This is a genomic window from Pseudomonas sp. P65(2024) (assembly GCF_057480955.1).
Genome location: NZ_JBLIYX010000013.1, coordinates 57672 through 112776, shown reverse-complemented (window position 1 = coordinate 112776; position 55105 = coordinate 57672). Strand labels below are relative to the sequence as shown.

57 protein-coding genes (2 of these 57 only partly in view) are annotated in these 55105 nt (G+C 62.4%); 33 read left to right on the top strand and 24 right to left on the bottom strand.

The features are described from left to right. The 6 genes from AC25MA_RS17990 to AC25MA_RS17965 form a co-directional block, all read left to right on the top strand. A protein-coding gene (locus AC25MA_RS17990) for an ABC transporter ATP-binding protein (protein ID WP_486972259.1) crosses the window boundary here: on the top strand, positions 1–193 show its final stretch. Its footprint begins 1577 nt before the window's first position; only the last 193 of its 1770 coding nucleotides appear in the window; its start codon lies beyond the left edge, outside the window; it ends in the stop codon at positions 191–193. Then, complete coding sequence (locus AC25MA_RS17985) at positions 190–1134, top strand: ABC transporter permease (RefSeq protein WP_371877729.1); 945 nt, start codon at positions 190–192, stop codon at positions 1132–1134. Before AC25MA_RS17990 ends, AC25MA_RS17985 begins: the two co-directional genes overlap by 4 nt. Then, the gene (locus tag AC25MA_RS17980; protein WP_088852849.1) at positions 1134–2069 is read left to right on the top strand and encodes an iron chelate uptake ABC transporter family permease subunit; all 936 of its coding nucleotides are present in this window, start codon (positions 1134–1136) and stop codon (positions 2067–2069) included. The genes AC25MA_RS17985 and AC25MA_RS17980 overlap by 1 nt, the downstream gene beginning before the upstream one ends. Next, positions 2066–2848, top strand: coding sequence for an iron ABC transporter ATP-binding protein (locus tag AC25MA_RS17975; RefSeq protein ID WP_069017576.1), 783 nt, complete (start codon positions 2066–2068; stop codon positions 2846–2848). The genes AC25MA_RS17980 and AC25MA_RS17975 overlap by 4 nt, the downstream gene beginning before the upstream one ends. Beyond that, complete coding sequence (locus AC25MA_RS17970; RefSeq protein WP_207852755.1) at positions 2845–3807, top strand: siderophore ABC transporter substrate-binding protein; 963 nt, start codon at positions 2845–2847, stop codon at positions 3805–3807. The genes AC25MA_RS17975 and AC25MA_RS17970 overlap by 4 nt, the downstream gene beginning before the upstream one ends. 318 nt (positions 3808–4125) lie before the next feature. Next, positions 4126–6363 carry a TonB-dependent receptor gene (locus AC25MA_RS17965; RefSeq protein WP_486972258.1) on the top strand — a complete coding sequence of 746 codons (2238 nt, stop codon included), beginning with the start codon at positions 4126–4128 and terminating at the stop codon, positions 6361–6363. A gap of 80 nt (positions 6364–6443) precedes the next feature. Here the strand turns inward: AC25MA_RS17965 and AC25MA_RS17960 are convergent, their stop codons facing one another. After that, positions 6444–7340, bottom strand: coding sequence for a LysR substrate-binding domain-containing protein (locus AC25MA_RS17960; protein ID WP_062362353.1), 897 nt, complete (start codon positions 7338–7340; stop codon positions 6444–6446). Between the two features lie 121 nt (positions 7341–7461). Here AC25MA_RS17960 and AC25MA_RS17955 point away from each other — a divergent pair, with 121 nt between their 5' ends. Continuing rightward, positions 7462–8793, top strand: coding sequence for a serine hydrolase domain-containing protein (locus AC25MA_RS17955; RefSeq protein WP_486972257.1), 1332 nt, complete (start codon positions 7462–7464; stop codon positions 8791–8793). Positions 8794–8832: 39 nt separating this feature from the next. On the opposite strand, the gene AC25MA_RS17950 is transcribed toward AC25MA_RS17955, so the two are convergent. Next, positions 8833–10440 (bottom strand): methyl-accepting chemotaxis protein, encoded by a 1608-nt coding sequence (locus tag AC25MA_RS17950; RefSeq protein ID WP_486972256.1) that lies wholly within the window; start codon positions 10438–10440, stop codon positions 8833–8835. A gap of 65 nt (positions 10441–10505) precedes the next feature. Then, entirely contained in the window at positions 10506–12026 is a 1521-nt protein-coding gene (locus AC25MA_RS17945) for a GGDEF domain-containing protein (RefSeq protein WP_051555611.1), read from the bottom strand. A gap of 252 nt (positions 12027–12278) precedes the next feature. Between AC25MA_RS17945 and AC25MA_RS17940 the strand changes: the two genes are divergently transcribed. The 3 genes from AC25MA_RS17940 (at position 12279) to yidD (ending at position 13719) form a co-directional block, all read left to right on the top strand. Continuing rightward, positions 12279–13016, top strand: a complete 738-nt coding sequence (locus AC25MA_RS17940; RefSeq protein WP_260269558.1) for a PA3715 family protein — start codon at positions 12279–12281, stop codon at positions 13014–13016. Positions 13017–13273: 257 nt separating this feature from the next. After that, positions 13274–13516: a hypothetical protein gene (locus AC25MA_RS17935; RefSeq protein ID WP_028688855.1), complete on the top strand. Its 243-nt coding sequence runs from the start codon at positions 13274–13276 to the stop codon at positions 13514–13516. Further along, positions 13513–13719, top strand: coding sequence for a membrane protein insertion efficiency factor YidD (gene yidD / locus AC25MA_RS17930; protein ID WP_081791515.1), 207 nt, complete (start codon positions 13513–13515; stop codon positions 13717–13719). Before AC25MA_RS17935 ends, yidD begins: the two co-directional genes overlap by 4 nt. A gap of 181 nt (positions 13720–13900) precedes the next feature. On the opposite strand, the gene AC25MA_RS17925 is transcribed toward yidD, so the two are convergent. Then, positions 13901–14152, bottom strand: a complete 252-nt coding sequence (locus AC25MA_RS17925) for a hypothetical protein (RefSeq protein WP_236248097.1) — start codon at positions 14150–14152, stop codon at positions 13901–13903. Positions 14153–14160: 8 nt separating this feature from the next. Between AC25MA_RS17925 and AC25MA_RS17920 the strand changes: the two genes are divergently transcribed. Genes AC25MA_RS17920 through AC25MA_RS17910 form a run of 3 tightly spaced genes read left to right on the top strand, consistent with a single transcriptional unit; the run spans position 14161 to position 17274 of the window. Continuing rightward, positions 14161–15003, top strand: coding sequence for a Pycsar system effector family protein (locus AC25MA_RS17920; RefSeq protein ID WP_236248098.1), 843 nt, complete (start codon positions 14161–14163; stop codon positions 15001–15003). Further along, positions 15000–16358, top strand: coding sequence for a nucleotide-binding domain-containing protein (locus AC25MA_RS17915; protein ID WP_486972255.1), 1359 nt, complete (start codon positions 15000–15002; stop codon positions 16356–16358). Before AC25MA_RS17920 ends, AC25MA_RS17915 begins: the two co-directional genes overlap by 4 nt. Positions 16359–16362: 4 nt before the next feature. Beyond that, positions 16363–17274: an adenylate/guanylate cyclase domain-containing protein gene (locus AC25MA_RS17910; protein ID WP_486972254.1), complete on the top strand. Its 912-nt coding sequence runs from the start codon at positions 16363–16365 to the stop codon at positions 17272–17274. A 557-nt stretch (positions 17275–17831) separates the two neighbouring features. On the opposite strand, the gene AC25MA_RS17905 is transcribed toward AC25MA_RS17910, so the two are convergent. The 4 genes from AC25MA_RS17905 to AC25MA_RS17890 all read right to left on the bottom strand — a co-directional run bounded on the left by AC25MA_RS17905 (position 17832) and on the right by AC25MA_RS17890 (position 20539). Then, positions 17832–18140 (bottom strand): DUF3077 domain-containing protein, encoded by a 309-nt coding sequence (locus AC25MA_RS17905; protein WP_236248101.1) that lies wholly within the window; start codon positions 18138–18140, stop codon positions 17832–17834. Between the two features lie 76 nt (positions 18141–18216). Further along, the gene (locus tag AC25MA_RS17900) at positions 18217–18453 is read right to left on the bottom strand and encodes a hypothetical protein (RefSeq protein WP_236248102.1); all 237 of its coding nucleotides are present in this window, start codon (positions 18451–18453) and stop codon (positions 18217–18219) included. Positions 18454–18831: 378 nt separating this feature from the next. Further along, on the bottom strand, positions 18832–19383 hold the full coding sequence (locus AC25MA_RS17895; protein WP_236248103.1) for a YdeI/OmpD-associated family protein: 552 nt from the start codon (positions 19381–19383) through the stop codon (positions 18832–18834). A gap of 22 nt (positions 19384–19405) precedes the next feature. Beyond that, entirely contained in the window at positions 19406–20539 is a 1134-nt protein-coding gene (locus AC25MA_RS17890; RefSeq protein ID WP_236248133.1) for a pyridoxal-phosphate-dependent aminotransferase family protein, read from the bottom strand. 287 nt (positions 20540–20826) lie between these two features. On the opposite strand from AC25MA_RS17890, the gene AC25MA_RS17885 reads away from it, so the two are divergent. Then, the gene (locus AC25MA_RS17885) at positions 20827–21762 is read left to right on the top strand and encodes a cyclase family protein (RefSeq protein ID WP_486972253.1); all 936 of its coding nucleotides are present in this window, start codon (positions 20827–20829) and stop codon (positions 21760–21762) included. Positions 21763–21937: 175 nt separating this feature from the next. Here AC25MA_RS17885 and AC25MA_RS17880 read toward each other — a convergent pair whose 3' ends face one another. The 3 genes from AC25MA_RS17880 to AC25MA_RS17870 all read right to left on the bottom strand — a co-directional run bounded on the left by AC25MA_RS17880 (position 21938) and on the right by AC25MA_RS17870 (position 24823). Continuing rightward, a complete protein-coding gene (locus tag AC25MA_RS17880; RefSeq protein ID WP_260269575.1) occupies positions 21938–22687 on the bottom strand; it encodes a hypothetical protein in 750 nt (249 codons plus the stop codon). 115 nt (positions 22688–22802) lie between these two features. After that, entirely contained in the window at positions 22803–23948 is a 1146-nt protein-coding gene (locus tag AC25MA_RS17875; RefSeq protein WP_088851536.1) for an AAA family ATPase, read from the bottom strand. A gap of 14 nt (positions 23949–23962) precedes the next feature. Then, complete coding sequence (locus AC25MA_RS17870; protein ID WP_486972252.1) at positions 23963–24823, bottom strand: RNA ligase family protein; 861 nt, start codon at positions 24821–24823, stop codon at positions 23963–23965. A gap of 298 nt (positions 24824–25121) precedes the next feature. Here AC25MA_RS17870 and AC25MA_RS17865 point away from each other — a divergent pair, with 298 nt between their 5' ends. The 3 genes from AC25MA_RS17865 (at position 25122) to AC25MA_RS17855 (ending at position 26735) form a co-directional block, all read left to right on the top strand. Further along, entirely contained in the window at positions 25122–25340 is a 219-nt protein-coding gene (locus tag AC25MA_RS17865) for a hypothetical protein (RefSeq protein WP_023630431.1), read from the top strand. Between the two features lie 238 nt (positions 25341–25578). Then, the gene (locus AC25MA_RS17860; protein ID WP_028688838.1) at positions 25579–26004 is read left to right on the top strand and encodes a potassium channel family protein; all 426 of its coding nucleotides are present in this window, start codon (positions 25579–25581) and stop codon (positions 26002–26004) included. Positions 26005–26165: 161 nt separating this feature from the next. Next, on the top strand, positions 26166–26735 hold the full coding sequence (locus AC25MA_RS17855; protein WP_062574025.1) for a GNAT family N-acetyltransferase: 570 nt from the start codon (positions 26166–26168) through the stop codon (positions 26733–26735). Positions 26736–26777: 42 nt separating this feature from the next. Here AC25MA_RS17855 and AC25MA_RS17850 read toward each other — a convergent pair whose 3' ends face one another. From AC25MA_RS17850 to AC25MA_RS17840, 3 genes are read right to left on the bottom strand one after another with little or no spacing between them, the layout of a single operon-like run. Beyond that, positions 26778–27422, bottom strand: coding sequence for a hypothetical protein (locus tag AC25MA_RS17850; protein ID WP_486972251.1), 645 nt, complete (start codon positions 27420–27422; stop codon positions 26778–26780). A 19-nt stretch (positions 27423–27441) separates the two neighbouring features. Continuing rightward, positions 27442–28809, bottom strand: a complete 1368-nt coding sequence (locus tag AC25MA_RS17845) for an MBL fold metallo-hydrolase RNA specificity domain-containing protein (protein WP_028688835.1) — start codon at positions 28807–28809, stop codon at positions 27442–27444. Further along, positions 28800–29726, bottom strand: coding sequence for a universal stress protein (locus AC25MA_RS17840; protein ID WP_028688834.1), 927 nt, complete (start codon positions 29724–29726; stop codon positions 28800–28802). The genes AC25MA_RS17845 and AC25MA_RS17840 overlap by 10 nt, the downstream gene beginning before the upstream one ends. A gap of 177 nt (positions 29727–29903) precedes the next feature. On the opposite strand from AC25MA_RS17840, the gene AC25MA_RS17835 reads away from it, so the two are divergent. Beyond that, positions 29904–30452 (top strand): GNAT family N-acetyltransferase, encoded by a 549-nt coding sequence (locus tag AC25MA_RS17835; protein ID WP_028688833.1) that lies wholly within the window; start codon positions 29904–29906, stop codon positions 30450–30452. Between the two features lie 29 nt (positions 30453–30481). Here the strand turns inward: AC25MA_RS17835 and AC25MA_RS17830 are convergent, their stop codons facing one another. Then, complete coding sequence (locus AC25MA_RS17830) at positions 30482–31408, bottom strand: universal stress protein (RefSeq protein WP_028688832.1); 927 nt, start codon at positions 31406–31408, stop codon at positions 30482–30484. A 341-nt stretch (positions 31409–31749) separates the two neighbouring features. On the opposite strand from AC25MA_RS17830, the gene AC25MA_RS17825 reads away from it, so the two are divergent. From AC25MA_RS17825 to AC25MA_RS17815, 3 genes are read left to right on the top strand one after another with little or no spacing between them, the layout of a single operon-like run. After that, a complete protein-coding gene (locus AC25MA_RS17825; RefSeq protein WP_028688831.1) occupies positions 31750–31986 on the top strand; it encodes a hypothetical protein in 237 nt (78 codons plus the stop codon). Between the two features lie 2 nt (positions 31987–31988). Continuing rightward, positions 31989–32810 carry a helix-turn-helix domain-containing protein gene (locus AC25MA_RS17820; RefSeq protein WP_028688830.1) on the top strand — a complete coding sequence of 274 codons (822 nt, stop codon included), beginning with the start codon at positions 31989–31991 and terminating at the stop codon, positions 32808–32810. Next, complete coding sequence (locus tag AC25MA_RS17815) at positions 32795–34033, top strand: MgtC/SapB family protein (protein WP_349738723.1); 1239 nt, start codon at positions 32795–32797, stop codon at positions 34031–34033. Before AC25MA_RS17820 ends, AC25MA_RS17815 begins: the two co-directional genes overlap by 16 nt. Before the next feature lie 115 nt (positions 34034–34148). Here the strand turns inward: AC25MA_RS17815 and AC25MA_RS17810 are convergent, their stop codons facing one another. After that, the gene (locus AC25MA_RS17810) at positions 34149–34691 is read right to left on the bottom strand and encodes a chalcone isomerase family protein (protein ID WP_028688828.1); all 543 of its coding nucleotides are present in this window, start codon (positions 34689–34691) and stop codon (positions 34149–34151) included. Positions 34692–34798: 107 nt separating this feature from the next. Here AC25MA_RS17810 and AC25MA_RS17805 point away from each other — a divergent pair, with 107 nt between their 5' ends. Beyond that, positions 34799–35569 carry an SDR family NAD(P)-dependent oxidoreductase gene (locus AC25MA_RS17805; protein ID WP_486972250.1) on the top strand — a complete coding sequence of 257 codons (771 nt, stop codon included), beginning with the start codon at positions 34799–34801 and terminating at the stop codon, positions 35567–35569. Positions 35570–35583: 14 nt separating this feature from the next. On the opposite strand, the gene AC25MA_RS17800 is transcribed toward AC25MA_RS17805, so the two are convergent. Together AC25MA_RS17800 and AC25MA_RS17795 are read right to left on the bottom strand one after the other, a co-directional pair. Further along, on the bottom strand, positions 35584–35910 hold the full coding sequence (locus AC25MA_RS17800; protein ID WP_062574016.1) for a putative quinol monooxygenase: 327 nt from the start codon (positions 35908–35910) through the stop codon (positions 35584–35586). Positions 35911–35974: 64 nt separating this feature from the next. Continuing rightward, a complete protein-coding gene (locus tag AC25MA_RS17795) occupies positions 35975–36982 on the bottom strand; it encodes a zinc-binding alcohol dehydrogenase family protein (RefSeq protein WP_486972249.1) in 1008 nt (335 codons plus the stop codon). Positions 36983–37088: 106 nt separating this feature from the next. Here AC25MA_RS17795 and AC25MA_RS17790 point away from each other — a divergent pair, with 106 nt between their 5' ends. Beyond that, positions 37089–37979 carry a LysR family transcriptional regulator gene (locus AC25MA_RS17790; RefSeq protein ID WP_486972248.1) on the top strand — a complete coding sequence of 297 codons (891 nt, stop codon included), beginning with the start codon at positions 37089–37091 and terminating at the stop codon, positions 37977–37979. Here AC25MA_RS17790 and AC25MA_RS17785 read toward each other — a convergent pair. From AC25MA_RS17785 to AC25MA_RS17770, 4 genes are all read right to left on the bottom strand, one after another. Beyond that, the gene (locus AC25MA_RS17785; RefSeq protein WP_069016885.1) at positions 37973–38596 is read right to left on the bottom strand and encodes a dTMP kinase; all 624 of its coding nucleotides are present in this window, start codon (positions 38594–38596) and stop codon (positions 37973–37975) included. The two genes, AC25MA_RS17790 and AC25MA_RS17785, sit on opposite strands and share 7 nt — an antisense overlap. Positions 38597–38638: 42 nt before the next feature. Further along, positions 38639–39061, bottom strand: coding sequence for a PA0061/PA0062 family lipoprotein (locus AC25MA_RS17780; RefSeq protein ID WP_236248110.1), 423 nt, complete (start codon positions 39059–39061; stop codon positions 38639–38641). A 171-nt stretch (positions 39062–39232) separates the two neighbouring features. After that, the gene (locus AC25MA_RS17775; RefSeq protein ID WP_028688821.1) at positions 39233–40132 is read right to left on the bottom strand and encodes a proline iminopeptidase-family hydrolase; all 900 of its coding nucleotides are present in this window, start codon (positions 40130–40132) and stop codon (positions 39233–39235) included. Positions 40133–40230: 98 nt separating this feature from the next. Next, positions 40231–40992 carry a LuxR family transcriptional regulator gene (locus AC25MA_RS17770; RefSeq protein WP_028688820.1) on the bottom strand — a complete coding sequence of 254 codons (762 nt, stop codon included), beginning with the start codon at positions 40990–40992 and terminating at the stop codon, positions 40231–40233. Between the two features lie 172 nt (positions 40993–41164). On the opposite strand from AC25MA_RS17770, the gene AC25MA_RS17765 reads away from it, so the two are divergent. The 6 genes from AC25MA_RS17765 to AC25MA_RS17740 are packed head-to-tail and all read left to right on the top strand — an operon-like array spanning position 41165 to position 47381. Further along, positions 41165–42055, top strand: coding sequence for a proline iminopeptidase-family hydrolase (locus AC25MA_RS17765; protein ID WP_028688819.1), 891 nt, complete (start codon positions 41165–41167; stop codon positions 42053–42055). 3 nt (positions 42056–42058) lie between these two features. Next, positions 42059–43006: an ABC transporter permease gene (locus AC25MA_RS17760; protein ID WP_028688818.1), complete on the top strand. Its 948-nt coding sequence runs from the start codon at positions 42059–42061 to the stop codon at positions 43004–43006. Then, the gene (locus tag AC25MA_RS17755) at positions 43003–43851 is read left to right on the top strand and encodes an ABC transporter permease (protein ID WP_486972247.1); all 849 of its coding nucleotides are present in this window, start codon (positions 43003–43005) and stop codon (positions 43849–43851) included. Before AC25MA_RS17760 ends, AC25MA_RS17755 begins: the two co-directional genes overlap by 4 nt. After that, a complete protein-coding gene (locus AC25MA_RS17750; protein WP_463402225.1) occupies positions 43848–44834 on the top strand; it encodes an ABC transporter ATP-binding protein in 987 nt (328 codons plus the stop codon). The genes AC25MA_RS17755 and AC25MA_RS17750 overlap by 4 nt, the downstream gene beginning before the upstream one ends. Further along, positions 44831–45805, top strand: a complete 975-nt coding sequence (locus tag AC25MA_RS17745; RefSeq protein WP_207852106.1) for an ABC transporter ATP-binding protein — start codon at positions 44831–44833, stop codon at positions 45803–45805. Before AC25MA_RS17750 ends, AC25MA_RS17745 begins: the two co-directional genes overlap by 4 nt. A 34-nt stretch (positions 45806–45839) precedes the next feature. Then, positions 45840–47381: an ABC transporter substrate-binding protein gene (locus AC25MA_RS17740; protein WP_028688814.1), complete on the top strand. Its 1542-nt coding sequence runs from the start codon at positions 45840–45842 to the stop codon at positions 47379–47381. Positions 47382–47424: 43 nt separating this feature from the next. Here AC25MA_RS17740 and AC25MA_RS17735 read toward each other — a convergent pair whose 3' ends face one another. Continuing rightward, positions 47425–49572 (bottom strand): hypothetical protein, encoded by a 2148-nt coding sequence (locus AC25MA_RS17735; protein ID WP_486972246.1) that lies wholly within the window; start codon positions 49570–49572, stop codon positions 47425–47427. After that, positions 49559–50761 carry a DUF3142 domain-containing protein gene (locus AC25MA_RS17730; protein ID WP_463402226.1) on the bottom strand — a complete coding sequence of 401 codons (1203 nt, stop codon included), beginning with the start codon at positions 50759–50761 and terminating at the stop codon, positions 49559–49561. Before AC25MA_RS17730 ends, AC25MA_RS17735 begins: the two co-directional genes overlap by 14 nt. 592 nt (positions 50762–51353) lie before the next feature. On the opposite strand from AC25MA_RS17730, the gene AC25MA_RS17725 reads away from it, so the two are divergent. The 4 genes in view from AC25MA_RS17725 to AC25MA_RS17710 are tightly spaced (at most 35 nt apart) and all read left to right on the top strand, a layout consistent with a single transcriptional unit that may run on beyond the window. Next, the gene (locus AC25MA_RS17725) at positions 51354–53228 is read left to right on the top strand and encodes a 3-dehydroquinate synthase (protein WP_486972245.1); all 1875 of its coding nucleotides are present in this window, start codon (positions 51354–51356) and stop codon (positions 53226–53228) included. A 5-nt stretch (positions 53229–53233) separates the two neighbouring features. Then, positions 53234–54103 (top strand): UbiA family prenyltransferase, encoded by an 870-nt coding sequence (locus AC25MA_RS17720; protein WP_463402241.1) that lies wholly within the window; start codon positions 53234–53236, stop codon positions 54101–54103. After that, entirely contained in the window at positions 54100–54873 is a 774-nt protein-coding gene (locus AC25MA_RS17715) for an EboA domain-containing protein (RefSeq protein ID WP_463402228.1), read from the top strand. The genes AC25MA_RS17720 and AC25MA_RS17715 overlap by 4 nt, the downstream gene beginning before the upstream one ends. Before the next feature lie 35 nt (positions 54874–54908). Next, positions 54909–55105, top strand: the start of a protein-coding gene (locus AC25MA_RS17710; RefSeq protein ID WP_028688808.1) for a TatD family hydrolase. It continues 688 nt past the right edge of the window; the window shows 197 of its 885 coding nt (coding positions 1–197); it begins with the start codon at positions 54909–54911; the stop codon falls past the right edge of the window.

The window sequence follows — 55105 nt, the reverse complement described above, 5'->3', positions numbered from 1 at the left end:
CATTGCCCACCAGCTGTCGACGGTGGCCATGGCCGACCAGATCGTGGTGCTGGACCAAGGGCGCATCCGCGAGCAGGGCGCCCATGCCCAGTTGTCCGCCAAGGGTGGGCTGTACGCGCACTTCCTCGAGCAGCGTCGGGCCGCCAAGGGCTGGCGCATCGGCGAGGCGGCAGGCGATGGAGTGACCGCTTGAGTCGGGTGCTGCTGCCAACGCTGTTGTTGCTGCTGTGTGGCGTTTCACTGATGGTCGGGGCCAGCCAGATGTCCTGGTCGGCCTTGTGGTCGGCCAGTGACGATGCCTGGCTGACCCTCACCGCCAGCCGCCTGCCACGCCTGGCGGCCCTGGTGCTGACCGGTGTCGGCCTGTCGGTCTGCGGGGTGATCCTGCAGCAGATCGTGCGCAATCGCTTCGTCGAGCCGGCCACCTGCGGCGGACTCGACGCGGCCAAACTGGGCATCCTGGTGGCCCTGACCGTGCTGCCCGGAGCCGGGGTCAGCGGACGCATGCTGTTCGCCCTGGTGTTCTGCCTGCTGGCAAGCCTGGTGTATGTGGCGATCATCCGCCGCATCCGCTTCACCAACCTGGTGCTGGTGCCGGTGATCGGCCTGATGTACGGCAGCCTGCTCAGCGCTATTGCCGAATTCTACGCCTACCGCCACAACATCCTGCAGAGCATGCAGGGCTGGCTGCTGGGGGACTTCTCGCGGGTGATCGAGGGCAACTACGAGATCATCTACCTGATCCTGCCGATCGTCGTGCTCACCTACCTGTACGCCCAGCGTTTCACCGTGCTCGGCATGGGCGAGGGCATGGCCACCAGCCTCGGGCTCAACTACGCGGCCACCGCCATCCTCGGCCTGGTGCTGGTGGCGGTGACCGTGTCGGCCACGGTGATCACCGTGGGCGCGATCCCCTTCGTCGGCCTGGTGGTGCCGAACCTGGTGGCGCTGCGCTACGGCGAGCACCTCAAGCGCACCCTGCCCATCGTTGCCATGTGCGGCGCGGCGCTGCTGCTGGCCTGCGACATCCTCGGCCGGCTGCTGATCCATCCCTACGAGGTACCCATTGGCCTGACCGCCGGCAGTGTCGGCGGCGTGCTGTTCCTGTTGCTGATCCTGTGGAAGTGCAAATGATGCGCCGCGCCGCCTGGTTGTTGCTGCCGGCCCTGGCGCTGGCGTTCCTGTTGCTGGGTTCGGGCCTGGACTTCAGCTACGTGATCCCCAAGCGCCTGGTGCGCCTGGGCGCGATCGTTGTCGCCGGGGTGTGCATCGCCTTGTCCTCGGTGATCTTCCAGACCCTGGCCGGCAATCGCGTGCTGACCCCGGCGATCATGGGCTACGAAGGCATCTACCTGCTGTTCCAGGCCCTGCTGGTGCTGTGGCTGGGCACCGCCAGCGTGGCGCTGCTGGGCGCCCAGGGCAACGCGCTGCTGTCGATCGCGCTGATGCTCGGCTACTCGTGGCTGCTGCAGCGCTGGCTGCTGCGCGAGGGGCGCGGCGATGTCTACCGCCTGTTGCTGCTGGGCCTGGTGCTGACCATGGTGCTGGGCACCTTCACCCAGTTCATCCAGCTCAAGACCAGCCCGGGGGAGTTCTCCATCCTGCAGAGCCTGGGCTACACCAGCTTCAACCGCGCCCAGCCGACCCAGGTGCTGTACTCGGGCTTGCTGGTGGCGGCGGTGGCGCTGCTGATGGCGCGCGGCACGCGGGTCCTCGACGTGCTGGCGCTGGGGCGCGACCAGGCCATCGCCCTGGGCCTGGACCATGGCCGCTGCCTGCGCCTGCAGATGGCGCTGATCGCCGTGCTGGTGGCGGTGTCCACCAGCCTGGTGGGGCCGACCGCGTTCATGGGTGTGTTCGTCGCCAACATCGCCTACGCCCTGGCGCGCAGCGCCCGGCACCAGGTCACCCTGCCACTGGCCTGCGCCGTGGCCATCGGCATGTTCCTGCTCGCCCAGCTGCTGGTCGAGCACCTGTTCAACTACCGGACCAGCGTGAGCATCCTCGTCAACCTGGTGTGCGGCGCGTACTTCCTCGCGTTGATGGTCCGAACCCGAGGCACCCCATGATCACCCTCGAACACCTGCATAAGGCCTACGGCGAGAAGACCGTGCTCGATGACGTGAGCCTGGCGTTTCCCGCCGGCCAGGTCACTTCGCTGATCGGCCCCAACGGCGCCGGCAAGAGCACGCTGCTGATGTGCATCGCCCGGCTGTTGCCGGCCAATCGCGGGCGGATCCTGCTCGACGGCCAGGACATCGACCGCATAGCCATCGCCGACTACGCCCGCCGCGTGGCCACCCTGCGCCAGGTGCTGGACTTCAACCTGCGCCTGACCGTCGAGGAACTGGTCGCCTTCGGCCGCTTCCCCTACAGCCGTGGCCTGCTGACGGCCGACGACCAGCAGGTGATCGACGAGTCACTGGATTTCCTGGGGCTGCAGCCTCTGCGCGGGGCTTACCTCGACGAACTCAGCGGTGGCCAGCGGCAAATGGCCTTCCTGGCCATGACCATCGCCCAGCGCACCGAGCTGCTGCTGCTCGACGAGCCGCTGAACAACCTCGACATGAAGCACGCGGTGCAGATCATGCAGGCGATCCGCAGGCTCAGCGACGAGCAGGGGCGCACGGTGATCCTGGTGGTGCACGACATCAACTTCGCCGCCAACTACTCCGACCACATCGTCGCCATGAAGGGCGGCGCCGTGCACAGCCACGGGCCGGTCGCCGAGGTGGTCACCCAGGCCAACCTGCGCGCGCTGTTCGGCCTGGCCTTCGAGATCCTGCCCAGCGCGCACGGTTTCGTCTGCAACTACTTCAACCCATCACTATCGAGAGAGCTGGTATGAACGGAATCTGCAAGATACTGCTGGCCGCCGCCGTGGCGGCCACGCTGCCGGGCTGCGACCAGGCCCCGCCGGCCCAGGCGCGCGCTGCCAGCGCCGACTACGCCCCGGTGAAGGTCGAGCACGCCCTGGGCACCACGGTGGTCGAACACCAGCCGCAGCGCGTGGTGGCCTTCGACATGAGCGAGCTGGACACCCTCGATCAGCTCGGCGCGCCGGTGGTAGGCATCGCCAAGGACTATGTGGCGGGCTTCCTGGCCAAGTACCGCGACGACCCCAAGGTCGCCGATGTCGGCACCACCATCCAGCCCAACCTCGAGCGCCTGCATGCGCTCAAGCCCGACCTGATCCTGATCTCGCCGCTGCAGGCGCAGAGCTACCCGGAACTGAGCCAGATCGCCCCGACGGTGCACTACGACATCGACATGGACAACCGCCAGGGCAACGTCATCGACACCGCCAAGCAGCACCTGCTGACCGTCGGACGGATCCTCGGCAAGGAGGAGCGGGCCCGGGAAACCGCCGCGCGCATCGACGCCAAGGTGGCCCAGGTACGCCAGGTGACCGACGGGCGCCCGGAGAAGGCGCTGATAGTGCTGCACAACAACGGCGCGTTCACCGCCTATGGCGTGCGCTCGCGCTACGGCTTCATCTTCGACACCCTCGGGGTCAAGCCGGCCAGTGACGACATGCAGGCAGGCCTGCACGGGCAGCCGATTTCCAACGAGTTCATTCACCAGGCCGACCCTGACATCCTCTACGTGATCGACCGCACCGCAGTGATGGAGCGCCGGGCCGCGCTGGACCGCGAGACCCTGGACAACCCGCTGCTGCGCCAGACCAAGGCGTGGAAGAACGGCCATGTGGTGTTCGTCGATCCACAGACCTGGTACCTGTGCACCGCCAGCGTGACCTGCCTGGAGCGGGTGGCGGACGAGGTGGTGAAGGGGTATCAGGGCTAATTCTGCATTCAGGTCATACGTAATTCCTGTGGGAGCGGCCTTGCGTCGCGAAAGGGGCGCGCAGCGGCCCCAGATTCCGAGCCACCATCAAAATTGCTGGGGCTGCTGCGCAGCCCTTTCGCGACGCAAGGCCGCTCCCACAGAGATAGCAGTTCCCTGCAAGACAGCGAAGCCCCAAAGGGCTGGCCGATCTCCTAAACGAAATGGGTTGCTCAGCCGATAGTGGCCAAATGACTGTAATTTCTGTTGAGGGATTCGCCGACTCGTACGGAATGACTAATGAGAAACATTACCATTTCGTCCCGAAAGGAATCCCTCATGCCTCCACTGCAACATCCCCAGGCCCCGAACCTGCCCCGCAGGGCCTTGTTCATGGCCGTACTGCTGGGCATGGCCGCCATCGCCGGCAACGCCTTCGCGCAACCGCCACGTTCCACCACCTCGGCGCAGCAACAGCCCCCCGATGTGAAGGAGGAGGGCCTGACCCTGCCGGAAACGTTGGTACAGGACACCCGTGATTCGCTGGGCGCCCCACCACCGGAATATGCCGGTGGCCAGGTCGGTTCGGGCAGCCGGCTCGGGCTGATGGGCAACAAGGACTTCAGCGAAACGCCGTTCAACGCCATCAGCTACACCAAGGAATACATCGAGAACCGCCAAGCCCAGGACATCGGCTCGGTGATCGGCGCCACCGATCCGTCGGTGTACGTGCCGAGCAAGCGCGGCATCTTCGAGACCTTCTTCATCCGAGGCCTCTACAGCACCGGCAACGACATCACCTTCAACGGCCTGCCGAGCATGGCGCCGAACATGCGCGGCTCCACCGAGCTCGCCGAGCGCATCGAAGTGCTCAAGGGCCCGTCGGCGCTGCTCAACGGCATGCCGCCTGACGGCAGCGTCGGCGGCAGCATCAACATCGTGCCCAAGCGTGCCGGCGACGAGCCCCTGGCCCGGCTGACCGCCTCGTACGAGTCCGATGGCCTGGCCGGCATGCATGCCGATATCGGCCGCCGCTTCGGCGACCAGAAGCAGTTCGGCGTGCGCTTCAACGGCGTCTACCGCGACGGCGACACCCCCGTGGACGACCAGCAGCACCGCATGCAGCTGTCGTCGCTGGCCCTGGACTGGCGCGGCGAGCGGGCGAGGGCGTCGCTGGACTACTACCACCAGCGCGAGCGCATGGACGGGGTCAACTATTTCGGCATCTCCTCGATCAGCCCCGGGGTGACCCACCTGCCCAAGGCCAAGAAGGGCGATCATTCGCTGGCCCCGGAGTGGGGCTATACCGTCAACGACACCGACACCGTGGTGCTGCGCGGCGAGTACGACCTCAACGACTCGCTCACCGCATTCGCCGGCTGGGGCCACAGGGAAGGGGGCTACAACGCGCTGATGACCAGCGGCATGCTGCTCAATGATGCCGGCGACATCTCCGCCACGCCGATCCGCTCGGCCCGCGATGGCGAGCAGAAGTCCGGCGAAGTCGGCCTGCGCGGGCGTTTCGCCACCGGGCCCGTGGATCACGCCTGGTCGCTGGCGGCCACCCGCTACGACTCCGAGAACAGCTTCAAGGACAAGCGCCTGTCGTCGACCATCCGCACCAACTACTACAACCTGGACTACGGCCCGCGCCCGGAGATCGGCGAGTACGGCAACGTCACCTCGCGCATGCGTGCCCGGCTGAGCAGCGAAGCCTTGCTCGACACCCTGTCGTTCCTCGATGACAAGGTGCAGTGGACCGTCGGTGCACGCCACCAGAACGTGCGCGCGTCGAACTACAACGGCAACCACCAGCGCACCTCCAAGCCCTACGATGAAAGCCGGGTATCGCCGGCCACGGCCCTGCTGGTCAAGGTCACCGACGAGCTGTCGCTGTACGGCAACTACATCGAAGGCCTGAGCCAGGGCGGTATCGCGCCGGACAACGCGCGAAACGCGGGTGCGATCATGGCGCCGTACCAGACCAAGCAGTACGAACTGGGCGCCAAGCTCGACCTGGGCACCTTCGCGCACACGGTCAGTGTCTATCAGGTGAAGAAACCAAGCGCCTATACCGACCCGGTCACGCAGGTCTACGGCGTGTACGGCGAGCAGCGCAACCGTGGCCTGGAATGGTCGTTCTTCGGCGAGCTCGAGCCGGGGCTGCGCCTGCTGGGCGGAGCGTCCTACACCAAGGCCGAGCTGACGAAATCGATACGCAAGGAGAACGAAGGCAACCAGGCCACGGGCGTGCCCAAGGTGCTGGCCAAGCTCGGCGTCGAGTACGACCTGCGTGAGCTTCCGGGCTTGACCCTGATCGGCAACGCCAACTATGCCGGCCGGCGCTACGCCACCGATGCCAACAACCTGTCGCTGCCGTCCTACACGATCTTCGACCTGGGCGCCCGCTACAGCCTGAAGATCTCGGACAAGCCGGTGACCTTCCGCGCCACCGTGCAGAACGTGGCCAACAAGGCCTACTGGATCGGTTCGTGGAATGGCGGCGATGGCAGTGGCCTGTCCGGTGGGCTGGGCACGCCGCGGTCGGTGTTGTTCTCTACCTCGGTGGACTTCTAGCCAGACCAGCGCTGGCTGCGTGGGAGGGATGGTGCACCAATACGACTTGCCCCCTGATCACCGGCCAGCCGGTGCCAGATTCACACCGCGTCCGGATATGCCTCACGCAGGCTGTCACCCAACCAACCCATGAACCACAACGCATCGGCACTCGGCGGCTGTGCTGGCGTCAGCAACTGGTAGCTTTCCAGCGCCACGGCTTGTTCCACGCAGCGCACCAGGCTGCCTTCGCGCAGCTCACGCCCCACCAGTACCTCTGTGGCCAGGGCAACGCCGTGACCGCGTTGGGCCAGGTTCAGCACGATATCGTTGCTGATATGCGAAGTGTCGGCCTTGACCCGCACCCTCAGGCCATTGGCGGCGAACCAGCTGTTCCACCAGGTGCCGTCATCGACATGGATCAGCCTGCATCCGGGCAAGTCCGCAGCGCTTAGCCTCGCAGGCAACTGCGCGAGGTAGCTCGGCGCGCAGACGGCGAACACCTTCGGGCGGATCAACACCTCGCGTACCCCGCTCAGCTCACCCGGCAGACCGAAGGCGATGCCCAGGTCCGCCTGGCGCGCATCCACGCTGGTAAAGGTGGCATTAGGCTCGATGGCGATCCTCAGGTCCGGGCGCAGGCTGCGCAGGGCGTCGATGCGCGGTGTCAGCCAGCGCGAGGCGAACGCCGGCACGCAGAGGATCCGCAGCCAGCGCTCGTCTCCCCGTTGTGCCAGGCGCGCACCGGCATCAGCGAGGATCTGCAGTGCTTCGGCTGCGGCCTTGTAGTAATGGGCGCCGGGCAGGGTGAGGCTCACGCCGCGGGGGGAGCGCTCAAGCAGGCGCACGCCCAGCCAGGCCTCGAGGTTCTTTACATGCCGACCGATCGCCGGCTGGGTCACGTGCAACGCCTGGGAGGCGGCGACATAGCTACCCAGGCGGGCGGCGGCCTCGAAAGCACGCACGGCGTTGAGCGGGGGCAGGCGGTCTTCGGCCATGGGCACGCTCCTGGCTGTTAGTTTTTTTAATAGTGAAGGCAAATTTATTGTGCTTTTCCCGCCCGTTCAAGTTGCCGACACTCGGGGCGGCGTATTTCCGCGCTTTACGAGGAGCCCTCCGATGCGGCCAACAACAATAAAGAAGTCGTTCAACGGTCTTTCCATCCTGGCCCTGACGCTCGCCGCCCTGGCGGGTGCGGCGCAGGCGGCCGACAACAAGGGGGCCTGCGGCGTGCCAGGGCTTGAACCCTGCCCGCAGCCCTTCGACAAGGTGCTGCCGGCTGCCAGGGATATGCTCACCTGGGACCAAGCCACCCGGGTCGTGGGCTTTCGCAACACTTACCGCCTCTACGGTGGCGATGTCTTCGCCCCGAACGGCGCCACGCCATTTCCCTTGCCGCAGGCCAGCCACGCGCTGACCGACGTGCAGTATCAGTTGGGCGGCAAGACGCATAACCTGGCGCAATACCTGGCCAACCAGAGTGTGACCGGCCTGCTGGTGCTCAAGGACGGCAAGATCGCCTACGAATACTACGGCAAGGGCAACACGCCAAAGACCTTGTGGACGTCCCGCTCGGTGGCCAAGTCGGTGGTCAGCGTGCTGGTCGGCATCGCCGTCAAGGAGGGCAAGATCCAGTCGCTGGATGACAGGATCAGCCGCTATGTCCCGGAGCTGGAAGGTTCCGAATGGCAGGACGTGACCTTGCACCAGCTGTTGCAACACACCTCGGGCGTAATCTGGGACGAGAACTACGCTTCCAAGGATTCGGACTTTTCGCACATGACCCAGTGCGAGGCCACTGCTGATCCCTATCACTGCGTGCTCGAACTGGTGAGGTCGGTCAAGCGCAAGCCCGGGGTCAAGCCGGGTGAGGTCTGGTCGTACAACACCGGTGGCGCCTGGCTGGTCGGTCGGGTGTTGGAGAATGCCACCGGCATGACCATCGCCGAGTATCTGCAAACTCGGGTGTGGAGCCGCTACGGCATGCAACAGGCCGGCGTCTGGCACGCCCTGGTGCCGGGCAAGGTGGACATGGGCGGCCACGGTTTCAATGCCACGCTGCGCGACTGGGGGCGCTTCGGCCAGTTTGTGCAGAGCGGCGGCCAGCTGCCGGATGGCGAAAAGCTGCTCCCGGACGACTGGGTAGCACGTTCGACCCACTGGACCCAAGCCAAGGGATCGGTGACGGCCGCAGCGCCCAACGGCCAGTACGGCTACCAGTGGTGGTACAACGCCCCGGCCCCGGACAGCGATGCCGAGCCCAAGCGCACCGCCAACAGCGACAAGACCTTTTGGGCGCTGGGCATCTTCGGCCAGAGCATCGCCATCAACCCGGCGGAGCACCTGGTGGTGGTGCAGTGGTCGACCTGGAAGAACGCCGAGAGCCCCGGCTCGCTGTATGACGAGCAGGCGGTGTTCGTCAACGCAGTGGCCAAGGCGCTTAGCCAGTAGCACCGGGCGAGGGCAGGGCGCCGGCAAGCGCCTGCCCAGTCACACGCGAAACCGCGACACGCTCGCCTGCATGCCCTGGGCGATTTCGCCCAGGCGCTGCGCCGCCGACGCCAGCTGCCGCGTGGTGTCGGTGCTGTCCCTGGACATGCGGGCGATCAGCTCGACCTGTTGCGCGACATCCTGGCTGGCCCGGGTCTGCTCGCCGATGGTCTGCGAGATTTCCTCGACAACCGACGCGGCGCGGCGGGCGCCTTCACGAATCTGCTGGATCGACGCCCCCGCCTGGGTGGCCAGCTCCACGCCGGCGCGGACCCGGGTGACGCCAGTCTGCATGCTGTCGACGGCGTTGCCCGTGCTTTGTCGGATGCGTTCGATCATGCCGGTGATCTCTCGGGTCGACTGCGCCGTGCGCCCGGCCAAGCCGCGTACTTCGTCGGCGACCACGGCAAAGCCGCGCCCGGCCTCGCCGGCACGGGCGGCTTCGATGGCCGCGTTCAAAGCCAGCAGGTTGGTCTGCTCGGCGATGGTGTTGATCACCTGGATGATCGAGTGGATTTCTTCCGAGCTTTGCCCCAGCACGGTGATGGTTTCAGAGGAGCGGTTGACCGCTTCGTCGATCCCCTGCATGCCGCCGACCACGTTGAGGATGACCTCGCCGCCGTCGCTGGCCAAGCGCTCGGACTGCCCGGAGATAGCCTGCGCATCGCGGGCGTGGTCGGCGATCCGCGCCAGGTTGGCGATCATCTGCTCGGTGGCCGAGGCCATGCTCACGGCGCTGTCGGACTGCTGGCTGGTGCGTTGCACCAGGCTGCTGGAAGCCTGGCCCAGTTCATCGGCCACTTCGCGCAGCAGCAAGTTCTCTTCATGGATGGCCTTGATCATGTTGCCCAGGCTGTCGCGCATGTCGGCCAACGAGCGCAGCAGGTGCCCGGTCTCGTCGCGGTCATGGACCTGGATCTGGGTGGTGAGGTCGCCTTGGGCGATGCGTTCGGCCACCGCCATGGTCTGGCTCAAGGGGCGCAGGATCGAGCGCAACAGCAGGAAAGTGCACAGCGCCAGCACCACGGCGGCCAGGACCATCCCGCCGACCAGCACGGCGACGCCCTGGTGCAGAGTGGCGGTGCTCTGCTCGCGGCTCTTGTCGGCGTTGCCGGCGATCAGATCACTGAGGGTGCTGTTGCGCTGCTCCAACTCCTTGAACGCCGCGACGAAGGCCGGCAATTGTGCCTGGGCCTGCTCGGGTGACTGCAAGGCCAGCTGGATGATTGAGGTGGCACTGGCGATATAGTGGTCGAGGAGGGGGCCCAGCTCGCTGATAGCCTGGTGCAGATCGCTATCCAGAGGCAGTTCGAGGTTGCTCTGCACGACACTGCGGAACCATTTGGCGTGCTCGTCGAGGTCGGCCAGCACCTGGTTGGCGGTGTCCGTGTCGCCCGGCTTGACCAGCAGGGCGGCCAGCACGTCGGCGCGCAGCGCGTCGTGCATCATGTCGCCTTCCATGTGATTGCGCAGGGCGGCCATGCTGGCCTCGCTGCGCTGCAACGCCTGGTTCTGGTCATGCTCGGCGAGCAGGCCGCTGCCACCCAGCAACAGGGCGGCGAGGATGCTGACTAGACCAAACCCGATGGTTTTCTGGCGAATGTCCATTTTCGAACAGGCTCCGTGGGGTGGGTCTGGTGAGCATAGCCGCTTGACGAGACGGGATGGCTATTTCACGCAGCACTCCCCGCGTAGACCTGAGTACGATCACGCCCCGCTTGCTTGGCGGCATAAAGCGCCTGGTCGGCCAGATTGATCCAGTGTTCAAAGGTAGCCTCGCCATCAACCCGGACCATGCCGATGCTGACGGTGGACTGCAGCTGGCCGCCCGGGATATCCAGTCGATGGGCACTCCATGCCGTGCGCAGCCGCTCAAGCAAGGCAAAGGCCTGCTGCGCGTCGGTATCAGAAAGCAGCAGCACGAACTCTTCGCCGCCGAACCGTGCGAACAGGTCCGAGCGCCTGACCTGGCGTTCGCACACTGCACTGAACGCCTTCAGCGCCAGGTCGCCGATCGGATGGCCATGGCTGTCGTTGATGCGCTTGAAGTGATCGATGTCGAGGATCGCCAGGCACAGCGAGCGCCCATCGCGCTTCGCCTGGCTCAACACCAGCTGCGCCTGTTCGGTAAAGGCGCCGCGGTTCATAACGCCGGTCAGGGCGTCACGCGAGGCCGTTCGGCGCAGTGCTTTTTCCAGCGATTTGCGACCGCTGACATCACGGATCTCGGCGACGTGAGTTCCATCATCGAGGGCCGCCACCGTCAGTTCCGCATCGAACTGGCCACCATCACTGCGCACGGCCACCCGGTCGAGCGGCACGCCATCGAACCGGCCCAGCTGTTGCTCAAGGTCTTGCTCGGCCTTGAACAGATGGGCGAGGGGGCGTTCAAGGAAATAGTCCCGATCATGGCCGAAAAGCTGCCTAAGCATCGGGTTGCCGTCGACGATCCGGCCATTGCGGACAATCACCACTGCGGCGCTGGTGATGTTCATCAACCGCTCGAAACGTGCGGCAGAGCTTTGCGCGGCGAGCAGGAAGCGGCGCAGGGTGAGCAGGGTCAGGCCGAACAGGCAAAGGATCCACAGCGGATAGCCGACGTTGTAGGTGAACATTTCGGACATCGACTCGAACCCTTGGCGGGGGCCGCCGTCCTGCTGGTCGTCGAGCAGACTGAGAAAACCACCGACCAGCGAGCACAGGGCCAGCAGGCCGAAGTTCAGGGCCGCGAAACGCCGGGCGCTGCGCAGACGCCGGTCTCCCGGTAGCCGCAACAGTGCCCAGCAGGCCAGCGCACGTATCAAGGCGCTGACGAAGGCATACAGGGCAATCAGTACCTCGCTGTCAGGCAATCCGACCTGGCTTTGCCAGAGCAGCCAGGGCAGGGCGGTCAGGCAGGTCGCCGGCACCAGCCACCAGGGCGCTGGACGGCCAAGAAAACGGAATATCCCGATCACCAGCACAGCCTCGCCGGAGACCTGGAGGGTGTAGCTTAGTACGTTGTACAGCAACGAGGCCGAATAGGTGCCGCCCAGGGTAAGGTACTGGCCCGGCATCAGCAGCAAGATGCCGAGCGTCCACAGCCCGGGACCTGGATGAGGGCGCGAGTAATACCACAAAGCAAGGCAGATGATCGCGCTGGCAACCAGGATATTGGTACCCAGAAAAACGGGCGAGAACAGCAAAGCATTCATGTATTCGAGGTCCGAGGCGCGCAAATGCCGGGCAGGCAGGGTTGATGCGCACGGGTTGTCTGCCGCCGCTGCGTTAACTTTAGTGGAATACTGAGGGAGTCCTTGTCATATAACTCAACTAAATATTCATTTAGTTGAGTTATAATTCAGGATTATCAAAGATCGGGCAGGGCACGTGTACCCATCAACCATGTGAAGTTTGCGCCCAGCTCACATACCCTGGCAAAACCATCAAAGGAATGAGGCATCTCCATGCGTGGATTCACCGTGTTACCGCTGTTGTTTGCCCCCATGATCGCCTGGGGCGACTGTACGCAGCATTTGCAAACCTGGGCCCAGAACCTGCACCCAACCTTGAAGCTTGCCAGTGAATTTGCGGCCTGCAAGGTCAATCCTGCAGACGCCAGCCAAGTACTGGCAGCCTTGCCTATGATGATGAACGTCGATGAGTACGGGCAAGGCGATTACGGCCTGGATGTGCTGGTGGCGGAAGCCGCCAGCGGCAAGATCATTGCTCGCAGTTACCAGGAGGCTGCGATCGTCTCCGACGCGGTGCAGTTTTCAGGCCTGACGTTGGACACGGCGCGGTATCAGGTTGCGCCTGGGCTGCGGGCATTTGGAGTGCGTATTCAGCACACAGGCTCGTCGCGGGTCAATCCGTTCAGCAGCGAGACACTGAGCCTCTACGTGAACGACGGTTCGCAGTTGCGCCGGGTCATGGAAGGCCTGGTTGTAAGCAAGGGCAACGGTGAATGGGATGGTTCCTGCGCCGGAGAGTTCGGCGAGACAAAGCGCACATTAGCGATTGGCAAACCTGGCAAGGATGGTTTCAGCAGGTTGCGGGTGACTGAGATATCGACCGGGAGTCGGAGCGTTGTGAAAGGCGTTGATGACTGTGAGGAAATCGAGAGCAGTTCGACGACGAAGATGTTCGATCTGGATTATGACGGCAGTCGGTATGAGGTGCCGAAAGAATTGACGTTCCAGTGAGCTGGATTGGAAATGGGGCTTTGATGGAGGCTGAAATCTGGCCTCCCTCTGGGCTGATGCTCAATACGCATCTACGCATAGACTCCCACGCGTTACTCAGGCTCGCACACTAGCGCATCGTGGATGCCTACGCTTGCTAGATTCCAGTGATTACGGGGGTTTGAGCTACAGCTGTCTCATCGCTACTATTGAGATCATTTTGCTGGCCACCCTGGCTGACAAAGTGTCAATCAAGCCCCTGATGCAAGGAAGATGCGATGTACGTTTACAAGATGGTCCAGGTTCCACCGAACATTGAAGTGCAAGCAAGCAAGCATCGTGGCAATGAAGCTGCGGTCTACCTGGAAAAGGTCGTCAACGAATATGCCGCTCAGGGCTGGGAGTTCTATCGGATCGACTCGATCGGTGTATCTGTGAAAGCTGGCTGCTTCGATGCGTTGACGGGCAAAAAAGATTCGATGGCTAATTACTACGTCATTTCTTTCCGTAAGCCACGGTGATCGCCGGGCTATCCGTTGGTGTCATTCGTTTTTATCAACGGGTGGCACCGAGTCGTCTCAGAAACGCTTGTAGGTTCGAGCCTAGCTGCTCGAATTACGCGTTGCTGGCTATCGAGAAGCACGGTGCAGTACGTGGTTGGAAGATGGCACTGAACCGTATCCATCGATGCCAGTTCCCCAATGGCGGTGAAGACTATCCGTGATAGCTAGTCAGGCTGGCCACTGACGTACCAGGTCGAAGCAAGCGTTTTGGCCTGGCTTCCAATCTGACCACCCTTGGCCTGATAGCTCCATACGAAGATACGCATAATGTATATTATGTTAAATTGAGTATTATGGGAGGTGACCTCCTGAGTCGATCACCTGTGGTTGGCGTCTGCCAGATTACGCTCGAGCCGCCGGCGCCATCTCGACAACTGCACAGCGTCCTTTCGTGCGTACCTTCTGCACCAGTCGCGCTCTGTTGATGAACACATCGATCTGACAGCTGCCTGAGTGCTGCACATCCTCCCAGTATTCCGTGTGCACAATCTGCCCGTTCTGCGGCCCTGTGTAAGTACCCGCGGCTTCACGCGTAACATAGCTGCTGTCGCGCACGTATCTGAGCACCACCAGATCTTCTTCCGGCACCACCATGATCTGTCTTGCGCACCCCGAAGAAATCGATCAGCTCGCCTACCGGACGATCTTTCCAGGCACTGCTGGCTGACAGCGATGCGCAGCCGCTGAGCAATCGTTCTGGACACAAGGACTTGATTGTCGTGATCAGAGGAGCTGTGCGCGCAATGCGCACAACCGCTCTCCCAGGACTGAATTTCAAAGGTGGAGCAACCACATGCGTTGCGATAGCATTAGGCCACTGCATTGACAGCGACCGCCCGGTTTGCGGCATACGAATATGGACAACAAGGGAGATGTGCGAAGTGTCTACCAGTACTACTGATTTTAAAATAGAGGACAAGATAAAAACTCAGCTCGAGATTTTAAAGCGACTAGACACTTATGTGATCTCTACAAACGTAAAATGCACCATCGCCATTTCTTATTGTGCTGCAGTTGTGGGGTGGGTTCTATCTAACATAGAAAAACTCATCAGCAATATTCCTACTGGTGCGGCTTACACAATTTCGGGGGCATGCTTAATAGTTGGCATAGGAATGACCTTCATCTGTTTAGCTAAAGGGCTAAAAATAATATTTCCTATCACATTTAGCTCTCCAACAAATCATAAGGGCGCATCAAATATTTTTTACGGCGATGTCGCCGCAATTTCCGCCGTACAATATCTTAAAAACTTCCAGTCGGTAGACTACATAGCATTCTCAAACGATCTTTCTGAGCAGATCCATACAGTATCTTGCATTGCCAAAAATAAATTTGATAGCCTTAAATCACTAACCATTCTGATGGTGGCTGGAAATATCCTTCCCCTATCAATATTTTCTCTTATAAAGCTCTCATCATTCCTTGTTGGAGTAAAGCCATGAGCGCTGCGTCCAAACGAGCCTTCGAAGAAATTCTGAATAAGTCGAAGCGAAAAAAATCAGTTGCCAAATCAGTCACTGGCATAGACAGTTTTTTCGAGTCTCACCCTGCATTTGAAAGCATTGGAATGGATGAAGCCCAATCGGAGGAGGATCACGCGCTGCAACGTCAGTACAGACCTCTTTTTGGGAAAGAGGGTATAAACGAAAACCCAATAGGCTGTCATCCCGATTTCCGCAAGCTTCAAGGTACTAGCGACACAGAATATCACTTTATTTGCTCTTTGTTTATTGATATTAAAAACTCGACACGCCTCTCCTTCCTCTATCCACTTGAAGATGTTGTCTCTATTAAAAACTCGATTCTAAAGGCCGCCGCTGAGATTGTGCGCTGCCTTGATGGTTATGTCCACCGCTTCATGGGAGATGCAGTATTAGCATACTTTGGCGGGCTCAATCACTCTAAAGACGACAGCATCATCAATGCGATAAATTGTGCTTCACTGTTAGAAAGCCTAATGACGGGCACTATAATACCTGTTTTGGAGACTCAAGGTTATAAGGGAAGCGATCTCGGCTTCCGTATTGGCTTAGATTATGGCCCCACTGAGGAGGTGCTATGGGCATCGTATGGATCAGCACAAGTCAATGAAGTAACTGCCACATCTTTCTATGTTGATGTAGCATCAAAGCTTCAGTCGATGGCCAGAAAAAATCAGGCAATGCTAGGCGAAAGCATAATCTCTGACATAGACTTTCCTTCAGAATATCTTAATAAAAAAACCGTAATCAACAATGGGGTTAGAGAAGAAGTCGAACACCTCAATAAAGTTTACACGAACCGTCAAGGCCTAGCTTTCAGGTACAAAGTCAGAGAAATGAATCACGCTGCCTACCGTGACCTGCTTCCCTTCAGTGCGACTGAAAAGGCAGGCTTCAACTCGTCGAGCGCAATAGGTAACGATAAAATTGACTTTAGGTGCTTCACAGTCACCAACGGGACTAGGCACCCCTACGCCTCAGTATCAAAAGTATTATCTAAAAAACAGAAGCTAAAATTCAAACTGACCATTCTGAAATCGCTTGCGGATTACGAGGAGTACCCGCTAGTGGTGCAATTCACGAAAAGAAACTATGGCAAGGAAGCAGCCCTTGGGAGTCAAGCCGGCGTCTTCCCTCGAGACATTGAGAGAGTTACGCTTCCAGCTAGCAACGTTACATCTGTCTTTGAGCCTGCACAAATTATTGAGTTTGATGAAACTACCGAATTTCGAGGCCTCCACACAATGGAGGCCGAAGTCAAAAACTCAACTGGCGAAGTAATTTATCGCCATAAAATCGGAATCTACATAGAGTAGCGCTATGGAAATGCTTGGCAGATTTGACTTTATCATTACGCCCATTGGCGAGCCCGATGTTCATGGAAATGTGCAGATTCGCTTAGAACCTAATCCTGAGCGCTACAAATTTGCAACTACAGAGCATGGTGATGGCTATATTGACACCTTCATGCAAATGTTTATACCAATGGATATCCTAATCGAGGCGATGACCAAATTTGGAAATCAGTCGATTCATCTTTTGTCGCCCACCACCGGTGACCTTGAACCCTATGGCACAAAGCGAATGGCAGCAATTGCAGACGAATTAACAACTGGAATCCATCATCCGCCTGAAGAAAAATCTAAACCACATGCGAATCCACCTGAAGACTTCAAGGCCAACACCGTTTTTCTATCAGTAGACATATGCAACTCCACAAAACTATCAGCTCAAAACCCGGAAGAGTACGAGAAAAGCCTAAAGATATTTTTTCAGGAGCTTGGGGCCTTAGTGGGCCAACATCACGGTACGATACACAAGTTTACCGGCGATGGATTCATCGCCTTTGTGGATTATACAGCGTTCACCGTACAAACTGATATCGCAGTACGCCTCGGACTGGCAATGATTGACCACCTTTCAAATGTCGTTAATCCGGTACTGCTCAGCAAGAAACTGCCAGCTTTTGAAATAAAAGTGGGAATGGACTTTGGCGAGGCATTAGTTAGAAAACGTGAAATCCCAGCAACTGGCGCGTTTCAAATGGACTTCGCTAGTGACGCCCTGAATCGAGCTGTTAAAATTCACGAGTCTTGTTCACCCAACGAGATTCGTATTGGCGAAGAACTGAGGAGACTGATCCATACAAGCCTCCTGACTAGAACAAAGGCTATCGAATTTGACTCTGAGCAATTTGGGGTCGGTGACTATGCGATTTATATTGTTCGCTAAGAATCTGAAATTACCGACCACCTCAAAGGTTAAAGCATAGTGCAATGCTAACATTCAGATGGGGGGACATGCAGGCAGAAATCACTTAACAAAAGATGTTGATCAAGCGATAAGGGCTGGCCTTTAAAAGTCACATGGCCAATTTGTAATACGTGTTGGATGTGTAATGAGATGCTTGATGTAGCCTCTTGATCTCTGCAATTTTTTCCAATGCGCTACGAAGAGTGGACAGTTGGTCTGCATACCCACCCCGACCATGGAACTGATTGGCCCACGAGTCAGTTACGGTGTAGCGCAAGCTATCTTCAACTAGGTCACGACCCGTGCGCCAGTACTCATGTGGTTAGCACTTCGTTTGTTGAAAGGGAGGCGGGAAATCCTTTTAGATCAAGGACGCACCAAAAGCCTTCTGTGCGCCCCTCACAGTACGCCATGCAGCAGCGCCAAGACGATGGTCCCTTGCCGGCGATGGGCCGCAAAGCGGCCCCGGGTCTAACTGGCTGACACCAGCCAAAGCAGCCAAAGCAGCCAAAGCAGCCAAAGCAGCCACCGCAATCCTACTCAACCCTCCGGCAAATCATCAACCCATGATTTACATCTTGGGCCAGCGCCTTGGCCATCCCACTGAGGTAATGCACCGCCGTAAGCAACGTCGGCAAATGATCCGTCTCCGTCATCGCCAGATCGCTGATCTTGTGCACTGCACACATCAGCACGGTTGCCTGCTCAACCGCATGGTCCATTGAATGGCCCGGCACAACACGGAACAGCGGGTCTTGACCGCCCTCCTCTGCAGCCTCGCCAAAATGCCCGACGCCAGTGGTGGCGAGCTTCCTGATGCGTGGGATTTGCAATTCCTTATCCATACCATTGCTCCTGCGGCCCCGCGAACGGCGCGGGGCCTGATCGGTGAACATCAAATGCGAGCCCATGCTCGCCAAGTCAATGCCGGGACTGCACGCGGCTCAGCGCCACCTCCACCAGGGTGCGGGCGCTGTCGATTTCATGCATGGCGGCGAGGGTCAGGACCTGGCCTGGCGGTTTGGCGTGCAGCAAGACAGTCTGCTGGCTGACGGTCAGGGCGCAGACAAGGTATTCAGAGATCTGGACCAGAAGGTCTTCGAGGGTGTGGTTGGTGTATTTGTCGTGTAGCGGTGGATCGGGGACGATCTTTAACATGATAAAGCTCCGATATCTGACTGGAGCTACCACATCTCTGCTGTCAAACAAATGGGTGGCAGCGGTGCGTGGGTTGACAGACCGAGGATATCGGAACTCGGCGCACCGAAGTGCCCCACGCACAGCCGCCATAGAGCGTTGCGCATGATCCGTATATCAGGGGACGGTCTGTCAAAACCGTGTCGTCGATTTTTGCGGCGACTTGGCGAGACTAGATGGCTGATGGGGCTGCTGCAACGGCTGAAAGGCGGTGGGAGTATGTTTCGGAAATGGACTACAGAGAAGAGGGAAAATCCGATTCAGAGCACCTAAAAAGTGTTCTCTTGTCATCAACATAGGGCTGGTTGCGTCCCTGGATGTTCCCGAGCTACACCACGGTCAATTTTCCGCCTCGGGCGCCCGAAATGCTTTGCTGTAGTAGCCGGACGAGTCGAAACAGCAAACCGCCTTCTTACCGGTCGCAAGCATATCGCAGGCATCCCCAATTCGCTTTTCACGCGTTTTGAGTTGCTTCGCTGAAGTAATCCAGTGGATCCAGTCCACCCGCGCAAGGGTCGTCGTACTGTTCCAAACCTTTTGAGCCTCAGGTGTGCTTGCCAGGGCTTTCTCGAAATCCACTGGGATATCAGGCTCAGGCTCCTTCTTCACCGGGACCAGTTCAAGGGTAACGATATCGCCAACGGCCACACCTGCCGCATCGAGTAAATCGCTACTGACCTTCAGCCAATGGCTCAGCTGACCATCGGGTTCCAGGGTTGCCCGGAAAGGATGTCCATTGATCGTGCCGTCAACGGACGTCCTTCCCCGCCTCGGAAGCCGCTCACTCGCGTCCCTTGGAAGAACTGCAAACGCCCACGACCTATCGTCACCGGGCTTCAACGGACGAAGAAGCTTGGCTTCGAATCGGGACCTCGCATCGTCTGTTGTCATTGCAAGCTCTCCCATCGAGCGCCTAGTTAACCATCACCTCGTCCAGCGCCTGCTCAAGTGTGCTGACCGTGCGCTCGATATTGTGCAGCTTTTCGAGCCCGAACAGGCCGATGCGGAAGGTCTGGAAGTCGGCCGGCTCGTCGCATTGCAGCGGCACGCCGGCGGCAATCTGCAGGCCGTGGCTGGCAAACTTCTTACCACTCTTGATATCGGCATCATCGGTGTAGCTCACCACCACGCCAGGGGCCTGAAAGCCCACTGCGGCCACGCTCTTGATCCCTTTGCGGGTCATCATTGCGCGCACCCGGTCACCCAGGGCCTGTTGTTCGTCGCAGACCTTGTCGAAACCGTAGGCTTGCGTCTCTTTCATCACTTCGTTGAACCGCGCAAGGGCATCGCTGGGCATGGTCGCATGGTAGGCGTGGCCACCCTGCTCATAGGCCTGCATGATCTGAAGCCACTTTTTCAAGTCGCAGGCGAAGCTGGTGCTTTGCGTCGATTCGATGCGCTCGAGGGCCAAAGCGCTGAGCATCACCAGGGCGCAGCAAGGTGAGGCGCTCCAGCCTTTCTGCGGTGCGCTGATCAGCAGGTCGACTGCGCATTTGTGCATATCAACCCAGATCGCGCCTGAGGCGATGCAGTCCAGCACGAACAGGCCACCCACCGCATGCACGGCGTCGCCCACGGCCCTCAGGTATTCATCGGGCAGGATGATCCCTGATGACGTTTCAACGTGGGGGGCGAAGACAATCTGCGGCTTCTGCGATGCAATGGCCGCCAACACTTCCTCCAGTGGGGCCGGGGCGTAGGCAGCCTGGCGCCCCGCTTCAACCGGCCGGGCTTTCAGCACCGTTGTGGCCGCCGGAATGTTGCCCATTTCAAGGATCTGGCTCCAGCGATAACTGAACCAGCCGTTACGTAGCACCAGGCATTGCTGGCCGGTGGCAAACTGCCGTGCCACCGCTTCCATGCCGAATGTGCCACTGCCCGGAACCACCGCAACCGCCTGGGCGTTGTAGACCTGTTTCAGGGTGGTTGAAATGTTCTTCATCACACCTTGGAACGACTGGGACATGTGGTTGAGCGAGCGGTCCGTGTAGACCACCGAGTATTCGACCAGCCCTTCGGGATCGATACCGGGATAGATCTTCGACATGGTGCGGTTCCTTTTGAAGAGAGGTCCATGGCCTCGACCCTGCCCTAAGCTATTGCAAATGACAAGATGCATCAGGCATACCGCATCGTCAGCCTAGCCCCCTGCCTGACTTGAATCAGGGAAGCGCCTACTGGTTGGAGTCCCAACAGCTTCCCTGCACGAACATCAGAGATGTCCTCTTCCTTGCCCTCCACGCAAAACTCCTTGTCCCACCCACCACTTTTTCCCGCACCGGCCTCCACCCAGAATCCGCCCCTGACATCACTTCCCGTTCAGGAGCCCAAGAATTGCGCTATCTCAAACCGCTACTACTCAGCCTAGCCCTGGCCACCACCGCCCAAGCCACCCTGGCCGCCGACTGGCAATCCTCCCCCTACGGCCCAAACGACGAAATCGGCGCCGCCAACCTCCTCACCCCCGAGGTGGTCAAGCAAGCCATCACCCTGGTCAAGACCGGCAAGACTTACCCCCTGGCCGTCCCCGTCAGCAAGGACCTGCCCGCCTTCCGCCACCGCAGCTTCCACCTCTACAACATCCAGCCCGGCGAACAGGCCGGCCAGACCCTGGGCAAGAACAAGTTCAGCTTCAACGACGAGCTGGTCAACGGCTGGACCGGCGTCGGCACCCAGCTCAACGGCATCGGCCATATCGGTATCGACAACGTCTACTACAACGGCAACAAGGCCGCCGATTTCGTTACCGTCGAAGGCGTGACCAAGCTCGGCGTGGAGAAAGTGCCGCCGATGGTCACCCGCGGCGTGGTGCTGGACATGACCGCGCACTACGGCAAGGCCATCGTGCCGGGCGGTACGTCGTTCACCGTCAACGACATCAAGGCGGTGCTGAAGCGACAAGGCATCACCCTGCGCAAGGGCGACGTGGTGTTGTTCAATACCGGCTGGCTGGAGCTGATCGGCAAGGACAACGCGCAGTTCCTCGCCACCGAGCCAGGCATCGACCTGTCGGCGGCCGAGTGGCTGGCCGACCAGGGCATCGTTGCCTTCGGTGGCGACACCTGGGCCTCGGAGGTCTACCCGAACCCTACCGGTGAGGAGTTCCCGGTCAACCAGTTCATGCTGGCCAAGCGTGGCATCTACAACCTGGAGCTGATCGACACCCGCGCCCTGGTGCGCGACAAGGCCTTCGAGTTCTTGTTCGTGCTGGGCCAGCCGCTGTACAAGGGTTCGACCCAGGTCAATATCAACCCGGTGGCCATCCACTGATCATCAGGCCTTGAGGTGGTGTACCTCTCCTCCCTGGGGCTGCTTTGCAGCCCTTCGCGGGTGAACTCGCTCCCACAGGTACAGCGCCAACTCCAGAAATTGCGGGATCCTGTCGGAGCAGGCTCGAGGACGCGCGAGACAGCTTGCGGCCGGGGCCAATCTCTGGCCGCGCTGTTTACGGAACCGGGTAGAAGCCTCTGCATTCACGTCCTAAGGGGCCATCTGCAAACGTATTGCCGCTGCAGCAGTCCAAGCCGTCACGCCCCACGTAGGTCCCCGCCCTACACGCCGCATGCAGCAGCTTCCTCCAGGTTTTAGTCCCTGCGTCGTTTCTGCCCGTGCCATTGAGTTCGTAGGTGCAGTCATGCTTACGCTTCTCTGCATTCGGCACCTGTTGGTTATAGGCTGCTTCCCCCAGCTGGAGACATTTCTTGTACTTGGGGAGATCCAGTTCGCGTTTGGCCTTCGCCTCTGCAATGATTGCGGTGCATTTGGGGTCACCCGGTGTAGCGAGGCAGTTGATTCGCCCACTCAATGCCTTGGCTCTTTCCCTCAAGCTTACGCACTCCTTTGCCAGCACAGGCTGCGCCGGTGTACTGGCGCACGCTTGCTGATAGAACGCCGGGGTGAAGTCGAAGGTATCAGGGTGCGGGCCACTCCCCCGATACATGACCTTCAAGCACTGCTTTTCACCGGACTCGAAGCAGATGCGACACGCTTCTCCCTTCACGCACTTGCTGTACTTCGTACCTTCCTTGTGAGCGAACTCTGTTCCATTCATGGCTTTGGAGAAGACGACATGTGCGTCGCAGTTGGCGGGACAAGAAACCCCATCGTCGTAGATAGTGAGTTTTTTGACCTCTGCCTGGCTGGCCGGCACCGCCGCAGCGAGGAAAAACACTGAGAACAGGAGTCGGATAAGCATGTGACCCTCCGTGGAACGCGCATGAACCGCTGCTATTTCGGCCTTGCCCTCCTCGATAGGCAGGAGCGGCATTCAAAAGAGCCTAGCAGCCGTACTGGCACAGTGCCCTTGTGCTTCACCCCGTCACCACCTCATACCTCACCCGATGCGCCTCGGTCGGCAGCGGCACCTCCCACTTGAACAGCATCCGCCGTATATCGTCATTGCGCAGCGATGTGTCCCGTCGCTGGTTACGCCGCATGATCTCGTCCTCCGGCCGCTCCAGGTAGACGATCTCCACCTGCGCCCCGTAGCCATACAGCAAGTCCAGGGTACGGCTGCGCATCTGCGCCGACAGGTGCGTCGAGTTCCACACAAAGGGCCTGCGCTCGCGCAACAGCGCCTTGGCCCGGTCGATGGCGTAGTGCGCGGCGGCGCCTTCGTTCTGGCCGTGGCGCAGGCCCAGTGCCTGGCGCGCGTCGTCGAACGACACCACCGGCAGGTCCGGGTGGTGTCGGGCGGTCCAGGTGTCCTTGCCGCTGGCCGGAAGACCCGAGAGCATCACCACCTGGGAACCCTGGGGTTCATGCAACGCATAGTCCGGATGCACACGGGCGCCACGCAGGTATTGAATGCGCGTGTAGTCGTCGGCAAACGCCCGTGGGCCGTACAGGCATCCCTCCTCCGCCGCCAGCTCGCGCCACAGTTCGATGGCGGTCAGCACATCGGCCTTGCCGGCATAATGGCGGCCCTGCATGTCGGCCTCGGCCACCGCGCAGAGCATCCACACCGGTAGCTCCCAGGACAGCTTGTGCAGCAGGAACTCCGCGCTGCGTCCGCTACGGTCACCCTGCAGGGCAAAGAACGGCAGTTGATGCACAGTGATGATCCGGCAGATCTGTTCGCGCAGCGCGAACGGCACGCCGGCGCGCCACAACAGCAGACGCGCATCCACCGCGCCTCGGCGCGAGTGGCCGGGTTGGCCGATGCGCCCGGTCTGCGGGTCGATCACCGTGGTGTCGGGCTTGGCGATGTCATGCAGCAAGGCAGCGAAGAACAGCACGAAGCGCTGCTCGGCGCTGGCGTCGCGGTAGGCGCGCTGCGCCAGCAACGCCTCGACCACCAGGCGGGTGTGGACCCATACATCGCCCTCGGCGTGATAGGTCGGATCCTGCGGGGTGTCGGCCAGGCGTGCCAGGGCCGGGATGGCCGCCAGGCAAGCGGCGCTGTCCATGTCGTGCCCGGGGTCGGGCACCAGTTGTTGCAGTTGTCGAATATCCATTTCAGGAAGCTCCTTCAATCGCCGCGGCGTGCGCCGTGCCAGTCCAGGGACAGGCGCGGTGCGTAGAGATCGACGCCGGCGGCCAGTTGATTGGGTATGTACGGCTGGTTGGCATGGTGCTGGTCGGCGTCGAGGATGGCCTGGACGAAGTCCTGGCGCACCCACTTAAGTCGGCCCAGGGTCTGGCGCTCGTCTTCAAGCTTCAGGTACAGCCCCTCCATGCGGCTCGAGCGGTCGCACTGGCGCCAGGCGCGGGCCAGATCGAGGCCTTCGCGGCGCACCACCTGCTCGAACACTTCGCGCCATTGCGCGGTCTTGGCCAGCGAGTCGCCGAGCAACGCCATCAGCTCGGCGTAGCGGCGCGGTGCCGGGCCTTCGTACAGCACCGGCACCGACAGCACCGGGCCGTCGGCGAGCAGGCGGCGGCGCGCCGCGGTGGACAGGAACAGCCCCGTGGCGCGGTCCCACACGTCGAACTCGCAGAAAAAATGCGGCAGGTGGTCGTAGAACACCGAGTGCTTCTTGTGCAGCCACTCGCCATACAGCACGAAGCGGTCTTCAAGACGCTCCAGCAACCAGTGCTCGTGGGCGACGGCCCATTGCTTGAACAGGTTGAACTGGCGCTCGCGGCCACCGCCGGTGAGGTAGTGGCCACGCGACTGCAGGCGGAGTTCTCCACCGTTGCTAAAGCTGATGCCGGCGTTGGCGCCGTCGAGTTTCTCTTCCACCACCAGCCATTGGCCGGTCAACGTGCCATAGGCCACCTGGCCGGCATCGCTGTCGCCGTCCTGCAGGCGCGAGCCTTGCAGATGGGGTGTGCGGGGGTATTTGAGCAGTTCAAGGGAATGTGCGTCGGCACGAAAATCCATGTTCATGGGTTTCTCCTTGGAAATAGGGAAAAACCGACGACAGGATCAGGCAGGTACGAGGATGAAGCGCCGCCGCGCGCAGGCGCGGGCAGCCATCAGGCACGATGGACCGTCGTCGGTATCAGGCGTGTTTGATGGCGCAGGGCACTGGCTTCACCACTTTGGGAAAAGGTTACGGGGATTCGAGGGCGCGCATTCAACAGCATGTGCCGTCAGCAAGTCAAGCCCTCAATGAAAGCAATGTGATAGCATCCGCGCGCCCCTGGAGGGGCAATCTTTTGAAATCCCGCAAGGAATAGGCTTCGTGAAAGACTTCGTCATCAGCGTCAACAACATCGTCCTCTACGTTTCCCTGGCCGTTATCTGGCTCTTCGCGCTCATCACGCTGTTCACCGGCGGGTTCCTGCCTGCCCTGGGTGTGTTCGTGGTCGGCAGCCTCGGCTGGTGCATCGTTTCCGGCTTCTGGTTCGTCCAGTCCGCCACCTACGAAGAGCTGCGCAAGCTCAACGCCAGCAAAGACTGACGTGTCCGGGCGGCGCGGCATCGTGTCTCGCGACCGCCCTACCCTTGCTCCTGCGCCGTGGCGCCGCGAAGCCATGGCAGCGTTGACCCATTCAGTCCGGCGCTGGTCCATTATTGATAAATATCAAGGCCACCCGGCGCGATAGCGTCACCCTGAGTCGTGAGTGCGAGGCCAACGGTCCTGCTGGCTAAGCATGTCGACATGCACGAGATGAACCGCCCGTCCTAGAGTTCCTGCGATGCTCACCGTCACGCTGATCAACATGCTGGTCGTGATCCTGGTGGTGATCATCCACTACGAATGCCTGCTGCGTCTGAATGACTGGCTACCGCGCCTCAAGCTCTGGAGCCGGTTTCGTATCGTGGCGGGCGTATTCGGCGCTCTGTTGGCCCATGCCCTGGAGGTCTGGTGCTTTGCCCTGGCCTACTACCTGATGGTCCATGCCAAAGGCTGGGGCACGCTCAACGGCAATTTCGACGGAAGTCTTCTGGACTGCGTGTACTTCTCCTTTACCACCTACACCACCATCGGCTTCGGTGATGTTGCCCCCAGCGGGCACCTCAAGTACCTCACGGGCCTACAGGGATTGACCGGCCTGGTGCTGATTACCTGGACCGCTTCATTCCTGTTTCTGGAAATGCAGAAGTACTGGAAAGCCAAATAGCCGCTGGGGCCATTCGGCTAACCAACCACGCCCCTGCACTCGCTACGTCTTCCTGCTGAAAGTGGCCGCCAGCCGCGCAGTTGACAACGATCAAGTCGGAGCGAGGCTGCGCACCGAAACTGTCTTCCCACTGTTCATTCCAGACGCATGAGGGCATCGCCATGACTCCCGTCAAACCTCCCCATCAACCTGCTGCCTCGGCGTTTCCTACGCCCGTTGGCGAGCACTGGATCGAAGCACTCGACAATGGTACCCATGTGCTTGTCAGGCCCTTGCAAGCCAAGGACCGGCAGCGTGAAAGGGCCTTCATCGAACGCCTGTCACCAGAATCACGGCACTACCGTTTTCTGTGCCAGATCAAGGAGCCTGGTGAGGCAATGCTCGACCAGTTGATGGCGGTCGATCAGGACCGCCAGGCCGCCTTCGTCGCGCTGGCGCATGTGGACGGCGAACTGCAGGAAGTGGGCATTTCCCGTTACGCCGCCTGTGCTGATCAAGATGACTGCGAGTGCGCGGTCACCGTACTCGACAGCTGGCAACACCATGGTCTTGGCCGCTTGCTGCTCAAGCACCTGACTGATCAGGCACGGAGCAAAGGTTTCCGGCAAATGTATTCGATCGACTCAGCCGCCAACCAGGCGATGCGTGAGCTGGCCAAGGCCGCAGGATTCACCACGACTACCGACCCCGATGATCCTAGCCAGGTCATCCACCGGCTTGCACTGAGCTGACCCGAAGTCGCGCGCCATGACCCGTCGTGGCGCCGGCCTGGTTCAAGGCGTGCGTGCATGAGCCTCCTCGGGCAGCAGGTCGAACTGCTCGAGACAGCGCTGCTCATCATCGGGCGTGAGCGCTTTCAAACCGGTCACGCCCTGCAAGGGCGTTTCGAACAAGGCCATGCGCAATATCCCATTGCGTGTCATGAACCTTTGCGCCAGGCACGTGCAAACGGGTCTGCCGACCAGCGCGTTGAGCTTTTCATGTTCGGGTGTGTCGACTTGGGCCTGCAGATTGGCCTCGCAGTTCGCTGCGATCTGCGCCACCGAACGCCCCGCCAATCCTAAGGTGCCCGTGCCCAGCAAGGCCAGGCACACCAGCATCACCAGCAGGAGGTTCGATTCCCGGGCCACTGAGCGCAGGAACGCCAAGCGGTCCTGCCAGCCTGTCTCCTGGCCGTTGAAGATAGCCTTGCCGACCGTGCGCCTCACACCCCGCTGCACTGCCCAGCCTACCGCCACGCTAAGGGCCAGTATGGCCAGCAGTACTGCCGGATCATGCATGATAAGGCGCCAGGTCGGGCTCAGTCCGCGGTAGACCGACGTGGCCAGCAGCAATACAACGATTGCCAGGATCCAGCCCAGGCTCCCCTTGGGACGTTGCATCCATGCCCTGAGCTTTGCCCTTGCTTGAATAGTCATGAGCACCTCCCGCGCCAGGCTAGCGCACAGGGTCGATGGCAACGGTTTCCTGATACTCAGGCACGCACACCTGCCAGCCCAGTTCGAGGCTTATCCGCCGCCGCAACGTGTCGGCAGCGTGGGGCTCGCCATGGATGACATAGGTCTGACGTGGCGGCCGGGTGAACCCTCGCAGCCATTCCATGATCTCATCGGCATCGGCGTGCGCAGACAGGTTCTCCATCGCATGCACCCGTGCACGAATCGGCACATCCTCGCCGTGCAGACGCACGCTGTGGGCACCGGCGACGATATCGGCGCCCCGCGTGCCCCCGGCCTGAAAACCCGAGAACAGGATACTGTTGCGTGGGTTGGGGGCCAGCGCCTTGAGGTGGTGCAGTACCCGCCCACCGGTCGCCATGCCACTGGCGGCGATGATCACCGCAGGCTCGCGCAGCTGGTCAAGGTGCCTGGACTCATCGACCGTGCGGACGATGTGCGTGCTCTTGCACAGGGCGGCGCACTCAGCCGCTGTCAGCCGATGTTCGCTGCAGTACCGTTGGTACAGGACAGTGGCATCGGTGGCCATCGGGCTGTTCAGGTACACCGGGATATCAGGAATCAACCGGTCGCGCTTGAGCGTGTAAAGGTAATGCATGAGCAACTGGGCACGGCCGACGGCGAACGAGGGCACAAGGATGATGCCATGGCGCAGGAGCGTTTCATTGATGACCTTGGCCAGGTACTGCTCGGTTGATTCCGCAGGGTGCTTGCGATCCCCATAGGTAGACTCGATCAACAGCACGTCCGCCGTTCTGACCAGCTCGGGCGCGCGCATGATCGGGTCCTGGGGGCGTCCCAGGTCACCCGAAAACAGCAAGGTCTGGCCTTCGGCGCTGATCTGGACCGTGGCCGCTCCCAGAATGTGTCCGGCGGTACGCAACAGCAGTTCCATGCCCTCGGCGATCGGCGTCGGGTGGTGCAGTTCCACGGGGCGAAACAGTGCCAGGGCCCGTTTGGCATCCAGCTCGGTATAGAGCGGTCGTGCCGGTGAGTGCCTGGAGTAACCGTGGCGGTTGGCATGCTCAGCCTGTTCTTCCTGCAACCGGGCGCTGTCGAGCAAGAGGATTTGCGCCAGGGCGCACGTCGCCGGCGTGGCGTAGATCGGCCCGCTATAGCCTTCCCGGACCAGTACCGGTAGATAGCCGCTATGGTCGAGGTGGGCGTGGGTCAGCACCACCGCCTCCAGCGCCCTCAGTGCCGGCGCCGGTGGCGCCCAGTTGCGCAGGCGCAATTGCTTGAAACCTTGGAAGAGTCCGCAGTCGACCAAGATCCGCGTGCTACCACGGGTCAGCAGGAACTTGCTGCCAGTCACCGTCCCGGTGCCGCCAAGAAAGGTCAGTTGCATGGCCAGGGCTCCCAGGTTTCGGCGACTTGAGGATGAACCGCGAGCACGCTGCACGGTGGTCGGCTGACCAGACGTTCGGTGGTGTCGCCCAGTAATTTATCCAGCCCTTTGGGCTGTACCACGCCCATCACCAGGGCATCGATGTCCAGTACCGCGACCTGCTCACGGATCACTTGTACAGGACGGCCCTCAATGAAGTGCCTGCGCTGCGGCGCAACGCCTTCGGCGTCGGCCAGCGCTTCGAAGGGTGCCTGCAGTGCATCGCGCATCTCTTCGATCCAAACCTGGGTGACGTTCATGTCCGAGGCGAATACCCCAGCCAGGCTGTAAGCCGAAAGCAGATGCAACTGCGCGTCACATTGCAATGCCAAAGCCTGGGCAGCACGGATCAGTCCACGGTTGAAGCGGGCCTGGATGTCTGGCGTCTCGCTGAACGCCGTATCCACGGCGATCAGGATACGCCGCGGCACTGCGATGGCAGCCGCCGGCACGAATTGACTGACACCCTTGAAACCACGCATCAGCGCACAATCCAACGGGATACCGAACAGCCGCCCCCAGGCCGATACAGCTTCGCTGTCCTTGATGACCATGTCCGGCCGCAGCTCACTGATGTAATCGATCGCCTGGCTACGGACATCCTCTGCATTCAGGCTGTCGACCGTCAGCGCTATTGCGCTGCCGTGATACCGCTCGATCAAGCCTTTCAACTGCACGCGGTAGTGCTCGTATTGGCGCGTGATATCGGCCACATTCAGCCGCTCTTCGCGCAGCAGGTGCTGCTGGTTCGGCGTGAACAAGCCCAACACATGCACGCTGGCACCGCTGAGCTGGGCCAACGCAAGCCCCCTGCGCAAAGCAGCGGAATGTGGATCGACTTCGGTGAGCAGCACCAGCAGATGTCGATACTGACCCATGGTGAACCTCCGCGCTCGTGGGCATGATGCCTTCAATGTTCCGCGCGAAGGGTCGGTGTTGCTTGATACAGATCAGAAAGCCGCTACCCAGCCTGAACTTGATGATTGTCAGAACCACGCTGGCCCGCCACGTTAAAACGGCTGCAACAGCTACTGATCACGTCATCAGGAGGCACCATGAACGGGCAGCAGGCCGCACAGCCGCAAACAGCTGAACACTGGGTCGAAAAACTCGAGGATGGCTCGGCGGTGCTGATCCGCCCACTACGCGAGGAGGACCACGAAAGGGACAGGCGCTTTCTCAGCACAATTGCTTATGACTCCCGGCGCTTTCGTTTCATTGCCGGACTCAGCGGCTGCTTGCCTGGTGTAAACACGCACTGCATGCCAGTCGATCATCCCCCGTGCATGGCCTATGTCGCCTTGGTGCATGCAAACGGTAAATTGCAACAGATTGGCATCAGCCGTTACGCCGGCATTGCTGGTAGCCAGTATTGCGAATGTGCGGTGGCGGTCAGCGAAGACTGGCAGCGCAAGGGGTTGGGCAGGCGCCTGATGCGACACCTGATCGCGGCAGCACGCCGCGAGGGATTTGAGCGCATGGTATCCAGGGATATGGCGAGCAACTATGCCATGCACCGGCTGGCCAAGGCTCTGGGCTTTACATCGTGCTATCCGGGTGGAGATGTGCGCGAGATCCTGCACCAACTGGATTTGCGGTCTTGAGCAGGCGAGGCCCTTGCGGGCCTCGTGCTTCAACCTTGGGAGCGCTCGGGCGAAATTACCAGCACACTGCTGGACAACCGATGCAGAACCCGCTCGGCAGTGCTACCGATGAACCCGCCGACGCCATGATGGTGATAACTGCCCATCACCAGCACATCGATTTCATTGTTATCCATGAACAGCGCCAGGGCCTTTGCCGGGTCACCTATGCGCATGTGGCGGTGTTCGACGGCGATACCGTTACGTTCGGCAAGCGCCTGGAAGGCAACGCTCTGGGCTTCGTGGAGGGTCTGGGCGAGGTTCGAGTCGAACAGGAACGAGTGCTCACGACTACCGTCGACGCCCAGGTACAGGGTGCCCAGGTCGTAGGCGTACAGCAATTCGACCTGGGCACTGCATTGCAAGGCCAGTTTCAACGCTTCACTGATGATCTGATCGTTGAAGCCTTCATATTGTTCTTCCGGCCTGGACAGGTCCACCGCGGCCAGAATCCTGCGTGGCAATGCCTGGCTGGCGTTGTGTACCAGGTGCAAAGGGATTCGCGTTTCGCGTAGCAGCTGAATATCCAGCGAGGTGAACATGGCGCGCATCCACCAGGGCTCATGTTCGAGCGCCTTGATCAGCATGGCGAATGGCTGTTCACGCAAATGCACCAGGATCTCGTCCAAAGGATGCTGCACCCACACCACTTCGGTGGTGACGATGACGCCGTTGCGCCGCATCGACAGTGCCTGGCTTTCCAGCCATTCACGGTGTTGGCGCACGTAGCCCTCACGCATCACCGCCAGCGCCTGGTCGTTCACCAGGCCGGCCGTGGCAAGTCCTTCCAGATAGTCGAATGCCACGATGTGCAGTGCCATCCCCTTGGCCTTGGCCAGGGCCGCTGCACGGTCGTAGACCGGGGTTCGGCGCATCAGGGGCGATGCGATCAGTAGGAGTCTTTGCGGCGTTTGCATGGCTCACCTCCGGGATTGCGCTAGGAAGCAAGAGCATCTACTTCCCACGTCTTGCACGTTTGATGTTTGTCAACTGGAGGCGCCTGCAGACCAACGGCATTACCCAAGACGCGGGACATTGACACGGATCAATGCGGCGAGCGTTCGCTGGCGCACTTTATTCCCATATTCCAGACTCATTCAGGTATCCGTAGATACTGCGCCGCGGGTCACGCACCGCTTCCGGCTCGCTGACACTGAGGTTGCCTGCGAAGTGTTCGCTCAACAGCGCGACGGTGTAATCCACGCCCCCGCTGCCAGCATGGACGCTTTCATTACCTATCCATGCTTTGGAGGCGCTGATGAACATCCATGTCGAAAAAAGCTCCGAGCCGGAACGCTGGTGGGTGCATATGGATGACTGGCGGGTGGGGTTCAGTACGGCTGCCGAAGCCGAGCAATTTGTCGAGCGGCTCACAGGCCGCCTCGAGGCTCCCCATTCGCTTGACATGCTGGTTGATTGTTCACCTCGCGGCACCCGCGGCATGCATACTGACGCAGGGGCCCAAGGCGATCAGCGACGAGCGAAGGAGGCCTGAAAATGTACGGCCAATTGAAGGTCAGGTCGCTCGACTCGCCCAACGTTTCGTGTACGACCAATCCCATCCACCTGAAACCCTCGGCGTCCCTGTGCAGGGATTGCCGGGTCAGCGGTCTGTGCCTTCCCACCGGTTTGCCTGTTCACGACAACAGCTGCCTGGGCGCATTGATAGGCCCGCGAATGCGCATGCAAAGGGGCGCCGCGCTGTTCAATGCCAATGACCCGCTGACCCTGCTCTATGCCGTGCGCTGTGGCAGTTTCAAGACCCGCATGAACACCGCCGAGGGCCAGGGTGTGGTGATCAACTTCTGGATGCCGGGTGACGTGCTTGGGCTCGATGCCATTGCCACTGAGCGCCATGTCTGTGACGCGATTGCCTTGGAAGACAGCGAAGTCTGCCCGATCCCCTATCACCGCTTGCAAGCCCTGGCGCGCGACTTTCCTTTCCTGCAACAAAGCCTGAATCGCTTGATGAGCCGGGAGATCGTGCGCGAACACAAACGCGTGCTGATGCTGTGCAATCTCACTGCGGAACAACGGCTGGCGGGCTTCCTGGTGGAGTTGTCCGGGCGCTTCGCCTGTCGCGGTTACTCTGCCCATGGCTTCATGCTGCGGATGTCCCGGGAAGACATGGCCTCGTACCTGGGTTTACGCTTGGAAACCGTGTGCCGATCCGTCGCCCGCCTGCGCGCACTGGGTATCGTCGAAATCCATGGCAGGCTGGTGCAGATTCTCGATTTGGCCGCACTGATCACGCTGCAACAAGGCGACGGTGAATGGGAGGCCAAGGCCATTATGAAGGCACCATGCTCGATACCGTGAATGTGGGCCACGGTGCCGTGGCATTGGGTATTGGCATGCTGGTGGGCCTTGAGCGCGAACGCAGGAAAGGACGTAACGAACGCCAAGCTGCCGCTGGCTTGCGGACCTTCGCTATCACCGCGTTGCTAGGCTACCTCAGCATGGTACTGGCAGGGGCGGTGCTGGTAGCGGTCGCGAGTCTCGCACTGGTGTTGATGCTCTGTGCGCATTACCGAAAGCATGTCGACAACGATCCTGACATTACCAGTGAAATTGCGCTGCTTCTGGTACTGACACTGGGCGCACTGAGCCTGAATGAACCTGAGCTTGCCGCCGCTGCGGGTGTGGTACTGACCGTGCTGTTGGCGCTGCGACACGAATTGCATCATTTCGTGCTGCAGCAACTGAGCGAAGAAGAGCTGCGCAATGGCTTGATGCTGTCAACGGTGGCATTGGTGGTGCTGCCGTTGACTCCGGACCAGTTTCTAGGCCCCTACAACGTACTCAACCCGCGTACGATCTGTAATCTGGTGGTCTTGCTGATGGCTGTCGGCGCTTTGGGACACATAGCCATGCGCCTGATGGGGCCTCGGTACGGATTGCCCTTGAGCTCAATCGCATCGGGTTTTGCCTCGAGCACTGCCACCATTGCCTTGCTCGCACACCGCGCTCGTCAGCAAGGCTCTGCTGCCAGGTCATTCGCCGGATCTGCCATATTGTCCAATCTCGCCAGCCTCACCCAGTTTTCCCTGGTGCTGGGCATCATTGATCGTCGCTTGCTCGAGCCTTTATGGCCTTCGATCTGGCTCGGTGCGCTGGCCACGCTTGTGTATGGGGTACTTCTGCTGGCGCCCTGGCGTTCGACTCATGGCGGGTCGGCGGCGCAGCCGGGGGCTGGTGCGTTCAGTCTCTGGACCGCTATGGCCGTCACCGCTGCCATAACCGGCATCTCATTGTTCTCGGCGTTTCTTCTTCAGCACCTGGGACACTACGGCGCGAACGTCGCGGCGTTCGTCAGCGGGTTGGCCGACGTCCATGCGGCCACTGCCTCGATCGCCTCGCTGGTCATCGCCGGCAGGCTCGGTATTGATGACCTGGTGATATCAGGATTACTTGCATTGACCGCAAACGCGCTGACCAAATGTGCTCTGGCTCTGAGTAACGGCGGTTTCAGCTTTGCTCGATACCTCATTCCCGGCCAGTTGGTCATTCTTGGGGCGGTATGGCTGGGATTACTCTTGTAGCTATTCAGGGGCCACGCGTGTTCAGGTTAAGGACGCGGGCTCCGGCAGCCGGCGGAAGAACAGCCACAGCTCCCCAGCACCAGGCAGGCGACCAGCAACAGCGCCCTCTACATGTTCATGATCCGCCTCGGGGCTTGCCGGCCAGGCCGAGCAGCTGCAGGCGCAACTGGGCATCCCGAGCCCGCGGGTCCAGCCAGATGGCGAAGAACGCCCGGGCAAAGGCCGGGTCGGCAAGGGTGCGGGTGGGCAGGTCATCGACATAGAAGCGGCCGCCCTGCCCCGGCTGGTACAAGCCGGTGATGCGCATGCCGGGGCGCACATCCACGAATGCCTCCTGCAGTACCTTGGCCCAGGCTTCGAGCTGTTGCGGCGTCACGCGACCGGCGCCGAGGCGACGCATCTCTTCAAGGCTGGCTTGCACCAGCGTGTCCCGGGACAATGAGCGGTGGTAGGTCAGTTCCAGGGCGAACGGCTGGTTCCAATCATGGCGCGGTCCCTCGGTCCACAGGCGTGCGCTGTACAGCCGCAGGCCGAACCAGGTGAAGTCGCCACTGCCCAATTGCTGGGCCGCCGGCAGCGCTGCACGCCAGTCCGCAATAGCCGCTGGCATCGACGTCAGCAGCAGGCAGAGACAGGCCAAGCGCGCAAGGAATGCCATGACGATTCTGCAAGAAGACTTAACTTGTACAAGAATAGTTTTTTGTACATATAAAGCAAATCTTGTATAGATTTAAGCTCACCTGCAGCTTACAGGTAGATTGCCCAATGAGCTTGATCCCCCATCACAATACACCCGCCAACGTGCTGGTCTGCGGCGCCAGTCAAGGCATCGGTCTTGCCCTGTGCTCGCAACTGTTGGCACGTGATGACGTCGGGCTGCTGCTCGCTGTTTCGCGACAGGCAAGCAGCAGCCCTGAGCTGGATGTGCTGGCCCAGACGCATGGCCGCCGTTTGCTTCGCCTCGACTGCGACGCTCGTGATGAACAAGCGCTGCAAGCACTGGCAGATCAGGTCCGTGGCTACTGCGATCAGCTGAACCTGGTCATCAGCACCCTCGGAGTGCTGCAAGCGCCGCCGGCGCGGGCCGAGAAGTCGCTGGCGCAACTGGATCTGGCGGGGTTGCAGGCCAGTTTCGCCACCAACTGCTTCGCTCCAGTCCTGCTGCTCAAGCACCTGTTGCCGTTGCTACGCCGGCAGCCCGTTACCTTTGCCGCCTTATCAGCAAGGGTCGGGTCGATCAGTGACAACCACCTGGGCGGCTGGTACAGCTATCGCGCCAGCAAAGCCGCACTGAACCAGCTGTTGCGCACGGCAAGCATCGAGCTCAAGCGCCTCAACCCTGCCTCGACAGTCCTGGCCCTGCACCCTGGGACCACTGGTACCCTGCTTTCACGCCCGTTCCAGGGCAATGTGCCCCTCGAAAAGCTGTTCGCGCCAGCGTTTGCCGCCAGTTGCATCCTCGAACTCGTCGGCCAGCACGGGCCGTCAGAGACCGGCACGTTCTGGGCCTGGGATGGCAGCCCCGTTCCCTGGTGATCCGCAGGTCCTCCTCAGGGATGAGGCGCGACGGCGGTGGACACCGGGTCAAGGAAGACCAGTTGCAGCGGCTCTGCCAACAGCTGGTCGGCCTGCTCGGCAAAGCGCTGGAAGTGGGCGGTGGCCAGGTGCGTGTCCAGGGCCTGCTGGTGGTCGAACGCCTCGCGCATGTAGAACGTCCCGGGCTCATCGCTGCGCTCGAAAAGCATGTAGTCGCGGTTGCCGGGTTCCGCCCGGGTCGGCTCGATCAAGGCCAGCAAGGCTGCTTTCAACGACGCTGCCAGGCCTGGCTTGGCCTTGAGGATGGCAAGGGAAACGAGGGGATGGTCTTGTGGGTTCACATCATGCTCCTGGTCAATCGCAAGGGGCCGGATCGACCGGCCCGCCGTTGTCTGTCGGATGGGCTCAGAAACCTTCCAGAACGATCTTGCCGCGCGACTTGCCACTCTCGACCCGCGCATGGGCGCGGCGCATGTTGGCGGCATTGATGGCACCGAAATGCTCGCCCAGGGTTGTGCGCAGGATGCCCTGGTCGATCAGCCCGGCCACCCGCTCGAGCAGCTCGTGCTGGCGCACCATGTCGTCGGTCTGGTACAGCGAGCGGGTGAACATCAACTCCAAGTGCAGCGACAGCGACTTGCGCTTGAGCGGCATGACATCCAGGGTCTGCGGGTCGTCGATCACCCCCAGGCGACCTTGTGGCCGCAGCACCTCGACCAGTTGCGCGAAGTGTTGCTCGGTATGGGTAAGGCTGGCGACATGGCTGACCGACTCGATCCCCAGGGCCTGCAGTTGCCCGTGAAGCGGCGCGCTGTGGTCGATGACATGATGGGCGCCCAGTTCGCGCACCCAGTCGGCGGTCTCGGCGCGGGAGGCCGTGCCGATCACCGTCAGGCGGGTCAGTTGCCGGGCCAGTTGCACCAGCATCGAGCCGACACCGCCGGCGGCGCCGACGATCAGCAGGGCATCGCCCTCCCCGCCGCCTTCGACCAAGCCTAAACGGTCGAACAGCAGTTCCCAGGCGGTGATGGCCGTCAGCGGCAGCGCTGCCGCCTGCGCCGCGCCCAGGCTGCGCGGTTGGTGCCCGACGATACGTTCGTCGACCAGGTGGTATTCGCTGTAGCTGCCGGGCCTGGCGATGGAGCCGGCGTAGTACACCTGGTCGCCTGGCTTGAACAGGGTCACCTGAGGGCCAACTTCACGGACGATGCCGGCCGCGTCCCAGCCAAGTATTTTTGGCTCGGACGTGAAAGTGCCGGCGCGCACCTTGGTGTCGACGGGGTTGACCGACACTGCCTTGACCTCCACCAGGATGTCCCTGGGCCCTGGATTCGGCCTGGGCATGTCGATGTCCTGAAGGGACGCAGGGTCTTCGATGGGCAGGCCGTTCTGGGTGTAACCGATCGCTTTCATAGGCACTCGCTGCTGGATATGGTTTGATTCGTGAATCCAGTCTGGCGTGTTCGGTACTTTGGAAAAACGGGCTGAGCCCGTGAACACTTTCATTGCAGGAGTGAAAATGATCCGTCTCGACGACCTCGGCATCTTTGTGCGCAGCGCCGCGTTGGGCAGCTTTACCGCGGCCGCCCATGAAGCCGAGCTGCTGCCCGGCCAGGCGGCCGAGGCGGTCAAGCGCCTGGAGCGTGAGCTGGACGTACGGCTGTTTGCCCGCACCACGCGCAGCCTGCGCCTGACGGCCGAGGGCGAGCAGTACCTGCCCTCGGCCCTGGCCGCCTTGGAAGCGCTCCGGCAAGGGCGGGACAACCTGCTGCGCGAGAGCGCCCAGCTAAGCGGAACGTTGCAAGTGGCCGCGCCGTCCGACCTGGGGCGCAACGTGCTGTTGCCCTGGCTTACGGCGTTTCGCCGCGAGCACCCGCAGTTGAACCTGCGCCTGTTTCTCTCCGACCAGATCGCCGATCTGTTCCGCGACCCGGTGGATATCGCCATCCGCTACGGCCTTAACGCCGACGCCAACTACATTGCCCTGCCACTGGCGCCGTGGAACCGTAAGGTGCTGGTGGCTTCGCCCGAGTACCTGGCGCGACAAGGCACGCTGCACAGTCCCGAGGAGTTGCGCGAGCACCAGTGCCTGCTGTACATGCAGCAGGGTCGGGTCTACGACAAGTGGCAACTGGGGACGCAGACCGTGCAGGTGCGTGGCGCCCTGTTCTGCGACGATGCCGATATCGCCCGGCGCTGGGCCGTGGCGGGCGAAGGGATCACCTACAAGTCCTGGCTGGATGTGAGTGACGACGTATTGGCGGGACGGCTCGTCGTGCTGTTGCAGGATCACCCCGGGCCGACGCTGCCGCTAAGCCTGGTGTGCCCGCACCGCAAGCAGTTGTCGCCTGCGGTGAAACAGTTGCACGCCTGGCTGTCGAGCCGCCTCGCCGCGCTGGAACGCTACTGATCAGACGGCGGCAGCACGCCCTGGATCGCCGATACCACCTGCCGCGTCGCCGCTTCGAGGGTGCCTTCATTACGGCACAAGACCCAGCCGTGATCGGCAACCGCTCGCTCGAAAGCTTGCGTGCACACCACATGCTCATGCAGTTCATGCATCACGGTACTGCTTAGCCCACGCGAGCGCGCCGCTGCCCTGCTCCACGAGATTTCGGGGTCGGTGACAACACCCACGTGCAGGTCCGGCACACGCACGCCGTGTTCGATGTTCAGCCGCAAGATCTCGGCAAACGGCACCAGCCGGCGAAATGCGGCTTCGGACGGGTACCAGCGATCGATCAGGATGATGCTGTCCTTGGGCTGCCTGGCCAGCACATGTTGGGAAATCCAGGCCCGGCTCAGCGCAAGGCGCTCACAGACCTTCATCTCCAGATCCCGGCAAGGGTCCCTGACGAACTGGTTGACCAGGGCCATGGTTTCGCCCCGATAAGGATCGCTTTTCTTCTCGCTGATGCGGATCACCTTCCTGTTGTCCGCCCTCAGCGCCTGGGTGACGGACTCCAGCAGCGTGGTCTTGCCGGTGCCTTTGGGCCCGTCCAGGGAAATGAACAGCGAACGATTCATGCGTCACACAACGATTGGTTTCCTTCATCGACAGACATGGGCTTACATCAGGCAGTAGAACTCGCTGACCTCTGCGACGATCTCCCGGGCGGCATTGTACAGCCTCGCCTCAGGCGTGAGGGCCATGGAGCGGGCTTCAAGCAGATAGCGCTGGCCGGCCTGGAAGTGGGCGTAGTCGAGGGTCAGATAGCATTGGCGGACGGTGGTGCCGCCCATCATGCTCAACCCGCCTCCGCCACTCGTTTCGTAGTCGAACCTGACGACCAGTTGATGACTGCCGGGAGTGACCTGGAAGAAGCGGCCCTCCTCCAGGCGCTGCTTGTCCAGGCGTTCGGCCAGCAGCACGCGGTCGTTGGGGAATGGCAGCGAAAGGTCGACCCAGGCCATCTCGGGGTTGGCGGCTGGCATGGGGGACTGGCAGCCCGGGATGGCGGTAATCAGCAACAGCAGTAGCAGCCGGCGCATGATGGGTAATCCTTTGGGGAATGGTCAAAGAATAGCGCTGGGGGGGCAGGCTGTTAATCGTCTGGTTCGAGGCCTGGGATGACGGCTGATGTGAAGGAAGGAATAAAACTCAGGCCCGCCGGGATGAACCCGGACAGGCCTGAGGAAGGGAAAACCGTCGAATGCTACGCGCTACAGACTCTCGTCAAGAAACTTCACCACAGTCCCCATGCACGCCACCCGCTCTTCCACATGAGGCATGTGGCTCGAGTTTTCGAACAGCGCCCAGCGGATCCCGGGGATCAGGTCGAGGTACGGCTTGACCACCAGCGGCGTCGCCTCGTCATAGCGCCCGGAAATCAGCAGGCTTGGCACGTTGATCTGCGGCAGGCGGTCGACGATGGTCCAGTCCTTGGTGCTGCCGATGATATGGAACTCGTTTGGTCCGGTCATGGCGTGGTACACGGTCGGGTCGGCATCCACCTGGGCGAAGGTGCGCGCCACCTCTTCAGGCCAGGGTTTGAGCCGGCACACATGACGGTCGTAGAACACCCGGGTGGCGGCGATGTAGTCGGCGGCGGTGTAGTCGCCGACGGCCTCGTGGCGCAGCAGGGTGTCCTGGACGTCCTTGGGCAGCTCTTCGCGCAGGCGGTTGGCCTCGCGCACCCAGGTGCGCATGTCCGCCGGCGAGTTGGCGATCACCAGGCAACGCAGGCCCCGCGGCTGGCGCACCGCGTGCTCGCTGGCCAGCATGCCGCCCCAGGACTGCCCCAGCAGCGCGTAGCGCTCGGTGATGCCCAGGTGCTCCAGCAGGTTGTCGAGCTCCTCGAGGAACAGCTTGACCGTCCAGAACGACGCCGGCATGTGTGGCAGGTGGGTCGAGCGGCCATTGCCCAGTTGGTCGTAGTGAATGACCGGGTAGCCACCGGCCGCGACGTCCTTGTAGGCGTCGACATAATCAAAGGTGCAACCTGGGCCACCGTGCAGGATGACCAGCGGGGTGCGGCCGCAATCCAGGTCACCGGTGACGCGGTACCAGGTCTGGTAGTCGCCGAAAGGGGCAAAACCTTCACGCGATTGGGTGAGTTCCATGTCATCCGGCTCCGTGCGAATCATGGTGCACACAATAACCCTACGCGTGGCGCGGCATAACTAGAGAGTTCTCTAGGTTTTCGACCTTTTTTGTTGCTTCACTGATCAAGCAGGCGGTAATGCACCGCCCGGGCGACCGCCTGGACACGGTTTTTCGCCCCCAGTTTGTGCATGGCCGAGGTCAGGTGCAGGGAAATCGTCGCCAGCGAGCGGTTGAGCTTCTCGGCGATCTCCCCCGCCGTCAGGCCTTCGGCGGCCCAGCGCAGGCATTCGACCTCGCGGCGGGTCAAGCGGATGACGCGGGTGGCGGACTCCTTGGCCAGCAAGGGATAGGCCGCCTCCTGCAAGGCATGGGCGATCAGGCTGAAATCGCCCAGGTGCTCCCGGGCGTCGTCCAGGTCGCGTTGGCTGGACTGGGGGCGCAGGCCGGTCAGGGTCGCCAGCCCGCCCCGTGGCAGGTGGATGGGCACGGTCACGCCGCAAGTCAGCTGTGCGTCGTGCAGGTAACCGACCACCGGAGCGTGGCGCTGGTCGATGTGGCGCTGCAGAACGGTCTCGCCCTTGGGCAGGTACGACCAGACGAAGGGGGCGATGGAGGACACCGCCACCTGCTGCACCGGGTCGATCTGGTAAAAGCCCTCGGAACACCACAGGTCCTGCCAGTCCTTCGGGGTCTGGCGCAGCCGGACCACGCTCGGGGTGATCAGCTCGCCGACATGGTCCAGTGGCACCGGGCTGTAGTCGTACACCAGGGCATCGAAGCCCAGTTCCGCCGCCAGTTCGGCGACGCTGTCCATCTGCTCATCGAGGCTATCGTCCGACGCCAGACGCGCATTGAGTTCAGCCACCTTGGCCTGCATACCTGACACTCCCTGTGATTCCTTTTGGATTTCCATCTCGAAGTCCGGCACGTAGAATGCCACGGCTTGGCGCGGGACTGCCATACGAAACCTATAGGAAACACTAGCTTGTAGGCGACGAAAACTCCTGCGCTAGTTATAGCTGCAAGCCATGGCCAACAGGAGAGTAGCGATGTGGCGTGAGATGCAACCTGACCAGCAGTTCAACGTATCGGTCGATGGCCACAATCTCGTGGTGTACAGCTTTGGTGAAGGGGACGAGGTGCTGTTGTGCCTCAATGGTGGGCCGGGGCTGCCCTGCGACTACCTGCGCGACGCCCATGCCTGGCTCAAGGACAAGGGTATCCGCGTGGTCGCCTTCGACCAACTGGGCACCGGCGCCTCCGACCGCCCCGATGACGACAGTCTGTGGAATATCACCCGCTACGTGGCCGAGGTCGAGCAGGTGCGCCAGGCCCTGGACCTGGGCCGTGTACACATGCTCGGGCATTCCTGGGGCGGCTGGCTGGCGATCGAGTACGCCATTCATCACCCGCAGTCGCTGAAAAGTCTGATTCTCGAGAATACCGTCGGCGACATCCCGCACCTGATCACCGAGCTGGAACGCCTGCGCGGCGCCCTGGGCAGCGAAACAGTGGCGATGATGCAGCGCCATGAGGCCATGGGTACCCTCGACCACCCGCAGTACCAGGCCGCCATCACCCTGCTCAACTACCGCCACGTCTGCCGGCTCGATGAATGGCCGGCGCCGATCCAGCGTTCGCTGGGCGACTGGAACATGGGCCCCTACAGCACCATGCAGGGCCCCAACGAGTTCCTCTATATCGGCAACCTCAAGGACTGGAACCGCCTCGAGCAGATGGGCGCGTTCCGCATGCCGGTGCTGATCACCACCGGCCAGCACGACGAACTGACCCCGGCCTGCGCCATGCGCATGAAGCTGGCGCTGCATGATCGTGCCGAGCTGCATGTGTTCCCCAACAGCAGCCATATGCCGTTCTACGAAGAGCCCCAGGCCTATTTCCCGGTGTTGCTGGATTTCCTGCAACGCAACCGGGGTTGATCGATGAGCCTGGCACGCTACCGGTTCGTCCTCATCCGTCCGTTACAACTGCTGCCGGTGCTGCTGGGCATCAGCATCATCACCTTCGTGCTGGTGCGCTCGATCCCCGGGGATCCGGCGCGGGTGCTGCTGGGCGCGCGCAGCACCCCGGACGCGATCCAGAAGATCCGCGCGCAATTCGGCCTCGATGAGCCGATCTGGGCGCAGTACCTGTACTTCCTCAAGAACCTGCTCAATGGCGACCTGGGCAAGTCGCTGCTGTACAAGGTCGACGCCCTGCCGCTGATCGCCAGCCGCATCGAGCCGACCCTGATGCTGGTGCTGGGCAGCGTGGCCCTGGCGCTGCTGATCGCCGTGCCGCTGGCCATCCTCGCCGCCCGCCACAAGGGCGGCTGGGCCGACAACCTGATCCGCCTGTTCACCACCGCCGGCCTCGGCTTGCCGGCTTTCTGGCTGGGGTTGATGCTGATCCTGTTGTTCAGCGTGCACTGGGGGCTGTTCCCGGTATCCGGCTATGGTCGCACCTGGGTCGAGAAGCTGCACCACCTGGTGCTGCCCTGCCTGACCATCGCCCTGGCGCTCTCGGCGGTACTGGTGCGCAACCTGCGCGCCAGCATCCTGCTGGAGATGCAGGCCGACCATGTCACCGCCGCCCGTGCCCGGGGCCTGGGCGAAGGGGCGATCCTGCGCAGGCATGTCCTGCCCAACTCCATGGTGCCGACCATCAACCTGCTGGCGGTCAACATCGGCTGGCTGATCAGCGGCACGGTAGTGATCGAGAGCCTGTTCTCCCTGCCGGGCGTCGGCCAGTTGCTGGTGCGCGGCATCTTTACCCGCGACTACATGGTGGTCCAGGGCGTGGCCATGGTGCTGGCCTGCGCCACGGTGGCGGTGAACTTCCTCGCCGACGTGGCGACTACCGTCCTCGATCCGCGGGTGAAGATCCAATGAGCGCCATCGTCGCCCTGCGCGCACGCCTGGCCTGGAACCTGGGCGATGGCCGCCTGACCCTGTACTGCGGCCTGGCCATCGTCTTCGGCTGGTGCCTGCTGGCGCTGTGCGCGCCGTGGGTCGCGCCGTTCGATCCGCTGCTGCAGAACGGCGACCTGCGCCTGGCCGCGCCCAGCCTGGCGCACCCTTTCGGCACCGACAACTTCGGCCGCGATGTGTTCTCGCGGGTAATCTGGGGCGCCCGCGTCGACCTGCAGATGGCCTTGATCGGGGTGATCTTCCCGTTCCTGCTCGGCACCTGCATCGGCGCGGTGTCCGGTTACGTCGGCGGCTGGCTGGACAACGCCTGCATGCGCATGATCGACATCGTCCTGGCCTTCCCGTTCCTGGTGCTGATGCTGGCGATCATGGCCATTCTCGGTCCGGGCCTTGGCAGCTTCTATATCGCCATGGCCCTGGTCGGCTGGGTGTCCTATGCGCGGCTGGTGCGCTCGCAGATCCTCGTCCTCAAGCAGAGCGACTTCGCCCTGGCCGCCAGGAGCCTGGGTTTCAGCCACCGGCGCACGCTGTTCGGCCACCTGCTGCCCAACGCGCTGTTCGGCTCGGTGGTGTTCTGCATGTCGGATGCCGTGCTGGTGCTGCTCAACGGCGCCGCCGTCAGCTACCTGGGCCTCGGTGTGCAACCGCCGACCCCGGAATGGGGCACCATGGTCGCCGAGGGGCAGAGCTTCATCACCAGCGCCTGGTGGATCTGCACCTTCCCGGGCCTGGCGGTGGTGACCCTGGCCATGGGCTTCAGCCTGCTGGCCGACGGTGTCGCCGAACGCCTGGGAGACCGCTCATGACCACGCCCCTGCTCCAGGTTCGCGGGCTGAGCGTCATCGCCCGCGCCGGCCAACGGGATATCACCCTGGTCGATCGGCTGTCCTTCGACCTCGGCGAAGGCGAGATCCTCGGCCTGGTGGGCGAAAGCGGCTCGGGCAAGACCCTGGCCTGCCGGGGCCTGATGCGCCTGCTGCCAGCAACGAACCTGCGGGTCGAAGGCCAGGCCGTGCGCCTGGCGGGCCATGACCTGCTGCGGCTGGACGAAGCTGGCATGCGCCGCCTGCGCGGCCGTGAGCTGGGGATGATCTTCCAGAACCCCAGCAGCCACCTGGACCCGCTGATGCGCATCGGCGAGCAGATTGCCGAAGGTATCCGCCTGCACCAGGGCTCGTCTCGCCGCGAGGCCCGGGCAGAGGCCATCGAGGTGCTGCGCCAGGTCGGTATCCCCGACCCGAAGTCCCGGGTCGACAACTATCCCCATGAGTTTTCCGGCGGCATGCGCCAACGGGCGATGATCGCCGTGGCCCTGGGCTGCAACCCCAAGGTGCTGATCGCCGACGAGCCGACCACGGCCCTGGATGTCACCGTGCAGGCGCAGATCCTGCGCCTGCTGCTGGAGCTGCGCGACCGCCGCGGCCTGTCGATGATCCTGATCAGCCACGACCTGGGCGTGGTGGCGCAGACCTGCGACAGCATTGCCGTGATGTACGCCGGGCGCCTCTGCGAGCACGGCGCCAAGCACGAGATGCTGGCCCGGCCCAAGCATCCCTACAGCGCCGGGCTGCTGGCCTGCCATCCTGCGGCGCAGCCTGAGGCATTACGCATGACCACCATCGCTGGGCAGCCACCGTTGCTTGATGACCTGCCGCCAGGCTGCCGTTTCGAATCGCGTTGCCCCCAGGCCATGCCGCGCTGCCGGCAGCAACTGCCCGAACTGCTGGAATCAAGCCCCGGCCACCGCCTGGCCTGTCATACCCCGCTGCTGGCCGGAGGTCCGTCATGACCACGTTGTTGCAGGTCAAGGACCTGCAGGTGCAGTTTCCCGCCGCAGGCAGCGGCCTGCTCAACCTGCGCCCGCGCAAGGTCAGCGCGGTCAACGGCGCCTCGCTGAATCTGGCTGCCGGCGAAACCCTCGGCCTGGTGGGCGAGTCAGGCTGCGGCAAGAGTACCCTGGCCCGGGCCATCCTCCAGCTCACCCCGAGCTGCGGCGGCCAGGTGCTGTACGACGGCACCGACATGAACCAGGGCAGCCCGGCGGATATCGCCCGCCTGCGCCACGAGACCGCGATGATCTTCCAGGACCCGTACAGCGCGCTCAACCCACGCCAACGCATCGGCCAGATCCTCGCCGAGGTGCTGCAGGTGCAGCGCAAGGTGCCCGCCGCGCAGATTCCGGCCCGGGTCGGCGAACTGCTCGAGCTGGTCGGCCTGCGCGCCGAGCTGGCCGAGCGCCGGCCCGGTTCGCTGAGCGGTGGCCAGTGCCAGCGGGTCGGCATCGCCCGGGCCCTGGCCGTCGAACCTCGGCTTATCGTCGCCGACGAATGCGTCGCCGCGCTGGACGTGTCGATCCAGGGGCAGATCATCAACCTGCTGCTGGAGTTGCGCGAGCGCATGGGCCTGGCGCTGCTGTTCATCACCCACGACCTGGGCGTGGTGCGCCGCCTGTGCGACCGGGTGGCGGTGATGTACCTGGGGCAGATCGTCGAGGAAGGCCCGGTGCATGAAGTCTTTACCGCCCCGCGCCACCCCTACACCGCCGCGCTGATCCAGTCCATCGCCGACATCGACCCGGCCCGGCGCCTGCCGCAGGACCCGCTGGCCGGCGAGCCGCCAAGCCCGCTGCACCTGCCCTCCGGCTGCGCCTTCCATCCCCGTTGCCGGCACGCGCTGCCCGGCTGCGCTGAAACCACGCCACCCGAGCATATCCAGGGCGCCCGGCGCCACGCCTGCGTGCATTCGCAACTGCCCTGCTGACATCACCACCATGACCATCAAACGGAGCTTGAGCATGAAACCCGCCGCATTGAAACTTCTCACCGCCGCCATACTGGCCGCCAGCACCCTGGCCAGCGGCATGGCCCAGGCAGCCGGCGTGCTGACCATCGGCTGCCGAGAGGAAAGCACCACCTTCGACCCGATCAAGAGCGCGCAGAACCGCGACAGCTGGGTGTTCGCCAACGTCTATGACGTGCTGATCCGCGTCGACAACAGCGGCACCCAACTCGTGCCGGGCCTGGCCGAAAGCTGGAAGGTCTCGGACGACGGCCTGACCTACACCTTCAAGATGCGCAACGCCAAGTTCTCCGACGGCTCGCCGATCACCGCCGAGGACGCCGCCTTCTCTCTGCTGCGCATCCGCGACAACCCAGGTTCGCTCTGGGCCGACTCGTACAAGATCATCGACACCGCCAAGGCCGCCGACCCGCATACCCTGGTGGTGACCCTGCACAGCAAGTCGGTGCCGTTCCTGGCCCAGCTCGCCACCGCCAACATCTCGATCCTGTCGAAAAAGGCCATGGACAAGCTTGGCGAGGAGGAATACGCACAGAACCCGGTGGTGTCCGGGGCTTTCAAACTCAAGGAATGGCTGCGGGGCGACCGGGTGATCCTGGAGAAGAACCCCGAGTTCTGGCAGGCCGACAAGGTCAGCCTGGATGGCGTGGAGTGGATCTCCATCCCGGATGATCGCACGCGCATGATGAAGGTCCAGGCCGGCGAACTGGACTCGGCGATCTTTGTGCCGTTCACCCAGGTGGACGAGTTGCAGAAGGACAAGAAGATCACTATCCATATCGACCCCTCGACCCGTGAAGACCACCTGCTGATCAACCACTCCAAGGGTCTGCTGGGCAAACGGGAAGTGCGTGAGGCGATCGACCTGGCGATCGACAAGAAGGCGCTGGTGGACACGGTCACCTTCGGTCACGGCGAAATGGCCTACTCCTACATTCCCAAGGGTGCGCTCTACCATAACGCCAACAACCCACAGCGCCCGTTCGACCCGGCCAAGGCCCGCGAGCTGCTGAAAAAAGCCGGCGCCGAGGGGCTGAAGGTCAACTACGTGGTCAACGCCGGCAACGAGGCCGACGAGCAGATCGCCGTGCTGGTGCAGAAGCAACTGGCCGATGTCGGCATCACTGCCAACCTGCAGAAGGTCGACCCTACCCAGAGCTGGCAGATGCTGGTCGACGGCGACTACGACCTGTCGGTGATGTACTGGACCAACGACGTGCTCGACCCGGACCAGAAGACCACCTTCGTGCTGGGCCACGACACCAACATGAACTACATGACCCGCTACCACAACGACAAGGTAAAGGACCTGGTGGCCGCGGCCCGTGTCGAGACCGACCCGGTCAAGCGCAAGCAGATGTATGAGGAGCTGCAGAAACTGGCCAAGCAGGACGTGCACTGGATCGACCTGTACTACAGCCCGTACATCAACATCTCGCGCAGCAATATCCAGAACTTCCTGCAGAACCCGCTAGGGCGTTTCACCCTGGAGGAGACGGTGAAGCTGGAAGCCGGGCAGAAGACCGCGCAGAACTGACGGCGGTTTATCGAGCGCCGCCCTCGCGGCGCTCGATCTCATTTCAAGCCTTTGCCTTGCGCCGCCGCATCCACGCCCAGGCAACCCCCGCCAGCACCACCAACCCCACCGGCAGTACCTGCGCCTTGTACGGCCGCAACGCCGTGCGCACGCTATCGAGCTTCTCGGTCAGGTAGCGCTTGTTGGCCTGGTCGAACCGGGGCTCCTCGCATTGCTTGCCGAAATCCTCCGCCCACTGCACGAACGGCCCCTGCTGGACGTAGCGCCTGTACAGCGCGCTTTCCTGTTCGCTGCCGGGCACCCAGCCGGCCGCGATGCACAGCACTGCGGCGAAGGCCTGGCTGCTGCGTGGCAGTTGGTCAGCGGCCTGGTTGGCCAGGTCGGCGGCGACATAGCGGTAGTGGTATCGCTGATCGGGCTTGGCCTCGGTCGCCCGTTGGCGCAGCACCTCGCCAGCAGCCAGGAACGGCCCTGGCTGCACTTCGGCGCTGCCCAGGCTGTAGCTGCCGCCCAACCAGGCGTAGTCGGGCGCCATTTCATAACCGAGGATCTCCATGCCCGCGCTGCGCGCCAGGGTTGCCGCAGCGTACAGCGCCTCGGCGCGGCCAGTGGGCGTCCAGCGCGAGACGGCATCCTGGCGGTGCTGGCCGTAGGCCTTGGCGTCGGCCTGCAATTGCGGCGTGGCGAAGTAGCCGGGCGCTTCGTCGTAGCGTCCTTCGCGCAGCAAGCGTCGCCCCAGCAGCTCGCGCAACTGGGTCGCCACCGGGCGAGGCACATAGCCGCCCTCTTCCACCTTGGGCGCTGGCGGCGCTGGCACATGAGCATCGACATAGCCTTTGAGCTCATCCAGGGTCAGCACGCGGTCAGCCACGTTGGCCGTGTCCTGCCAGTAGATTTCCTGGCTGCGGTACAGCAGGTCGAAGGCCTGCAGGTAATCGCCGCGCTCCAGCGCCAGGATCGCGCCCTCGCCTTCGACCCGGCAGCCGGGTTTAACGCTCTCATAGTCCCAATCGGGTGTCTGTCGCGAGCCCCATGATTCTTCACGTGGGAACGCGGCCGCAGCCTTGGCATAGGCAGCCGCCGCCTGGCTCTTGTCACCGTCGCGCAAGGCCAGCTTGGCGCGCAGCCACCAGGCAAGGCCGGTGTCGCCGGCCTGCTGCAGATAGCTTCTGGTCGCGGCATAGTTGCCTTGCTGGTAGGTCAACGCGGCCAGGCGGTCGGCGTCTTCGAGCTTGCCGCCAACACTGGCCTGCAGCAGCGCGGGCAGGCGTCGGACCTGGGTCGGCGGCTGGCCGTCGTAGTCCCAGCCGACATGGCTGAGCAGGTAGGCGGTGAGCAGCTTGCGCGGCATTGGCTGCGCCAGCAGCGCCTTCAATTGCTCATCCGGCAGGCTCACCAGTTCGTCGGCAAGCTGTCTGAGCGAGCTGTAGCCGCTGCCCGAGCCCAGGCGGCTCTGGCTGGCATACAACTGAATGGCGCTGTTCCAGTCGCCGGCGAGCTTGGCCAGGCGGGCCTCCTCGCCAAGGCTGGCCACCCCAAGCTCCAATGGGTCGCTGAAGCCTTCGGCGCTGAGCGCGCGGGCCTGGTGGAAGGCCTCGCGGGCCCGGGCTTGCAGGGCCTGTGGCGTCTGTTGCGGATCGTCGCTGGCCTCGAAGCTGCGGGCCGTCAAGGCCCGCCCCAGCGAGTAGGCCGCCCAGGTGCTGCGCAGCTTGCGTTGTTCGCCAGGCAGGGCCAGCACCTTGGCGAAATAGTCCGCCGCCAGGGCGTGATCGTCGGCATCGAAGGCCACTGCGCCGGCAATGTACAGGCGCAGTTCATCCGGCAGTTCGGCGCCCTGCTTCAGCACTTGCTGCGGATCGGCCAGTGCACGCAGTTGCGCGACCTTCTCGCGCAGCGACTCCGGCAACTCGCTGGCCTCGATACGGCTGCGCTGCTCACGGTACGGTCGGTCGTTGTCGTCACCGTCCCAGTAAGGGGTCAAGGTCATCTCGGTGGTGGGCTTGAGGCCTGCCAACTGTTCGCCGAGGCGATTGACCTCGAAGCCGAAATTGCCTTCTGGCAGCTCGGCCAGGGTTTGCGCCCGGTCGTCCAGCAGGCGCATCGGGAAGTCCGGGCCACAGGCCAGCGCCGTGCCGACCGGTACGCTCAGGGACAGGCACAGCAAACGGCGGGTCCAGTCAGGGGTAGACATTCCAGGCTCCTTGTTCGATTCCATGGCAGCGCGCCCAACCAAGGACGCGCCGGCCGCCAGCGGCCACACGCACGCTGGACTGGCGGTTGAAGACGAGGTGTTGCGGGGATTGCTGCAGGCGGTAGCCGTTGAGCCCGTCCGCGGCATCGCAAGACTCAACGTTCAGTTCCACCCGCGCGGGTACCGGCAGGTCGAGATTGCCGACGTTGACCAGGCTGATGTCGTAGAGCCCGGCCTGCCCGGACAGTTCGAGCCGCCATTGACTGGCGAGCGCGTCGCCGCGCGCCACCGCCTTTAAGGTGGTCAGGCTCCAGGCCCGACGGTCGCTGGGCAACGGCAGGCGGAACCAGATAAGCCCGGCCAGGTGGGCGGGCGGTTTGTCGCGCAGTTGCCTGCCCAAGTCCGCCAGTTGCTGCGGGTCGGCCAGCAGCTCGCGGCGCTCGCCGGCACGGTTCAATGGGGTTTCGCTTTCCACCAACGGCGCGCCGCCGGTATCCGCCAGCAACGCCACGCCATAGGCGGGCAAGGCCAGGTAGAACGGTCTGTCGCTGACCCGCCCCCAGCGCTCGGCCCAGGTTTTCGCCTGGTTCGGATCGAACAGGCCTCGCCGCGGATCGCTCACCGCGTGCACCTGCAGCACGCTGCTGTCCACCGCCTGCAACAGCGCCGGCAGGTGTGGGCTGTCGAGCCAGGCGGGCAGCGCGGTGATGCTCAGTTTTACGCCCGGTGGAAGTTGCTCACGCAGTTTCAGAAGGAACTGGGTGTAGCCCGGCAGGCGCGCACTGCCACTGTCGTGGTCGATCTCAAGTCCACTCGGGTTCACGCCAGCCGCCTGCCAGTCGGCCAGCAATTGGGCGATATGGGTACCGGCCGCCTGTACGTCGAGCGCGGGCAACTGGCCATCAAGACGCACCACGGCGATCACCGGGCGGCCATCGCTCCTGAGCTTGGGCAACTCGACCAGCGCCCTGCTCCAGCCGGCCTTGGGCTGGGCTTGCAAAGCCAGCACACGCAGGGTGGAGAAGTCGGCACGGCTTTCGGCCAAGGCCTGTTCATGGGCCGGCCGCCACTGGCGTTGCCAAATGTACAGTTGCTGGTCGAGGGGCGGTGCAGGTTCGGGCTGGCAGCCGGTGAGCGTTGCGAGAACGGCGGATAGGAACAGACGCCGAAGCGTGGCGGTGGCGGGCATACAATCCTTTGTCTGACGGGTTTGAGCGCCGGGAACAGGGGGAAATTTTACCTCAATGCAAGATCCAGCGGACACCCCTGAAAGGGCGTCGAACCAGGAAGAGTACAAATGTTTCCTTGCCCGCCTCCGGTAGCCGTGGTGCCTGCGCCCAAAAGTTTCTGCCGGTCTTCGCTGTTTAAAGAGCCTTATATATGCAGGCTGCAACTTTTATAAACAGGGCACCAACGATGATCAGGTTTCGAGATTACCAGACCTTGACGCAACCACCCTCTCGCACACTAGCGATTCTCATTAGAGATCAAACCCGTTATCGAAGCCATAAAAAATAATTAATCAAAAGGATTTAATCAAAAACAATAATTCGCAAAGCTTCTAATGTCGTGGCGCAGCCCCAGCGTTTCATCTAATGATCACGGGCCTTTTGCCCTTGCAAAAGCGACGCGACCGACTAGTTTTGTGATTGTCTTTGCCAACACTACAACTACAACACGACCGCCCCTCAGAGCAGGAGAATCTATTCTTCCAGGCGACGCCTGCCGCTGCATGTAGTTACTGAAACGGAACTCAGTCAAAACAACAAGAGGGACGCTTGATGAAGCGCAGCCATGGCTATCGTGTGCTCCTTGAAAAAGGGCCGGCCGCACATTTCTGGTTGTCACTGCTGTGTTTCTCAGGGCTGGTTATTACCAGTTTCCTGTTGTTCGAACAGCAGATCCAGGGTTTCCTCACCCATCTTGACCTGTATCGCCCTTCAACCCCCGTCCAGATGTTCAACCTGGCACTGTTGCTGATCGCCTTGCTGGCCCTGGACGTGGTGCTGCCCGTACCTTCAAGCATGGTCGCGCTGCTGGCCGTGGCCACCCTGGGCAGCATCAGCGGTTACCTGACGATCTTCATTGGCCTGTGCCTGGGCGCCGGGCTGGGCTACGCGTTGGGTGCCGGGTATCTGCGGATGTTGTCCAGCCGCCTCGGCCTGCACCAACGCCAGCCGGGGCAACTGGCGTACCGCCTGGGCACGCTGTCGCTGATCTGTCTGCGCGGCGTGCCGGTGCTGGCGGAAACCTCGGTGGTGGCCGCCGGCATGCAGCGCTATCCGATGCGCGCTTTCGTGCTGGTCACCACCTTGGCCAACGCGGGCCTGGCCTTGGCTTACAGCGCCATCGGCAGCTTCCTCGTCGAGCAGAACGCGTTGCTGGTGACGATTCTCGCCAGCATGATCCTGCCCGGCCTGTTCATTGCCGGGTACAGCCTGTTCAAGGCCTTGCGCCGTCGCCAACCGGCACCGCCACTGCGCGGGCGCTTCACGGTCAGCTACGACTATCCGGTGCTGTTCACCGACCACCTGTTCGATCCGCTCAACCCTTGCCTGCATCGTCAGCTCACCGCCCAGCAGCACGGCCGGGTGACGGTGCTGATCTTCGCCGATGAGCAGCTGCTGCGCTGCGCACCGCACCTGCCGGGCCAGATCGACGCGTACTTCGTCGCCCATGGCGCGGACCTGCTCCTGAAGGCGGCACCGATCGCCGTGCCCGCCGGCGAGCTGAGCAAGGACGCCCAGGTACTGCAGCAGCTGTATGCAGACATGCTGGCCCATGGGCTGGACCGCCACTGCTGCGTCCTGGCCCTGGGCGGTGGCGCCGTGCTCGACGCGGTGGGCTACGCCTGTGCCACTTTCCACCGGGGCATGCGCCTGATCCGCCTGCCTAGCACGGTGCTGGCGCAGAATGACGCCGGCATCGGGGTGAAAAACGGTATCAATGCCTTCGGCCAGAAAAACCTGCTGGGCGCCTTCTATCCCGCCACCGCGGTGATCAACGACTTCCAGTTGCTGACCACCCTGGGTCACCGCGACCAGATCGCCGGGCTCGCCGAGGCGGTCAAGGTGGCGCTGATCAAGGACCGCACCTTCTTCGAGTGGATGGAGCGCCAGGCCGACGCCCTCGCCCGCTTCGACCACCCGGCCAGCCGCCATGCCATCCGCCGCTGCGCCGAGCTGCACCTGGGGCATATCACCGGCGCCGGCGACCCTTTCGAGCGCGGCAACGGTCGTCCACTGGACTACGGCCACTGGGCGGCGCATCGGTTGGAGAACCTCAGCCAGCATCGACTGCGTCATGGCGAGGCCGTGGCGGTGGGCATGGCCCTGGACGGGTTGTATGCCAATGCCCTGGGGCTGTTGAACGATATCGACAGCGAGCGGATCTTGAGCCTGTTGCTCAGGCTTGGCTTCAACCTGTGCCCTGCGGAGCTGAACCTGAAGGATGACCAGGGACGTTCTCGAGTGCTGCTGGGGCTGGAGGAGTTCCGCCAGCATCTGGGCGGCCAGCTGTCCATCCCCATGCTCAGCGGCATCGGCGCATCGGTCGACCTCCACGAGATCGACGACGGCCTGATGGAACAGGCGCTGCTGCGCCTCGCCAGCTATCGCGGCAATCTGCTCGCCCTCGGCGAGGGCTGTGCGCAATGAGCCAGATGAAGACCTGGATGACCGTCGGCCGCGTTTCCAACCTGCCCACGGTATGGACCAACACCCTGGCCGCCGCATTGTTGGCCAGCAGCGCCGGAGCCCTGGCGCCACCTTCCTCGCTGGTGTGGATCCTGCTGCTGGCCATGCTGTCGCTGCTGTACCTGGCGGGCATGCTGCTCAACGACTTGCTGGATGCCGACTGGGACCAGCAGCACCACAACCCACGACCCATCACCCTGGGCCTGGTCAGCCGTCGGCAGGTGCGCCTGGCCACCTGGCTGGCGTTGCTGCTGGCGGCCGCCGCAGCCCTGGGCTTGAGCCGGTTGATCGAGCAACCGCATTGGCTGCTGGCCAGCGTCACCCTGCTGGTGGGCTGCATCCTCGGCTACAACCTGCTGCACAAGAAATACGCCCACAGCGTCTGGTTGATGGGCGCCTGCCGCTCGGCCCTCTACCTCACCGCGGCGGCCAGCCTGGCGATGCCGACCCAGCCCATCTGGCTGTGCGCCTTGCTGCTTGGCGTGTACATCAGCGGCCTGACCTACCTGGCGCGCCAGGAGCACCTCAACCAACTGCTCAGCCGCCTGCCGCTGGTGTTGATGCTGAGCCCGCTGGCCCTGGTGGGCTACGCCGACACCCTGTGGTTCTGGCCGGTGCTGCTGCTGTGGCTGGGCTGGCTGGGCTGGCACTACTGGCTGCACCTGGCCGATCCGCGCCGCCGCCAGGTGCGCGCCTTCATCGGCGCGGGGCTGGCGGCCCTGCCGCTGTTCGATGCCCTGGTGCTGGCAGTGGCCGACCAGCCCCTGGGCAGCCTGCTGTGCGTCCTGGTGTTCTTCCTGCTTCCACACCTACAGCGCTGGATCAAACCGACATGAACAGTGATATCGCTACGTCGACAACAGCGGCGCTCAAGATGCGCCACGACTGCCTGGCCGCACGGCACCAGGCCCTGGCCGCGCAACTCGAACCGATCGAGTTGCAGTGGTGGCACGAGGCCCAAGAGCGCCTCGGGCAGTCACCGGATGCCAACACCGCGGCACTGCTGAGCGGCCAGTGCAAGCGCAGGATCCACGAACAGGCCATGCGTGACGATGAGCACTGCAGCCAGTTGCAACTGGCGCGCGCCTTGCTGCTGGCCCAGGTCCTCGGGCAACAGCCGCAGGACGGTCAGTTGCCCTTGCTGCGCCAACTGTTCCTGTGGGGCGACGACCAGGAAAAAGTCGCGCTGCTCAAGGCCCTCGACTGGATCGACAGCTCGGGGCTGTGCGTACCGCTGGCCCTGCAGGCCGGGCGCACCAGCAACAGCGAGGTGTTCGCAGCCCTAGCCCTCGACACCCCCTACCCGTCCCGCCACTACCCGGAGCGGGCCTTCCACCAGCTGGTGCTCAAGGCACTCGGCATGGGGCTCGACGTGCGGCGTCTGGTCGGCCTGGCACAGCGCCACGGCGTCTCGCTCAACCAACTGGCCCTCGACCTGCTGGACGAGCAGCTCGCGGCCGCCCGCACGGTCTCGCCTGGGCTGCACCTGGCCATCGCCTTCGACCTGCTCAGCCCGGCGCAACGCCAGCGCCTGCTCGGCCTTCACCAGCAACAACGCCTGCCGCCGGCGTGGCACGACCACCTGGCCGACCGCCACGCGAGCTGATGCCCGACGACGCCTTCCCCTGAAGAGGATTCACCATGCCCAAGTATTTCGACCCGCATATCCACATGGTCAGCCGCACTACCGACGACTACCAGAACATGGCCGCCGCCGGTATCACCGGGGTGATCGAGCCGGCGTTCTGGCAAGGCCAGGCGCGTACCAGCGTCGGCAGTTTCGTCGACTACTTCGATACCCTGCTGGGCTGGGAACGCTTTCGCGCCAGCATGTTCGG

Bases quoted from the DNA above. Each gene is read 5' to 3' on its own strand.
- AC25MA_RS17980 (WP_088852849.1), top strand. From the start codon at position 1,134: ATGCGCCGCGCCGCCTGGTTGTTGCTGCCGGCCCTGGCGCTGGCGTTC.
- AC25MA_RS17975 (WP_069017576.1), top strand. From the start codon at position 2,066: ATGATCACCCTCGAACACCTGCATAAGGCCTACGGCGAGAAGACCGTG.
- AC25MA_RS17970 (WP_207852755.1), top strand. From the start codon at position 2,845: ATGAACGGAATCTGCAAGATACTGCTGGCCGCCGCCGTGGCGGCCACG.
- AC25MA_RS17965 (WP_486972258.1), top strand. From the start codon at position 4,126: ATGCCTCCACTGCAACATCCCCAGGCCCCGAACCTGCCCCGCAGGGCC.
- AC25MA_RS17960 (WP_062362353.1), bottom strand. From the start codon at position 7,340: ATGGCCGAAGACCGCCTGCCCCCGCTCAACGCCGTGCGTGCTTTCGAG.
- AC25MA_RS17955 (WP_486972257.1), top strand. From the start codon at position 7,462: ATGCGGCCAACAACAATAAAGAAGTCGTTCAACGGTCTTTCCATCCTG.
- AC25MA_RS17950 (WP_486972256.1), bottom strand. From the start codon at position 10,440: ATGGACATTCGCCAGAAAACCATCGGGTTTGGTCTAGTCAGCATCCTC.
- AC25MA_RS17945 (WP_051555611.1), bottom strand. From the start codon at position 12,026: ATGAATGCTTTGCTGTTCTCGCCCGTTTTTCTGGGTACCAATATCCTG.
- AC25MA_RS17940 (WP_260269558.1), top strand. From the start codon at position 12,279: ATGCGTGGATTCACCGTGTTACCGCTGTTGTTTGCCCCCATGATCGCC.
- AC25MA_RS17935 (WP_028688855.1), top strand. From the start codon at position 13,274: ATGTACGTTTACAAGATGGTCCAGGTTCCACCGAACATTGAAGTGCAA.
- AC25MA_RS17925 (WP_236248097.1), bottom strand. From the start codon at position 14,152: ATGGTGGTGCCGGAAGAAGATCTGGTGGTGCTCAGATACGTGCGCGAC.
- AC25MA_RS17915 (WP_486972255.1), top strand. From the start codon at position 15,000: ATGAGCGCTGCGTCCAAACGAGCCTTCGAAGAAATTCTGAATAAGTCG.
- AC25MA_RS17910 (WP_486972254.1), top strand. From the start codon at position 16,363: ATGGAAATGCTTGGCAGATTTGACTTTATCATTACGCCCATTGGCGAG.
- AC25MA_RS17905 (WP_236248101.1), bottom strand. From the start codon at position 18,140: ATGGATAAGGAATTGCAAATCCCACGCATCAGGAAGCTCGCCACCACT.
- AC25MA_RS17900 (WP_236248102.1), bottom strand. From the start codon at position 18,453: ATGTTAAAGATCGTCCCCGATCCACCGCTACACGACAAATACACCAAC.
- AC25MA_RS17895 (WP_236248103.1), bottom strand. From the start codon at position 19,383: ATGACAACAGACGATGCGAGGTCCCGATTCGAAGCCAAGCTTCTTCGT.
- AC25MA_RS17890 (WP_236248133.1), bottom strand. From the start codon at position 20,539: ATGTCGAAGATCTATCCCGGTATCGATCCCGAAGGGCTGGTCGAATAC.
- AC25MA_RS17880 (WP_260269575.1), bottom strand. From the start codon at position 22,687: ATGCTTATCCGACTCCTGTTCTCAGTGTTTTTCCTCGCTGCGGCGGTG.
- AC25MA_RS17875 (WP_088851536.1), bottom strand. From the start codon at position 23,948: ATGGATATTCGACAACTGCAACAACTGGTGCCCGACCCCGGGCACGAC.
- AC25MA_RS17870 (WP_486972252.1), bottom strand. From the start codon at position 24,823: ATGAACATGGATTTTCGTGCCGACGCACATTCCCTTGAACTGCTCAAA.
- AC25MA_RS17860 (WP_028688838.1), top strand. From the start codon at position 25,579: ATGCTCACCGTCACGCTGATCAACATGCTGGTCGTGATCCTGGTGGTG.
- AC25MA_RS17855 (WP_062574025.1), top strand. From the start codon at position 26,166: ATGACTCCCGTCAAACCTCCCCATCAACCTGCTGCCTCGGCGTTTCCT.
- AC25MA_RS17850 (WP_486972251.1), bottom strand. From the start codon at position 27,422: ATGACTATTCAAGCAAGGGCAAAGCTCAGGGCATGGATGCAACGTCCC.
- AC25MA_RS17845 (WP_028688835.1), bottom strand. From the start codon at position 28,809: ATGCAACTGACCTTTCTTGGCGGCACCGGGACGGTGACTGGCAGCAAG.
- AC25MA_RS17840 (WP_028688834.1), bottom strand. From the start codon at position 29,726: ATGGGTCAGTATCGACATCTGCTGGTGCTGCTCACCGAAGTCGATCCA.
- AC25MA_RS17835 (WP_028688833.1), top strand. From the start codon at position 29,904: ATGAACGGGCAGCAGGCCGCACAGCCGCAAACAGCTGAACACTGGGTC.
- AC25MA_RS17830 (WP_028688832.1), bottom strand. From the start codon at position 31,408: ATGCAAACGCCGCAAAGACTCCTACTGATCGCATCGCCCCTGATGCGC.
- AC25MA_RS17825 (WP_028688831.1), top strand. From the start codon at position 31,750: ATGAACATCCATGTCGAAAAAAGCTCCGAGCCGGAACGCTGGTGGGTG.
- AC25MA_RS17820 (WP_028688830.1), top strand. From the start codon at position 31,989: ATGTACGGCCAATTGAAGGTCAGGTCGCTCGACTCGCCCAACGTTTCG.
- AC25MA_RS17815 (WP_349738723.1), top strand. From the start codon at position 32,795: ATGCTCGATACCGTGAATGTGGGCCACGGTGCCGTGGCATTGGGTATT.
- AC25MA_RS17810 (WP_028688828.1), bottom strand. From the start codon at position 34,691: ATGGCATTCCTTGCGCGCTTGGCCTGTCTCTGCCTGCTGCTGACGTCG.
- AC25MA_RS17805 (WP_486972250.1), top strand. From the start codon at position 34,799: ATGAGCTTGATCCCCCATCACAATACACCCGCCAACGTGCTGGTCTGC.
- AC25MA_RS17795 (WP_486972249.1), bottom strand. From the start codon at position 36,982: ATGAAAGCGATCGGTTACACCCAGAACGGCCTGCCCATCGAAGACCCT.
- AC25MA_RS17790 (WP_486972248.1), top strand. From the start codon at position 37,089: ATGATCCGTCTCGACGACCTCGGCATCTTTGTGCGCAGCGCCGCGTTG.
- AC25MA_RS17785 (WP_069016885.1), bottom strand. From the start codon at position 38,596: ATGAATCGTTCGCTGTTCATTTCCCTGGACGGGCCCAAAGGCACCGGC.
- AC25MA_RS17780 (WP_236248110.1), bottom strand. From the start codon at position 39,061: ATGCGCCGGCTGCTACTGCTGTTGCTGATTACCGCCATCCCGGGCTGC.
- AC25MA_RS17775 (WP_028688821.1), bottom strand. From the start codon at position 40,132: ATGGAACTCACCCAATCGCGTGAAGGTTTTGCCCCTTTCGGCGACTAC.
- AC25MA_RS17770 (WP_028688820.1), bottom strand. From the start codon at position 40,992: ATGCAGGCCAAGGTGGCTGAACTCAATGCGCGTCTGGCGTCGGACGAT.
- AC25MA_RS17765 (WP_028688819.1), top strand. From the start codon at position 41,165: ATGTGGCGTGAGATGCAACCTGACCAGCAGTTCAACGTATCGGTCGAT.
- AC25MA_RS17760 (WP_028688818.1), top strand. From the start codon at position 42,059: ATGAGCCTGGCACGCTACCGGTTCGTCCTCATCCGTCCGTTACAACTG.
- AC25MA_RS17755 (WP_486972247.1), top strand. From the start codon at position 43,003: ATGAGCGCCATCGTCGCCCTGCGCGCACGCCTGGCCTGGAACCTGGGC.
- AC25MA_RS17750 (WP_463402225.1), top strand. From the start codon at position 43,848: ATGACCACGCCCCTGCTCCAGGTTCGCGGGCTGAGCGTCATCGCCCGC.
- AC25MA_RS17745 (WP_207852106.1), top strand. From the start codon at position 44,831: ATGACCACGTTGTTGCAGGTCAAGGACCTGCAGGTGCAGTTTCCCGCC.
- AC25MA_RS17740 (WP_028688814.1), top strand. From the start codon at position 45,840: ATGAAACCCGCCGCATTGAAACTTCTCACCGCCGCCATACTGGCCGCC.
- AC25MA_RS17735 (WP_486972246.1), bottom strand. From the start codon at position 49,572: ATGTCTACCCCTGACTGGACCCGCCGTTTGCTGTGCCTGTCCCTGAGC.
- AC25MA_RS17730 (WP_463402226.1), bottom strand. From the start codon at position 50,761: ATGCCCGCCACCGCCACGCTTCGGCGTCTGTTCCTATCCGCCGTTCTC.
- AC25MA_RS17725 (WP_486972245.1), top strand. From the start codon at position 51,354: ATGAAGCGCAGCCATGGCTATCGTGTGCTCCTTGAAAAAGGGCCGGCC.
- AC25MA_RS17720 (WP_463402241.1), top strand. From the start codon at position 53,234: ATGAAGACCTGGATGACCGTCGGCCGCGTTTCCAACCTGCCCACGGTA.
- AC25MA_RS17715 (WP_463402228.1), top strand. From the start codon at position 54,100: ATGAACAGTGATATCGCTACGTCGACAACAGCGGCGCTCAAGATGCGC.